49 protein-coding genes and 1 riboswitch (1 of these 50 cut by a window edge) are annotated in these 57,671 nt (G+C 51.8%); of the genes, 35 read left to right on the plus strand and 14 right to left on the minus strand.

The features are described from left to right. Both JNE38_RS09115 and JNE38_RS09120 read right to left on the minus strand, forming a co-directional pair. Window positions 1–85 carry the 5' portion of a M55 family metallopeptidase gene (locus JNE38_RS09115; RefSeq protein WP_203356266.1) on the minus strand. 743 nt of this gene lie to the left of the window's left edge, so 85 of the gene's 828 nt are visible here — the first part of the coding sequence; it begins with the start codon at window positions 83–85; its stop codon lies beyond the left edge, outside the window. 173 nt (window positions 86–258) lie between these two features. Continuing rightward, entirely contained in the window at window positions 259–1,392 is a 1,134-nt protein-coding gene (locus JNE38_RS09120; RefSeq protein WP_203356267.1) for a glycosyltransferase, read from the minus strand. A gap of 244 nt (window positions 1,393–1,636) precedes the next feature. Here JNE38_RS09120 and JNE38_RS09125 point away from each other — a divergent pair, with 244 nt between their 5' ends. Next, on the plus strand, window positions 1,637–2,989 hold the full coding sequence (locus tag JNE38_RS09125) for a glycosyltransferase family 4 protein (RefSeq protein ID WP_203356268.1): 1,353 nt from the start codon (window positions 1,637–1,639) through the stop codon (window positions 2,987–2,989). 63 nt (window positions 2,990–3,052) lie between these two features. Continuing rightward, window positions 3,053–4,207: an MFS transporter gene (locus JNE38_RS09130; protein WP_238933598.1), complete on the plus strand. Its 1,155-nt coding sequence runs from the start codon at window positions 3,053–3,055 to the stop codon at window positions 4,205–4,207. Between the two features lie 54 nt (window positions 4,208–4,261). Here the strand turns inward: JNE38_RS09130 and JNE38_RS09135 are convergent, their stop codons facing one another. The 3 genes from JNE38_RS09135 to JNE38_RS09145 are packed head-to-tail and all read right to left on the minus strand — an operon-like array spanning window position 4,262 to window position 7,966. Further along, a complete protein-coding gene (locus JNE38_RS09135; protein WP_203356269.1) occupies window positions 4,262–5,077 on the minus strand; it encodes a hypothetical protein in 816 nt (271 codons plus the stop codon). Then, window positions 5,070–6,698, minus strand: a complete 1,629-nt coding sequence (locus JNE38_RS09140) for a hypothetical protein (RefSeq protein ID WP_203356270.1) — start codon at window positions 6,696–6,698, stop codon at window positions 5,070–5,072. Before JNE38_RS09140 ends, JNE38_RS09135 begins: the two co-directional genes overlap by 8 nt. A gap of 5 nt (window positions 6,699–6,703) precedes the next feature. After that, a complete protein-coding gene (locus tag JNE38_RS09145) occupies window positions 6,704–7,966 on the minus strand; it encodes an O-antigen ligase family protein (RefSeq protein WP_203356271.1) in 1,263 nt (420 codons plus the stop codon). A 168-nt stretch (window positions 7,967–8,134) separates the two neighbouring features. Here JNE38_RS09145 and murJ point away from each other — a divergent pair, with 168 nt between their 5' ends. After that, complete coding sequence (gene murJ, locus JNE38_RS09150) at window positions 8,135–9,661, plus strand: murein biosynthesis integral membrane protein MurJ (protein WP_203356272.1); 1,527 nt, start codon at window positions 8,135–8,137, stop codon at window positions 9,659–9,661. Here the strand turns inward: murJ and JNE38_RS09155 are convergent. Next, window positions 9,636–11,012, minus strand: coding sequence for a phenylacetate--CoA ligase family protein (locus JNE38_RS09155; protein ID WP_203356273.1), 1,377 nt, complete (start codon window positions 11,010–11,012; stop codon window positions 9,636–9,638). The genes murJ and JNE38_RS09155 overlap by 26 nt on opposite strands. A gap of 196 nt (window positions 11,013–11,208) precedes the next feature. Here JNE38_RS09155 and JNE38_RS09160 point away from each other — a divergent pair, with 196 nt between their 5' ends. After that, the gene (locus JNE38_RS09160) at window positions 11,209–12,846 is read left to right on the plus strand and encodes a putative polysaccharide biosynthesis protein (RefSeq protein ID WP_203356274.1); all 1,638 of its coding nucleotides are present in this window, start codon (window positions 11,209–11,211) and stop codon (window positions 12,844–12,846) included. 77 nt (window positions 12,847–12,923) lie between these two features. On the opposite strand, the gene JNE38_RS09165 is transcribed toward JNE38_RS09160, so the two are convergent. Both JNE38_RS09165 and csaB read right to left on the minus strand, forming a co-directional pair. Next, a complete protein-coding gene (locus JNE38_RS09165) occupies window positions 12,924–13,772 on the minus strand; it encodes a class I SAM-dependent methyltransferase (protein ID WP_203357475.1) in 849 nt (282 codons plus the stop codon). Window positions 13,773–13,793: 21 nt separating this feature from the next. Then, window positions 13,794–14,897 carry a polysaccharide pyruvyl transferase CsaB gene (gene csaB / locus JNE38_RS09170; RefSeq protein ID WP_203356275.1) on the minus strand — a complete coding sequence of 368 codons (1,104 nt, stop codon included), beginning with the start codon at window positions 14,895–14,897 and terminating at the stop codon, window positions 13,794–13,796. A 434-nt stretch (window positions 14,898–15,331) separates the two neighbouring features. Here csaB and JNE38_RS09175 point away from each other — a divergent pair, with 434 nt between their 5' ends. The 17 genes from JNE38_RS09175 (at window position 15,332) to JNE38_RS09255 (ending at window position 33,620) form a co-directional block, all read left to right on the plus strand. Continuing rightward, complete coding sequence (locus JNE38_RS09175) at window positions 15,332–16,258, plus strand: 50S ribosomal protein L11 methyltransferase (protein WP_203356276.1); 927 nt, start codon at window positions 15,332–15,334, stop codon at window positions 16,256–16,258. Between the two features lie 72 nt (window positions 16,259–16,330). After that, on the plus strand, window positions 16,331–17,506 hold the full coding sequence (locus JNE38_RS09180; RefSeq protein ID WP_203356277.1) for a thiolase family protein: 1,176 nt from the start codon (window positions 16,331–16,333) through the stop codon (window positions 17,504–17,506). A gap of 132 nt (window positions 17,507–17,638) precedes the next feature. Then, window positions 17,639–18,628 carry an LCP family protein gene (locus JNE38_RS09185; RefSeq protein WP_203356278.1) on the plus strand — a complete coding sequence of 330 codons (990 nt, stop codon included), beginning with the start codon at window positions 17,639–17,641 and terminating at the stop codon, window positions 18,626–18,628. A 215-nt stretch (window positions 18,629–18,843) separates the two neighbouring features. After that, window positions 18,844–20,547, plus strand: coding sequence for a long-chain-fatty-acid--CoA ligase (locus JNE38_RS09190; RefSeq protein WP_203356279.1), 1,704 nt, complete (start codon window positions 18,844–18,846; stop codon window positions 20,545–20,547). 194 nt (window positions 20,548–20,741) lie between these two features. Next, window positions 20,742–21,329 carry a fatty acid metabolism transcriptional regulator FadR gene (locus JNE38_RS09195; protein ID WP_203356280.1) on the plus strand — a complete coding sequence of 196 codons (588 nt, stop codon included), beginning with the start codon at window positions 20,742–20,744 and terminating at the stop codon, window positions 21,327–21,329. A gap of 159 nt (window positions 21,330–21,488) precedes the next feature. Then, window positions 21,489–22,262, plus strand: coding sequence for an enoyl-CoA hydratase (locus tag JNE38_RS09200; protein ID WP_203356281.1), 774 nt, complete (start codon window positions 21,489–21,491; stop codon window positions 22,260–22,262). Window positions 22,263–22,304: 42 nt separating this feature from the next. Beyond that, complete coding sequence (locus tag JNE38_RS09205; RefSeq protein ID WP_203356282.1) at window positions 22,305–23,072, plus strand: electron transfer flavoprotein subunit beta/FixA family protein; 768 nt, start codon at window positions 22,305–22,307, stop codon at window positions 23,070–23,072. A gap of 20 nt (window positions 23,073–23,092) precedes the next feature. Next, a complete protein-coding gene (locus JNE38_RS09210) occupies window positions 23,093–24,052 on the plus strand; it encodes an electron transfer flavoprotein subunit alpha/FixB family protein (RefSeq protein WP_203356283.1) in 960 nt (319 codons plus the stop codon). Between the two features lie 207 nt (window positions 24,053–24,259). Continuing rightward, window positions 24,260–24,577 carry a thioredoxin gene (trxA, locus tag JNE38_RS09215; protein WP_203356284.1) on the plus strand — a complete coding sequence of 106 codons (318 nt, stop codon included), beginning with the start codon at window positions 24,260–24,262 and terminating at the stop codon, window positions 24,575–24,577. Window positions 24,578–24,877: 300 nt separating this feature from the next. Beyond that, the gene (locus JNE38_RS09220) at window positions 24,878–26,074 is read left to right on the plus strand and encodes an ABC transporter substrate-binding protein (protein ID WP_203356285.1); all 1,197 of its coding nucleotides are present in this window, start codon (window positions 24,878–24,880) and stop codon (window positions 26,072–26,074) included. A gap of 269 nt (window positions 26,075–26,343) precedes the next feature. After that, on the plus strand, window positions 26,344–27,210 hold the full coding sequence (locus JNE38_RS09225) for a branched-chain amino acid ABC transporter permease (protein WP_203357476.1): 867 nt from the start codon (window positions 26,344–26,346) through the stop codon (window positions 27,208–27,210). Window positions 27,211–27,225: 15 nt separating this feature from the next. Next, the gene (locus tag JNE38_RS09230; RefSeq protein ID WP_203356286.1) at window positions 27,226–28,185 is read left to right on the plus strand and encodes a branched-chain amino acid ABC transporter permease; all 960 of its coding nucleotides are present in this window, start codon (window positions 27,226–27,228) and stop codon (window positions 28,183–28,185) included. Window position 28,186: 1 nt separating this feature from the next. Continuing rightward, window positions 28,187–28,948, plus strand: coding sequence for an ABC transporter ATP-binding protein (locus JNE38_RS09235; RefSeq protein WP_203356287.1), 762 nt, complete (start codon window positions 28,187–28,189; stop codon window positions 28,946–28,948). Between the two features lie 2 nt (window positions 28,949–28,950). Then, window positions 28,951–29,664, plus strand: coding sequence for an ABC transporter ATP-binding protein (locus tag JNE38_RS09240; RefSeq protein ID WP_203356288.1), 714 nt, complete (start codon window positions 28,951–28,953; stop codon window positions 29,662–29,664). 137 nt (window positions 29,665–29,801) lie between these two features. Continuing rightward, window positions 29,802–30,053 (plus strand): DUF2164 domain-containing protein, encoded by a 252-nt coding sequence (locus tag JNE38_RS09245; RefSeq protein ID WP_203356289.1) that lies wholly within the window; start codon window positions 29,802–29,804, stop codon window positions 30,051–30,053. Window positions 30,054–30,091: 38 nt separating this feature from the next. Continuing rightward, window positions 30,092–31,873: an excinuclease ABC subunit UvrC gene (gene uvrC / locus JNE38_RS09250; RefSeq protein ID WP_203357477.1), complete on the plus strand. Its 1,782-nt coding sequence runs from the start codon at window positions 30,092–30,094 to the stop codon at window positions 31,871–31,873. Window positions 31,874–31,956: 83 nt separating this feature from the next. Next, window positions 31,957–32,144: riboswitch (Lysine riboswitch) on the plus strand. Between the two features lie 234 nt (window positions 32,145–32,378). Next, entirely contained in the window at window positions 32,379–33,620 is a 1,242-nt protein-coding gene (locus tag JNE38_RS09255) for an aspartate kinase (protein ID WP_203356290.1), read from the plus strand. A 103-nt stretch (window positions 33,621–33,723) separates the two neighbouring features. On the opposite strand, the gene JNE38_RS09260 is transcribed toward JNE38_RS09255, so the two are convergent. Next, on the minus strand, window positions 33,724–34,173 hold the full coding sequence (locus tag JNE38_RS09260) for a DUF2507 domain-containing protein (RefSeq protein ID WP_203356291.1): 450 nt from the start codon (window positions 34,171–34,173) through the stop codon (window positions 33,724–33,726). 396 nt (window positions 34,174–34,569) lie between these two features. Between JNE38_RS09260 and JNE38_RS09265 the strand changes: the two genes are divergently transcribed. Genes JNE38_RS09265 through sdhB form a run of 3 tightly spaced genes read left to right on the plus strand, consistent with a single transcriptional unit; the run spans window position 34,570 to window position 37,721 of the window. Continuing rightward, entirely contained in the window at window positions 34,570–35,181 is a 612-nt protein-coding gene (locus JNE38_RS09265; protein WP_203356292.1) for a succinate dehydrogenase cytochrome b558 subunit, read from the plus strand. Window positions 35,182–35,199: 18 nt separating this feature from the next. Further along, window positions 35,200–36,951 carry a succinate dehydrogenase flavoprotein subunit gene (sdhA, locus tag JNE38_RS09270; RefSeq protein ID WP_203356293.1) on the plus strand — a complete coding sequence of 584 codons (1,752 nt, stop codon included), beginning with the start codon at window positions 35,200–35,202 and terminating at the stop codon, window positions 36,949–36,951. Window positions 36,952–36,971: 20 nt separating this feature from the next. Then, entirely contained in the window at window positions 36,972–37,721 is a 750-nt protein-coding gene (sdhB, locus tag JNE38_RS09275; RefSeq protein WP_203356294.1) for a succinate dehydrogenase iron-sulfur subunit, read from the plus strand. A gap of 30 nt (window positions 37,722–37,751) precedes the next feature. Here sdhB and JNE38_RS09280 read toward each other — a convergent pair whose 3' ends face one another. Then, a complete protein-coding gene (locus JNE38_RS09280) occupies window positions 37,752–38,942 on the minus strand; it encodes an MFS transporter (RefSeq protein ID WP_203356295.1) in 1,191 nt (396 codons plus the stop codon). Between the two features lie 177 nt (window positions 38,943–39,119). Between JNE38_RS09280 and JNE38_RS09285 the strand changes: the two genes are divergently transcribed. Next, window positions 39,120–39,470, plus strand: coding sequence for a winged helix-turn-helix transcriptional regulator (locus JNE38_RS09285; RefSeq protein WP_238933599.1), 351 nt, complete (start codon window positions 39,120–39,122; stop codon window positions 39,468–39,470). A 49-nt stretch (window positions 39,471–39,519) separates the two neighbouring features. Here JNE38_RS09285 and JNE38_RS09290 read toward each other — a convergent pair whose 3' ends face one another. Continuing rightward, the gene (locus tag JNE38_RS09290) at window positions 39,520–41,106 is read right to left on the minus strand and encodes an MDR family MFS transporter (RefSeq protein WP_203356296.1); all 1,587 of its coding nucleotides are present in this window, start codon (window positions 41,104–41,106) and stop codon (window positions 39,520–39,522) included. A 92-nt stretch (window positions 41,107–41,198) separates the two neighbouring features. Then, on the minus strand, window positions 41,199–41,642 hold the full coding sequence (locus JNE38_RS09295; RefSeq protein WP_203356297.1) for a MarR family winged helix-turn-helix transcriptional regulator: 444 nt from the start codon (window positions 41,640–41,642) through the stop codon (window positions 41,199–41,201). A gap of 193 nt (window positions 41,643–41,835) precedes the next feature. On the opposite strand from JNE38_RS09295, the gene JNE38_RS09300 reads away from it, so the two are divergent. The 6 genes from JNE38_RS09300 to JNE38_RS09325 all read left to right on the plus strand — a co-directional run bounded on the left by JNE38_RS09300 (window position 41,836) and on the right by JNE38_RS09325 (window position 49,337). Next, window positions 41,836–45,594 (plus strand): S8 family serine peptidase, encoded by a 3,759-nt coding sequence (locus tag JNE38_RS09300; protein WP_203356298.1) that lies wholly within the window; start codon window positions 41,836–41,838, stop codon window positions 45,592–45,594. Between the two features lie 65 nt (window positions 45,595–45,659). Then, a complete protein-coding gene (locus JNE38_RS09305; RefSeq protein WP_203357479.1) occupies window positions 45,660–46,055 on the plus strand; it encodes a hypothetical protein in 396 nt (131 codons plus the stop codon). 79 nt (window positions 46,056–46,134) lie between these two features. Beyond that, on the plus strand, window positions 46,135–46,596 hold the full coding sequence (locus tag JNE38_RS09310) for a chemotaxis protein CheX (protein WP_203356299.1): 462 nt from the start codon (window positions 46,135–46,137) through the stop codon (window positions 46,594–46,596). Between the two features lie 218 nt (window positions 46,597–46,814). Further along, on the plus strand, window positions 46,815–47,678 hold the full coding sequence (locus JNE38_RS09315; protein ID WP_343071587.1) for an ABC transporter permease subunit: 864 nt from the start codon (window positions 46,815–46,817) through the stop codon (window positions 47,676–47,678). A 34-nt stretch (window positions 47,679–47,712) separates the two neighbouring features. Beyond that, window positions 47,713–48,636 carry an ABC transporter permease gene (locus JNE38_RS09320; RefSeq protein ID WP_203356300.1) on the plus strand — a complete coding sequence of 308 codons (924 nt, stop codon included), beginning with the start codon at window positions 47,713–47,715 and terminating at the stop codon, window positions 48,634–48,636. A gap of 479 nt (window positions 48,637–49,115) precedes the next feature. Continuing rightward, window positions 49,116–49,337 carry a helix-turn-helix domain-containing protein gene (locus tag JNE38_RS09325; RefSeq protein ID WP_003387736.1) on the plus strand — a complete coding sequence of 74 codons (222 nt, stop codon included), beginning with the start codon at window positions 49,116–49,118 and terminating at the stop codon, window positions 49,335–49,337. 61 nt (window positions 49,338–49,398) lie between these two features. On the opposite strand, the gene JNE38_RS09330 is transcribed toward JNE38_RS09325, so the two are convergent. Next, window positions 49,399–50,235 carry an MBL fold metallo-hydrolase gene (locus tag JNE38_RS09330; RefSeq protein ID WP_203356301.1) on the minus strand — a complete coding sequence of 279 codons (837 nt, stop codon included), beginning with the start codon at window positions 50,233–50,235 and terminating at the stop codon, window positions 49,399–49,401. 176 nt (window positions 50,236–50,411) lie between these two features. On the opposite strand from JNE38_RS09330, the gene JNE38_RS09335 reads away from it, so the two are divergent. Next, entirely contained in the window at window positions 50,412–51,377 is a 966-nt protein-coding gene (locus tag JNE38_RS09335) for a DHH family phosphoesterase (protein ID WP_203356302.1), read from the plus strand. A gap of 61 nt (window positions 51,378–51,438) precedes the next feature. On the opposite strand, the gene JNE38_RS09340 is transcribed toward JNE38_RS09335, so the two are convergent. Further along, the gene (locus JNE38_RS09340; RefSeq protein WP_203356303.1) at window positions 51,439–52,917 is read right to left on the minus strand and encodes an Lsa family ABC-F type ribosomal protection protein; all 1,479 of its coding nucleotides are present in this window, start codon (window positions 52,915–52,917) and stop codon (window positions 51,439–51,441) included. Window positions 52,918–53,306: 389 nt separating this feature from the next. Here JNE38_RS09340 and JNE38_RS09345 point away from each other — a divergent pair, with 389 nt between their 5' ends. The 3 genes from JNE38_RS09345 to JNE38_RS09355 are packed head-to-tail and all read left to right on the plus strand — an operon-like array spanning window position 53,307 to window position 57,631. Next, on the plus strand, window positions 53,307–53,966 hold the full coding sequence (locus tag JNE38_RS09345) for a TetR/AcrR family transcriptional regulator (RefSeq protein ID WP_203356304.1): 660 nt from the start codon (window positions 53,307–53,309) through the stop codon (window positions 53,964–53,966). A 27-nt stretch (window positions 53,967–53,993) separates the two neighbouring features. Next, window positions 53,994–55,724 (plus strand): ABC transporter ATP-binding protein, encoded by a 1,731-nt coding sequence (locus JNE38_RS09350; protein ID WP_203356305.1) that lies wholly within the window; start codon window positions 53,994–53,996, stop codon window positions 55,722–55,724. After that, window positions 55,721–57,631, plus strand: coding sequence for an ABC transporter ATP-binding protein (locus JNE38_RS09355; protein WP_428993696.1), 1,911 nt, complete (start codon window positions 55,721–55,723; stop codon window positions 57,629–57,631). Before JNE38_RS09350 ends, JNE38_RS09355 begins: the two co-directional genes overlap by 4 nt. Window positions 57,632–57,671: the final 40 nt, after the last annotated feature.

Below are 57,671 nucleotides of genomic sequence, written 5' to 3' on the forward strand. Positions count from 1 at the left end.
AGTTGACGCCTGCATCGGGATTGATATAAGTGTTGTCGACAATTCCGGAGATCCCTTCCATGTCTACGGAGAGAAACAATTTCATCTGGATTTCATCCTTTCACGTACGATTCGTAAAATTTCTTCAGCTCTATGTTAACCAGATTGTCGGAGACGAGGCAACCACGAAATATTTCGCATGAAAAAAGCACGACGTTCGTCAGGAGCTGCGCGTCGTGCCTTTCGCGGAAAGGTAAGGAAAAAACGTTGAGGAGTTTCTTACGGAATGAGCTTGCGGTATAGGGCCAGGATCTTTTCAGTCATCAGCTCGATCGTAAAGGAGTTCTCGACCTTTTCCAAGGCACGCTTGACCATGGCTTCACGAAGCTGCGCCGATTCCTTTAGTTGTCTCATCGCCAAAGCCAAGGCGGAGGAATCTCCAGGCTCTACGACGAGTCCTGTCTGCTCATGGAAGACGAATTCCTTGACGCCTCCTACATGGCTCGCGATGACCGGGACTTCCGATGCCATGGCTTCGATGATGGTGTACCCAAGTCCTTCGTAAAAGGACGAGTGAACGAAGCAGTCGAAGGCGTTCAGGCAAGCAGGGATATCCTGACGGAAACCGGCAAATCGCACGTGCGATTCCAGCCCAAGCTGTTTCACCTGATTCTCCAAGCCTTCCCGCTCGGGGCCATCACCGACGAGCACGAGGTAAGAGGAGGAGCCCGTTTCTTTTTGCAGCTTGGCAAACGCATCGACGAGCACCGGCAATCCTTTGACAGGAACAAAGCGCGCTACCGTACCAAACAGAAAGGCATCCTCTGGAATGTCCCACTCCCTGCGCATGCGGCTGCGATCTTCTTCCCGTGACTGTGTCTGTCGGTATGGCGATAAGTCCATTCCGTTGTAGATCACGCTAATGTCGCGACCAGGGACACCCTGATCACGAAGAATGCTCGCCAACGCTTCACTGATGGCGATGTAGTGCCGGTTCCATTGGCGGGTGCCCCGTTCCATCATGCTGACGATCGCGTAAGCCAGCGGGCTGGCATAATCGTAACGCAAAAAGCTGTGCACCGTGGTCAGCAGGGGAACATGCAACCCGCGAGAGGCCAGTCGGGAAAAGAAATTGGCCTTTACACCGTGAGTATGTATGATGGCTGGCTGAAACGACTGAAACGCATCCCGCAGGCCGCGCAGCAGGCGCAAGTCAAAACGCCCGAACTGATCAAGCGTCACGACAGTAATGCCCGCTTGCCTCAGCTTGCTGGCAAAAAGGGAGTCGTAAAAACAAACGACTGCTACTTCTACTTCCGCAGCGGGGAAGGTGGAGACCAGGTTGAGGATATGCTGTTCTGCGCCGCCAAATTCGCCCCCACCAATCACGTGGAGGACTCGTAATTTGCTCATCTAATTTCACCCGAATCGTAGTAAAAAAACCTCCACGGAGGTCTGTTATTGGAAGCGCGGCCACGTTACAATCAGAACGAGGCGCTGATGCTGCGCTAAAGATATCAATTGCATACACGTTCATCGATTCTTACTTATAAAGAAAGCCATCCTCACTATATCAGATGCTAGGTAGATTCGCAATAAGACAGCACTTATGGTATCGTTTTAGATGTTAATGAAAAGGACAAGGGCGGTTTACAAAATGAATAAGCGCAACGTGTTAATTATATGCTACATATTTCCTCCGATCGGCGGCGGCGGAGTGCCTAGACCGCTGAAAATGGCCAAATATTTAGGGGAGTTCGGCTGGAACGTACATGTCCTGACGGTAGAGCCAGCGTACCATGCGACATTGGATCCGTCGCTCTTGGCGCAGCTGCCTGGCGAGGTCACGATCCATCGGGCGAAGGAATGGCAGGTACTGCCGAACAGAGGCGGTGCAGCACCTGCGGCAGCTGCAGCAGGCACAGGGCAACATTCTGCCGCTTCTGTGAAAACGGTGCTGAAGAAACAAGTGGTCCAAGCATTGAAGAAAGTCAAGCCATACGTGCTGATCCCGGATGACCAGATATTGTGGATGCCAAACGCCGTGAAGCTCGGACGGGAAATCATGAAGCGAGAAAAGATCGATGCCATCTTTTCGACGTCCGGTCCCGTGACCAACCATTTGGTGGCACGAAAGCTTGCACGTGAGTTTGACGCCAAATGGGTAGCGGACTTCCGCGATCCATGGACGCAGAACATGCATACCTCAGGGATTGCCTGGAGAGAGCGGATGGAAGAGCGGATGGAGGCAGATGTCATGCTGGAGGCGGACGCCATTACGACGGTCACAGCGACGTTTGCGAAAAATTTTCAAGACAAGCATCAAGAGAGGATCAAGCGCCTCGAACTGATTTACAATGGATTTGATCAGGCCGATTTTGAGGGGCTAGAGCCCAGCCATGTCGCTCCAGAGAAATTTCATGCCGTATATGCCGGGATCTTGTATCAAAAACGCAATCCACGCTTGCTTCTGCACGCGATCCGTGAGCTGATCGACGCAGGTGAGGTCGATCCAAAGGATCTGCTTCTCAGCTTTGCCGGTGTATTTGACTATCCCGGCTATTCGGAAAACCGCGACTGTGTCGAACAGCTGGGATTAGGGCAGATCGTGCGTGTGCTGGGAAATTTACCTCACAAGGAAGCGCTTGGACTGATGAAGGGAGCAGACGTCCTTCTGCAGATTGGTGACGTTTCAGCGGATGCTGGCGCGTACATCCCGGGAAAGCTGTATGAATATATGGGCATCGGCAACCCGATCCTCGCGCTGAACAAGGCCGGAGAAGCGACAGAAATCATCGAGAAGTTCCGCTTGGGGCAAGTAGCCGATCCGGAGGAAAAAGACGCTGTCAAACAGGCGTATCTGCAGCTGTATAAGGAATGGAAGGCAGGATTGGACAAGCAAAGCGGCGAAAGTGACAGAGGAGCGGACTTTGCCGAGCGGGTCAAGCCGTATGAACGGCGAGAGCAAGCAAGACAGCTCGCTGCGCTCATGGATGACTTGGTAGAGTAAATAGGAGCAGCCCCCGTGGCCACCGGCTGCGGGGGATTTTTGTCCAGAATGGGGAATGGTACGGTGAAGTTGGGCATTCAGTATTTGCGCGCTTATAATTTCTTTTATTTCTCTCTGCTATCCATCTTTATTTCCTTTTTACCCGTCTATTTGAGCTACCGCGACGTAACTCCTGCAGAAATCGGGATGATGGTGGGCTTTGGCTCGTTTATCGGGATCTTGTCTCAACCGTTCTGGGGGATGGTAAGTGACAAGCACAAGACCATCAAGCGCATCATCCTGCTTACCCTGGGCGCTTCGATTGCGGTCGGCATGCTTTTATTTACAAGCGGCCAGTTCACGCTGCTGTTTCTCCTGGTAGGGGCGATGTACTTCTTCCTGCTGCCGACCGATCCTTTGACAGAGAGCTTGAATTACCGCGTGGCCGAGCAGCATCAGATCAGCTTTGGTTCCGTTCGCACGTTTGGCGCTATCGGCTATGCGACCGCTTCGCTTTTCATCGGATGGACAGTGGACCAGCTAGGCATGAATCGGCTGTCCTGGCAATTCTTGGGGTACGGGATGCTCGCATTCCTTTTCGCCCTTTTGGTATCCGATGCACCCGCGAGCAGTAAAAAACTCTCCAGGCAAGAGCTGAAGCAATTTTTCTTCTATCCGAAGACACTCCGGTTCTTTTTGCTGGTCCTCATCGCGGCGACTCCTCACCGTACGAATGACAGCTTTCTCGGAGTCTTCGTCCAGAGTCTTGGCGGGAGTACGGGAGCAGTCGGGCAAGCGTGGTTTTTGGCGGCGATCAGCGAGGTGGCATTCTTCGCACTAAGTGCCCGCATTTTGCAAAAGTGGAGCGAAATCAAGCTAATCACATGGGCGACGGCACTGTACACGATTCGCTATGCGCTGTGCGCACTTGCCCCTACCGCAGAGTGGGTCGTGTATTTGCAGCTCACTCAGGGTGTCACGTTTGTCATCTTTTACACAGCAACCATTCAGTACTTGTACCGGATCATTCCGGAAGAGTGGAAGGCGACCGGGCAGACGGTGCTGGCTGTATTGTTTTTCGGCATCTCCGGGATAATCGGTTCCATTGCCGGGGGATGGGTGTTCCAGCAGTTTGGCGGAGGGGCCCTGTACATGGCGATGGCTGCCTTCTCGCTCGTGGCTTGCGGGTACAGCTTGACGCTCTGGCGGTCACAGGGCGCAGGTGTAGGAAAAGCATAAGAAAAAGAGCTGACGGCATGTGCGTCAGCTCTTTTGTTGTTTCCAGTCCTATCATCAGTAAAGCAAGTATTTTTCTACTTCCCCCGGCTCCTTGATGTGGATTCCCGGATCATTGTACTTGTAGAGCTGGAACAAAACCTGTTGGTCCATCGTACCGGCCTCTGGCAGCGGAAGGATGATCCATGTTTCGTACTGGTGGATCAATCGGTCTTCCTTGCCGATCCAGAACGTCGTCTTGATCGTGGATTCGTTCAGGATGTAGTCCAGATCCGGACGGCCATCCAGCTGCTGTTTCAAAGGCTCCAAGAGAGCGCTCTTGCTCGTTTTGAGCCAGTCTGCACCGGTCATTTTCAGCTGGAACGGTATGCAGACCGTTCCATACACTTTATCATCTGGCAGCTGTACGGCAGCGTCCATGAAAGGCAGCCAGTCGTCAAAGCCTGCCATGACATCAAAGGCGAGCGGATCCTCTTTGGCGGTCAGCCAGTAATCGTTCGCGCGAATGTAGCGTTTGTCATCGATTCGATAGTACTGATAAGGCTGAGCCGCGATGCGCGCATCCACGTTGTACCCTTTGCCGTTGACGACAGCGCCGTTGAACATGCTGGTCGTCGAGCGGGAGAGGATCATGTTTTTGACATGGCCTTTGTACCAGTAGGATTGTGCATCCGGATCCGTCTTGGCTTTTTCCAAGGCGGTTTTCAGCCATTCCGCCCCCGACTCCGTCTGTGCTGTGGTCGTCTGCTCCGGCTTGGTGCCGAAGTTGGTGGAAGCAAAAGATTTTGGCCCGGACTCATAGGTGCACCCGCCGAGCAGGGCAGCCGCGCAGATGCCTGCGATGAGTGCCGTAGCCTTCGTAAGCTTACGCATGGCGAACCCTCCTTACTACGCCGTATCCCAAGAGCCCTGCGAACAGGATGATCGTGAGGGGGAGGACTGGGACGCTGTGTTGTTTGAATACGAGCACACGATGGGTGTTGTAGATGGTTGCGACGATTTCATTTTGCTTGTCTCCATCGACGTCGCCGACTTGCACGTTGATCAGCGGCAGATAGATGCGCCAGTTTTCTTTCAAGCCATCAGGGGTATATTCGTACCCGCTCAAATAGCGGCTGTCGGTAGTGCTGACCCAGCTTTTCGCCTTGGCGATGATTTCAGGCTGGCTGTTTCCGACCGCAGCGTAGTTGGAGAAACGGAAGCTCTTGTCGTTTTCGGCGCTTGCCCACAGGATCTCCCACGTGCCGTCTGCTTTCGGTTTCAAGATGTAGGACGGCTTTCCTGCGATCAGCAGCTCGTCCACGTTGTCGTGATCAATGTCAGCCGGGATAAACTCCCCGGTAGCCAACTCCGCTTCTTTGCGGGTCAGTGTGTAGGCTTCCTTGATCGTCCCGTCCGCTTCGACTGTGACGACACTCAGGTGTTCACCCATGGTGATCAAGCCTTCTTTGCCATCGGGAAGCTTCATGGTCGTCAAGATCTTGGTAGCTTTCGTGCTGCCGCCAAACGTTTTGCCTTCATAGGTACCGGTCAGCATGCCGTCCTTGATGTGCAAATCTTTGTATTTGGCGCCCAGTTCGTGGCGCAGATCCATGCTGCCGCCGTTGTCAGCCAGCTGATTTGCGATGTTTTCCATGTCCAGCATAAATGCGCGATACGGAGCGGTACCTACCTGCAGCATGCCTTCCGCGTACGGCTGACGCTGCACGTTTGGCACCAATTGGCCGTCCTTCATTGTGTAATAAGGAAAGCCAGGGTAGTCTGTCGGCAGCTGCTCCTTGATACGAGCCATCGTGTCAGCCGAGATCTGGTCGTTTGGCATGCGAACCATCTTGCCATCCTGCCAGGTCATCACATACAGGGAGACAGGCTCAGGCTGCAGGTGAAGGAGCTTGTCGGCCAGCTCTTTTTTCTCTTCTTCCGTCTCCGGCTTTTTCGCCGCTTCTTCAGGCAGAGGGAGCTCATCGGCATTTCCGTACGTAATAATCTCTTGCTTGCCGTCATTGTTCACGTCGTACAAAGCCATCGGGAAATAGTCGACCCACTGACCGTTGTACAGACGGTCAGATTCGTATTTCACGGTAAAGTGGCTCAGAGCAGCGAGGGTATCGCGATTAAACGTCACATTTGCGAGCAGAGCAATGACGACGAGCGAGCCTACCGCTTTCCAATTCAATCGACCGTACCATTTTGCGAGCAGGGCGATGACGATGACGGCAACCGCGCCGCCAATCAAGAGTGCCGCCGTTGTTTTGACATCGACGCGAGTGAGTGCGCGGTCGAGAATCAAGACCCCTACCGTAAACGCAAGGACTTGGCGGCGTTCATCCGGATGCACCACGTAATAGCAAAACGCGAGCAAGGGGAGAAACACCAAGAGAGCGATCCAGGTCAGGTCGAGAAACGCAGGTTTGACGAGCAGATGGTAAATGAGCAGCAGAGCAATGGCGTACAATGCCCAGCCGACCGTAGTGAGAATAGGATTGCGTCGCATGGGATTCACCACCTTTTTGATTGTGTCTGGTCGACGAATAGTGCACAAAAGAAGCCGCCAAACAGCCAGAAGTAAAGGGCCATGAACGGCACCTCAAAAATGTTTTCAACCAGGTTGTGCAAGGCCACGGCGAACAGTCCGCCGAAGAGGCCAAGCAGAGAGAAGAAATAAGGTGATTGAGTCATGCTCCGTATCGCTTTGACTGCATACCGCAGCATTTGGGCGACGAGGCCGATCAGCATGATGATCCCGATCAAGCCAAATTCCGCCAGGCTCTTGAAGAAATAGCTGTCTGAATAAATGGTGCCGAAGTGACGGGAAGCAACCGCTCCCCCGTGGTGGCCGAGACCGACCCCAAACAACGGCTCCACACGCATTTTGTCGTACGCTTCACCCCAGCGTCCGAGGCGTCCGCCTTCCAGACTGGACGACATGTAGTCAGCGGTAAACAGCGTGAAAATGCGATTTTTGATCGTACCCACCAATGGAACGGACTCAGGTACAAAAAACAGACCCACGACTCCGATCACGCCGACCAGCACGAGGTAGCCAGCAATTCGCTTGTTCCAGATGTAGCAGCAAATGAACAAGGAGAAAGCCAGCGCAAACCAGGCGCCGCGCGATCCGGTCAACAGCAGGGCGAGCAATGTCGTCAGCGTCACGACAGCCCACACCAGCTTTTCTTTCCGGCTGGGCGACTTCAGGAAAAGCCCAGCGGCCACAGGTGCTATCAGAGCCATGTAGCTCCCCAGTACGTTTGGACTCGTGACAAAGGAAAAGGCGCGAGTCGTGATCGCTTCGCCTTCCTGTACCCAAGACTCGGGTGTCTGTACGCCGATGACGACCTGCATGACACCGACCAGCCCGGCTACAAAGCCTACCAGTGCGAGCCCTTTCATGAGCTTGTCGAGCTGCTCCAGCGACTGCAGGAGGTAGAATCCCATTAAAAAGGCGATGATGTACTGATAGACTGAGCGGAAGCCTTCGACACTGGCGTCCCAATTGGCCATGTCAGTCACCATCAAGGCAATCCCGAGAACCAGAAAGGCAATCAGAAGATGCTTGATCGGAGGCATCGTTCGCTTGCCCTGAAAATAGGCAACGAAGGTGAATGCCAACAGGATGAGGAGCAGCGCCTCATCCCAAAAAGACGAAACGACGGGAATCGGTAGAATTTTCCGCAACACATAATCAATGACAGGATAGGCCAAAAGCAAATACAACCATGTGGTTGACTGGCTTCCCCACTTCAACACGGTTTCTCTCATTTTGATTGTAGTCCTCCTACACGCAGGGATTAACCTGTCTATTATAATGAATCCATCTATCCCGCCGCAACCCGGGTGGGAAAGAGGTTGGTAGGAACGGTAGAAATAAGATATGATAGCAGGGGATTACCAGCATTTCGTTGCTTTCTAGGGATAGGAGATAAGTGCATGAGTTTGTTAAAAGTCGCTTCAATGATTGTTGTGCTGACACTGGTAGGTAGGCTGCTGGGCTTTTTTCGCAGTATTTACCTCTCTAGCTTGTACGGAACAGGGATGGAGTCGGATGCGTTCAATATTGCCGCGACCATCCCGCTCACGTTGTTTCTGGTAGTACCCGGTGCCGTGAACGCCATTCTGATTCCCACCATGCGCGGGCTCATGGAAAAGCAGCAGCGCACCAATGAACTGTACCACAAAATGCTCACGATCATTCTCGTTGTCTTTGTCGTGATGGCAGGATTGGGGGTCCTCTTTTCCAGAGAATTGGCAGCCGTTTTTGGATTGACCGGGGCTAAGCTGGACTTGACGGCTGAGATGCTGCAGTGGATGTGGCCATCCGCGATTTTCATCGGCCTCACAGGCTTGTGGTCAAGCATATGTAACTCTCATCAGCATTTTTTCACCCCGACGCTGGGGACGGTGGCGAATGGGGCGGTAGTCATTGCCAGCATGTACCTGCTCGTGCCGGTATACGGTCCAAATGGACTTGCGATCGCGACCTCTCTCGGATATTTGGCAGCGATGCTGACCATGATCCCGACCTTGCGCCGATTTGGCTACGAGCACCGGCTGTCGTTTGCCTGGGGAAAAGATGAGGCGCTAAAAGGAATGGGAGAGCGTGTCATCCCTATCTTGATCGGTGCCGTTGTTGCGCAGGCGACGACGTTTCTGGAGCGCGGTTTCGCAGAAGGAGTGGGAACGGGCGTCATCTCTGCACTGGCAAACGCCAATCAGATCGTGCAGATGCCCATGGCCATTTTCGTAGGTGCCTTCACACTGCCGCTGTTTCCTTTGCTTGCGACACATGTAAAGCGTGGAGAAATGAAAGAAATGAAGCAAATTCTGCAAAAAGGGCTGGCTTACTTGCTTATCTTGCTCGTGCCTGTGACGGTAGGCCTGGCCATGTATGCGGAGCCTGTCGTGCGGCTTGCGTTTGAGCGGGGAGCCTTTGATGAACACTCCGTCGCACTGACGGCATGGGCGCTGCCGTTTTACGGACTCGGGCTGTACTTTTTGGCAGCCCGTGACCTCTTGACTCGCGCCTTTTACGCGCTGGAAAACACACGGACACCGGTCGTAATCGGTGTGATCGGGATCGGCGTATACGCTGTCGCCAACTGGCTGTTGATTCCGACAATGGGCCACGGCGGCATTGCACTCGCCAATGCCTTGTCCGCGCTCAGCCAGGCTGCTTTGCTCTTCGGTCTGCTCTGGAAGGCAGTAGGCAGCCCCGTCCAGGCAGGCTTCCTCAAAACGCTTGCCAAGACGCTGATCGCTTGCCTGATCATGGGAGGAGCCATCTTGCTGCTGGACCCTTGGCTGTCTGCATGGCCGTTATGGATCTACCTGCCTGTGGGAATCGGAGGCGCTGCCATCGTTTATTTGGCTGTACTGGGGATCCTGCGCGAGCCTCTCGTATCTGAGCTTCTGCAAAAAGTGCGGAGACGCTCTACTCCAGCGGCTGGGCGGTCGTAAGGGGACATTCCCGAATCGCATAGCGAAATTTGCCCGACCCGGTCGGTGCGATCTGGTCGACGTACGCTACCTGAACGCTGACTTCGCCCAGGGCTGTTCGGATGCCGGTGAGCAGACGATCTTCATCGGCAGAGCGAAAACGCCCGGGTTCCTTGACCAGCTTGAGGCTGAGTCTTTGCGGCTCATGCTGGATGATCTGAAAGGTGCGGAAGCTTTCCAGATTCCTCACGATATGATTGAAATAATGCCCGTGCACGTACTGTCCGGACTGGGAAATAAACATGTCGTCTTCTCGACCGTCAATCGCGGCAAGAAGCGGATAGCTGATGCCGCATGAGCAAGAATCGGCGGAGAGGGCGACCATATCACCCAGCTGGTAGCGCAAGCGCGGCATGACGGTATTGTGCAGGTCGGTGACGAGCAGCACTCCGGATTCTCCCGGGTACAGCGGGAGATTGGTGATCGGATCGACGACCTCCAAAAAGCAGTTTTCACTAAAAGCATGCATTCTTCCCTCGGGGCACTGATAAGCAATGATGCCCCCGTCACGGGCCCCGTACTCATTGATGACCGGAGCTTGAAAGGCTTCTTCTATTTTTTGGCGCTGATGCTCGTGCAGGCTTTCGGCTGTCGAGACGACGCCTTTCAGGGGGACACCAACCGTCCAGCCGCGGCTTAGCATCATTTCCGCCAAAGTGGACAGAGCAGAGGCGTAGCCGTACAAGTACGCAGGGCGAAAGCGTTGGATCAGGGTGAGATGCGTCTCTAGGCGACGTTCATCCAGCTCGTAGGCAGACAAGAGCAATCGATTTTTGAGCCAACGTTCCTTCCATCTGTATTTCGTGGCTTGCTGCTGATTCAGCTCCAGAGGAGATCCCCAGATCATCACACAAGGGTCGCCGATCCGGATTCCGTGCCAAGACAGTCCCAGCCAGCGGGCTGCTTCATAGCGCTCGACAGCGGGGCGGTCGAGGTAAAAGCGGGTAGGTTCTCCTGTTGACCCGCCTGTGCGATTGCCGATCAGCTTGGCCGCATTCATCCCCTCCGGCAAGTACTCATCCGCGTGCAGGCGAAAATGCGTTTTGGTCAAGACGGGCATACGCTGCAAAAAGCGCTCGGGCGTGATCGAGCGATGTTCCCATTCACTCGCATAGGAAGCGTAGGCTGGCACTTTCCGTACGGCGTGCGAAAGCAGCTGTCCCAGCCTTTGGCTTTGCCGCTCGCGCAATTGCTCCCGCGAGATTTCCTGTGCCTGCTGCAATTCGCGGAAATAGTGTCGTGTGCGATTTTCCTTCAGCCGCTCCATCAAAGGCCACTGAATATGACGGATTAAAAAGCCGGTTACTGGCATGTTTACCCCTCCTGTTCATGGCAGACGATTCTAAGAAGTCGATCGTATCTGTGTTTCAACAGTATTCCTGCCAAATTCCATCGTTATACCTGTTTGCTGGAAGGGGTAAATGATAGTAGGATAGAGAATGGGTTCCTGTCTACTAGGGGGCCAGACCGCTTTTTCCTTTTTACACGTTGACTAAAAGGAGTTTCCCATGTTGAAAAAAAGCCATTTTCTCGCAGGCGCGTTAATTCTCGCTGTAGCGGGAATATTGTCCAAAGTGATCGGGATGTTCTATCGCATTCCTCTTCAGGAAATTGTCGGGGACAACGGACTCGGTCTCTATCAGGAAGTATATCCTCTCTACTTGACCTTTTTGATTCTCGCAACAGCAGGTGTTCCGGTAGCATTATCCCGGGTCATTGCCGAAGCGCTGGCGGAAGGGAAGCAGGGCTCGGTCGGTCAGATTCTTGCCCGCAGCATGGTGATGATGGGAGCCATCGGGATCGCTCTGTTCGCGATCTTGTACGTGACCTCCCCCCTGATCGCGAAGCTGATGGGGAATCCTCACTTGATTGAGCCGATTCGCGCGATATCCCTTTCCCTTTTGTTCGTTCCGTTGATTGCTGTGATTCGCGGATTCTTTTACGGCTATCAAAAGATGATGTACGTGGGGCTTTCCCAGATTGTCGAGCAGACGCTGCGCGTGGTTTTCATTCTGGTCGCTTCGCTCTATCTGGTGTCACTAGGGGAAGATACGGATACGGTCATCACTGGAGTGAACTTCGGGACGATGATCAGTACGTTTTTGAGCCTCGGGTTTCTCGCGCTGCTCATGTGGCTGCACAACCGGAAAGATTCGGTGTTCGCAGGTGCCCAGTGGAATCGACTGGATTGGTGGTATGATCGGGCCTTCTTTGCAAACATGTGGCGGATCGCCTGGCCGATCTGCATCAGCGCCTTGGTCATTCCGATTTTCAGCTTGACCGACTCGTTCCTCGCCATCAACATTTTCCGCTACATCTGGAATGTCGATGGACTGACGGCAGATACGTGGTTTGGCATTTACAGCCGTGGGGGTCCGCTCCTGCAAATGGCGAGCCTGTTCGGTTCTTCGATTGCGCTGTCCATCGTGCCAGCCATCGCTGAAGCTGTTAGGCAAAAAGACAGCGAACGCATCACGACATTGACCAAGCTGTCGCTGCGCTTTGCCTGGCTGATTGGTCTGCCAGCCGGTCTGGGGCTTACCGCTGTGGCGGAGGGCGCCAATCTGGCCCTGTATGGAGATATGGAAGGTACACGGGCCATGGCGATTCTCGGAATCAGCGCGATCCCGCTTTCCTTGCTGCTTGCGACCAACGGCATTTTGCAAGGGCTCGGAAAAGAGAAGATCCCGGCGCGGCATTTGCTCTACGGCGTATTGGTAAAAGTAGCGGCTACACTCGTATTTACGTCGCTGCTGGGCATGGATGGTCTTTCCTTGTCCTGGCTGTGTGCCACTGCGTTTGTCTGCATCCTCAATATGAGAACGATCAGCAAGCTGGTCGTGGTGCCGATCAACTGGCGATTCGATACGCTGTACCCGCTTTTGGTAGCGAATCTGATGCTGCTGCTCGCATGGGGGGCTACGGAAGCAACCGGCTTCCTGCTTGCTGGCAAGGAGAAGGTTCGCTTGCTGGGGGCGCTGGAGACGGTCTCTGGAGTCGGTGTCGGCTTGATTATTTACCTGGGACTGCTTTTGCTCATCCCGCTCATTGAGGACAAAGAGCTGGATTGGCTCCCGGGAGGAAACAAGCTCCGCGCACTGATGAATGCGATCCGCAAAAAACAGACGCAATCCAAGGTTCAGTAAATTCATAGGAAACACAAAAAGGCGTCCCGCGGTCATTTTGACTGACGGGACACCTTTTTTTATCCATTCAACACTTTTTACTTCTTCTGATAGACACAGACGACCATTTTGACAAAGAACTCACGGAAGGCGGGCATCTTTGCCAAGCCGCTGAGCTGCCCACGCAATGGAATCTCTTTTTGATAGACGGCAGGCTGTGTGACGCCTTGCTGAATGCGGCGGAAGCGCTTGATGGTCATGCGGTTGATGTACGAGATCGTATCGCTTCCATCCGGACGTTTGTCAAAACGGAAGGAGATGCGGTCAGAACCATCTGGCAAATCGCGGACCAGCTCTTTGTAAGCATCAATCAATGCTTGCTCCGAGAACAGGGCGTGCACCCAAGGAATCCCGATCGCATCGGAGAGGTGGGCGCCGTACGGATGGTAGTAAGGCGGAAAGTTGATGTAGAGATGGCCGCCTGGCTTCAGAACGCGGAAGCACTCTTCCAGTGTTTTTTCCGGCTCGCCCACATGCTCCATGGCGTCGTTCATGATGATGGTGTCAAAGGTATTGTCTTCAAACGTCATGCGAGCCGCATCCCCGGTCATAAAGGAGACGACGTCAGCAAGTCCTTTTTGCTTGGCAAACTCATTTCCCTCTTCCGCGTAGTGAGGGACGATATCGATGCCGATCATTTTTTTCGGACCGTACGTCGCGTAGTAGCACGTTTTTCCGCCACCTCCGCAGCCGATATCCAGGACGGTCTTGCCTTGGAACATCTGCTCCTGGGAGTGGAAGGGGAGGAAGAATTGAATCGTCTGATCCCCTTTTTGAAATTGCCATTCGGTATAGCTCATCTCTCCGTTGTTCGCCAGATTAAACGGGTGGACAGGGAGAGGGAACAATCGATTCATTCCTATCAACAGTTGAGAGGAGAGGGACATCATCTTGTCCTCCTTTTCTATTCAGCCTTTTTTGTGCAGCGCCTGCAATACGAGTTCGCTGCTTTTGGCTGCTTCGATTTCGAGAAGACGGGAGTGTTCGGATACCACTTCGATTTCCTTTTCGAGGCGGTCGAGCCTCGCGGACAGCAAGGTGAGCAAAGAGGTTTCATCTAGCTGAGTAATGTGTCCGGCATTCGGCATTCCGGCACGCTCCACAAAACGATCGATTTTCGGATCGTAGGATATTCCAATAAAGGGTATCCGCAGCATGCAAGCGAGAATCAAAGAGTGCAGGCGCATGCCCACGACGTAGTCGCATTGCTTGAGAACAGACATGATATCATGGAAGGTGACAGGCGCATCGAGGAGCCGTGCACCCGGTTGGTTCATTTGCTCCATGATCTCGCTGGAGGGAGCCAGATCGCTCGGTACGTGCATAGGTAAAAACAGCACGTTCCAGCCTCTCTGAATAAACCAGTCAGAAGCTCGCGCAATGACCTTTTTAAATGCCTGCTCCTGCTTCCAATTGCGCACGGATACGGCAACAAGGGGCTTCGTTGGGTCAGCAAACAGACCGTGAAGCAGCTCTTTGCCGCGCTTGTCCGAAATGTCCTCCGGAGAGATAGTCAGAGCAGGATCAGCTGTTATATGAATGGGAGCTTTTTTTACCCCGCAGGCTTTAAAGTCTTCGCCCGATTCGTAATCGCGTACGGTGATGACATCTACCCGATTGACCACCCGTTTGATCATCGATCGGCTGAGCGGTTTAAGGATCGGCCCAAACCCTTGTGCGTAAAAGACGACAGGTTTGCCCAGCAGCTTGGCGATCGTGACGATGCCCAAATAGTAGAGGACACTGCGCGGACTCGTTACGTCTTGCATCAGTGTACCGCCACCCATCACCAGCATGTCGCTTCGCATCAGCTCGCGGACGATGGTACCGAAGCTCCAGCGGTCATACGCCTCAATCCCAAACAATTCCGCTGTGCGATCTGGTTGGTTGGACAAAACGGCCAGGGAAAGATTGGGTTGTTCCCTCTTGAGGGAGCTGATGATGCCGTACAGGACCACATCGTCTCCGGCATTGTTGAAGCCGTAGTACCCGGAGATGAGAATTCGCGACATGGAGTGAACCTTCTTTCTATATCAAACGTACATGAAAAATACATTCTCAAGTATAATCGAGTAAACAAGGGAAGTAAAGCAACCCTAGTAAAAACTTGATATCCCTACATGGCGCAAGGCGAAAGTAGGGTATAATGTAAGGGTTGCGATTACGAAAACATATAGAGGAAACCCATTGCGAACATCCCGATTCCGAGTATGATCAGGGCAATCATCGTGTAAAGCAGCCCTTTATTTTTGCGGCGTCGATAAAAAAACTCGTCAAACATGGTAAACCTCCTACATGCAAATTAGTCCATTCTATGATCATACCACGCTCGCTACTATCCTTCCATCGGCATATGGATACAAGACGTGGCAATACAAGTACTCTTTTAGAAAGAAAAAGACGTGCCGATTCGTTCAGGGAGGCGGCACACAGAAAGGAGAAAGCAATGACGGAAAACATGTGGCTGAAATACACACTATTGGTGGAGAGGGAAACAGAGGACGCGTTCGTAGCGGAAGTGCTGGCGAGTCCCTATACGCTTGGGTGGATCGAACCCCAAATAGAAGTGTTGACCACGGAAAACGGATACGACTACGCGGAAAATACAGACGGGCCGGCTGTCGGCTACTTGTTCGAGCCCATGCAGGATAGCGAAGGGGCGCATACGGAGCGCCTTCTGTCATACATTCTCAGATGGAATGGCCAAGTTTCTCTCAAAGAGGTGGAACAGGTACCGGAAGAAAATGACTCATGGAAAGAAGAGTTTCGCGAGGTGCAGGTTGGCGATTGGTGGATCGCTCCGACATGGACCGACCCTGGGGCATTGGAGACGGCCCAGCATATTTTGTGGATTGATCCGGGCGCGGCTTTCGGGACAGGCTATCATGGCACCACCCAGGATATGCTTCTCTTCCTCCAGGAGATGTCTCTCACAGGCAAAAAGGTCTTGGACATCGGGACAGGCTCAGGCATCCTTTCTCTGTACTGCGTCCTGAACGGGGCGAGTCTGCCGGTCTGCGCAGTCGATATCAATCCGCAAAGCGAGTATCAGGTCCTGGTGAACGTGTCCAACAACCACTTGCCGGAGTCGGCGGTGAATGTGGTGATCGGGGATGCGCAGGAGCCCTCTGTCGAGGAACGCCTCCCGAAGCTGTCTGACCTGATTTTGCTGAACATCGGGGGAGATGAAGACGTCGCCATGCTTCCCGTGGTGGAAAGGCATATCGCACAGGGTGGAGTGCTCCTGCTCTCCGGCATTGTGGAATGGAATCGAGATCATGTGGTTGCCGCCTACGAACAAGCTGGCTACCAGCTGGAAAAAGAACGGAAATCGGACGAATGGATCACGGTCATGCTGAGAAAACGCACCTAGCTTTTTCAGCATGATCATTTGTAACTGACATATGCGACAATAGAGAAAATACGAAAAGCGGAGGGGAAGCAAATGGAGAAAGTGGTCATTGCCGCTGCTGGACGTACACCAATCGGCTCGTTCGGTGGTGTACTGAGAGATGTAAGCGCTCGCAAGCTGGCTGAAACGGTTATCCGTGGTGTTCTGGACAGGGCAGGAATGGACGGGAGTCAGATCGACGAAGTGATTCTTGGGAACTGCATACAGCGAAGCGATGAAGCGAATATCGCGCGCGTAGCCGCTCTCGACGCCGGTCTGGGCAAGGAAGTAACGGGCTTTACCGTGCAGCGGCAATGCGCTTCCGGCATGCAGGCGATTGCCAGCGCGGCATCGGAAATTTTGCTCGGAGACAGCCAGATTGTGATTGCAGGCGGAGTGGAGAGCATGAGCAATGCGCCCTACGTACTGAAAAATGCACGCTGGGGCAAACGTCTGACCCACGGGGAAATGACCGATGCGATGTGGGAGCTGCTGACGGACCCGCATCACCAGATTCTGATGGGGGAAACAGCAGAGAGATTGGTCGACCGCTACCACATCAGTCGCGAGGAGCAGGACGAAATAGCCCTGCGCAGTCAGCAAAATGCGATACGCGCGATCGACGGCGGCCTGTTCGCGGAAGAAATCATCGGGGTTCCTGTGAAAAAGCGGGGAGAGGAAACGCTGGTGACAACGGACGAATTCCCACGCCGCGACGTGACTCTCGAAGGTCTCGCCAAGCTGAAGCCCGGCTTCCGAGCAAATGGCACGGTGACAGCCGGCAATGCTTCGGGCCTCAATGACGGAGCATCTGCCGCTGTTCTGATGTCAGAAGGAAAGGCGCAGGAGCTCGGGATCCAGCCGCTGGGGAAAATCGTATCGTGGGCATGGGCCGGTGTCGAGCCTGACCTGATGGGCTACGGTCCCGTACCGGCTGTCAAAAAGGCGCTCGCAAAAGCGGGCCTGTCCCTCTCCGATATCGAGCTCATCGAAGTCAATGAAGCCTTTGCCGCACAATATCTCGCGGTCGAGAAGCTGCTGGGGCTCCCGCGGGAAATCACGAACGTGAATGGAAGCGGAATCTCCCTGGGTCATCCTGTCGGCTCGACTGGATGCCGGATTGTCATCACCCTGCTGCACGAAATGCGGCGCCGTCAGCTGAAGCGCGGTTTGGCATGCTTGTGCGTCGGTGGCGGCATGGGAATGGCGATGGTCGTTGAACGCGACTAAAATGCCTTGATCCCTCAAGAATTTGCCGTTTGCATAAGGTTTAAATCAAGCCTCCCCTGTAAAGAATGGAAGCAAGTCCCTGTCGATGCCAAGCCTTGACGGGGGTTTTGCACGAAGGGGAGGCTTTTTGCTATGATGCTATTTTCATTTTTGAAGAAACATGGGAAAAAGATCGCATTTCACACGATATCGTGCCTGGCTATTGGAGCTCTGGTGGCGGTAGCGTACACAGCCTATCAGTACAAACAGATGACGCAAAAATGGTATGCACCCATCGAGGGAAGTGCAGGGACCGTGCAGCAAACAGCGGCAGTGTTGCCGCCCCGCGATTTGTTGACGGCAAGCGAGCCTGTAAAGCCGTTTCTGATGCTCCTGCTCGGCGTAGACAGCAGGGATGGCGAAAGTGCGCGCTCAGATACCATCATGCTGGCTGCCGTCCACCCATCCAAGCAGTCCGCCTACCTGATCTCTATCCCTCGAGACAGCTATATGGAGCTGAGCGGAAAGGGCTATGATAAAGTCAATCACGCCATGGCATTCGGTGGTCCGAAAATGGTCAAGGAATCGCTGGAGAAATTTCTGGATGTCAAAATCGATCGCTACATGTCTGTCGATTTTGACGGCTTCCGCCAAATCGTCGACGAACTGGGCGGTGTGCCTGTAGATGTCAAGAAACGGATGAAGTACAGCGATCCAAGCGATGACACGTACATCGATATCAAGCCAGGGCTGCAGAACCTTTCAGGAGAGCAGGCTCTCGATTATGCCCGTTACCGCAAAAGTGATCTGGGCAAAGAAGACAGTGATTATCAGCGCATCAACCGTCAGCAGGAAATCGTTCGAGCCCTAGCGGCCAAAGGGGCTACCGTACAAGCGTACGCAAAAGCGTTTTCCTTGATGGAAATCGTAGGAAACCATGTCAAAACCGATTTGACTGAAGGGGAGATTGCTTCTCTTCTCTTGTCCTATGGCGATCCGACTCCAAACGAGATCCGTACCGATACGCTCATCGGACAGGACGAGCGAATCTGGCACAACGGCATCCTCGGGTGGTATCACTTGGTTCCGAGTACGGAGAGGGAGCGCGTCCATCAGCAAATCGTGCAGGCCTTGGCCCAATGATAGCTGAGTTATCGCGAGGAAGGCTCGCGCAAAAAGAGCCTTCCTTTTTGTCGTCCATTCTCCATGGTTGTGATTTCCGCCCAATAAAATTTGGATTGGATTATGCAAATTAGTTGTAAAATTATCTATTTTTAGAATAGAATGTAGGAAGGAAGAGCTTATGAATGTAGATCATACGGGAGAGGGAAGGCCACATAGGGATGGAGGGAATGCCCATGTCAGATGCCAAGCCTTGGATTGCCAATTACCCGCCCGAAACTGCAGCGTCACTGGAATACCCCCGTGTTCCGCTGACGTATTTTCTGGAGCAGTCTGCCCAGGACTATCCAGACAGTTACGCGATCTATTTTATGGGAAAGCGCATTACATATCGTGAGCTATTGCAGATGTCGTATCAATTTGCCCATGCATTGATGAGTCGCGGTGTGAAAAAAGGCGATCGTGTCGCCATCATGCTGCCGAATACTCCGCAAGCGGTCATCAGCTATTACGGTGCTTTGTTTGCGGGTGCCACAGTCGTCATGACCAATCCTCTTTACACGGAGCGGGAGCTGATCCATCAGCTGAACGATTCCGGTGCTGAGACGATCATCACGCTGGACCTGCTTTACAAGCGAGTTTCTTCCATAAAGGCATCTACTCCATTGAAACGGATCATTGTGACAAGTATTGGCGATTTCCTTCCCTTTATCAAAAAGCTACTCTACCCATTGGTTCAAAAGAAAGAAGGGCACAATCCGCAGGTCCCATACGGCAGCGAAGTTGAGCCTTTTCTTTCTATATTAAAAGAAAGCGCTGCCAATCCTGTTCAACCAGAAGTCGATCCGGTAGAAGACATCGCTCTGCTGCAATACACAGGCGGTACAACCGGAGTGGCGAAAGGTGTCATGCTGACCCATGGCAATCTCATTGCCAACGCATTTCAATGCCAGGCGGTCCTCTATAAGCTGAAAAAGGGAAAAGAGCGCATTCTCGGTGCATTGCCTCTTTTTCATGTGTACGGGATGACGACCGTCATGAACAAAGGCATCTCGATAGCCGCAGAAATAATCCTCGTACCCAAATACGATGTGAAGAAAATCTTTGAAATGATCGACAAGATGAAGCCCACGCTGTTTCCGGGCGCACCGACGATGTATATCGCCTTGATCAACCATCCGGATCTGAAAAATCACGACTTGTCCTCGATCGAAGCCTGTGTGAGCGGGTCCGCGCCACTGCCTATCGAGGTGCAAAACAAATTCGAGGAGCTCACCCGAGGCAGGCTCGTGGAAGGCTACGGTCTGACAGAGGCATCTCCGGTGACCCATTCCAATCCCATCTGGGGCAAGCGCATCACTGGCAGCATCGGTCTGCCGTGGCCGGATACGGATTGCCGCATTCTCGATCCTGCTACAGGTGAAGCGTTGCCCCAAGGCGAGGTCGGCGAGCTGGCAGTCAAAGGTCCGCAAGTGATGAGGGGCTATTGGAACCGGCCGGAAGAGACGGCGGCAGTATTGCGCGACGGCTGGCTTTTGACCGGAGACATGGGTTACATGGATCAAGAGGGGTACTTTTACATCGTGGATCGGAAAAAGGACATGATTATTGCAGGTGGATTCAACATCTATCCGCGTGAAGTGGAAGAAGTCCTGTTTGAGCACCCGGCCATACAAGAAGCAGCCGTCATCGGGGTGCCCGATGCCTATCGCGGTGAGACCGTCAAGGCGTTCGTCGTGTTCAAGCAGGGACAGCAGGCGAGCGAGGAAGAGCTGGAAAAGCATTGCAGACAGCGGTTGGCTGCCTATAAAATCCCACGCCAGTACGAGGTTCGAGTGGATCTCCCCAAGACGATGGTCGGGAAGGTTCTTCGAAGGCAGCTGCAGGATGAAGACAAAAAACGGCGAGAGGCCGAAGATAATCAAATAAAATCCAGCTAGGCGCAGCAAAAAAGGTCCGTTTCCTCACGAGGAAATGGGCCTTCCGCTTTGATGGAAGACTGCTGATTGAACTGTACAAACAATTCTGCAAATAGCCGTGAGCACGATTGACATGGACCAAAGACTGATATACACTAATCATGAATGAACGGTCATTCATTTTATCGTCACTGCTAGTAAACATGGAGGTATGTATGGCAAAGAAAACGGGGGAAAAGTATCAAGCCATTATCGATGCTGCTGTTCGCGTCATCGCTCGGCAGGGCTATCACAGCGCCCAGGTATCCAAGATTGCAAAAGAGGCGAAGGTAGCGGACGGCACCATATACCTCTATTTTGAAAACAAGGATGATATCTTGATTTCTCTGTTCAACGAAAAAATGGGCAATTTTGTTGAAACAAACCGGAGACATATCGCAGAAGCGTCATCCATCGAGCAAAAATTGTATGTACTCGTGCATGCGCACTTTCGTCAGCTGTCATTGGACCATGACTTCGCGAGAGTGACGCAGATCGAGCTGCGCCAGTCCAATCCGCAGATCAGCGAGGGTATCGGCAATGTCATGAAGCTGTACTTTGACCTGATCGACGAAGTGATTCGGGAAGGGATCGACAAAGGCGTTTTCCATCCGAATCTTGATGTGCGGGTGGCGCGGAAAATGATTTTTGGTACGCTGGATGAAGTGACGACGTCTTGGGTGATGAAACAGTGCAAGTACGACCTTGTCTCTCACACTGACTCCGTTCATAACCTCTTCCTGTACGGTATGAAGGGAAAATGATGAAAGAAAAAGCTTTTTTTGCTGGGTCAGCTTTGCTACAATGAGATTATAAGACTGAGCGTTCGCTCAGAAATGAATTGCAAATGGTAGCAACGATAGGCTCTGCCGTAGTTTTGGCGTAGCCGAGTTTTCGAGTAAATACAGTTTGGGGGGAGAGAAATGGATTCGCGTTGGAATGTGCAGATCACAGGTCGTGTAGCCGTGGCCACCATTACCAACCCGCCCGCCAATGCGCTGGGCAAGCCTGTGCTTGCGCAGCTGAGCGAGCTGTTGGATCAATGGGAGAACGACGAGAAGATCAAAGCGATCGTCTTGACTGGAGAAGGACGCTTCTTCATTGCAGGTGCCGATATCAAGGAATTTACGGAGCTGCAGTCCGCAGATGCCGAAGCGATGGCGAAATATGGCCAAGCGCTGTTCGATCGTCTGGAGAACTTTCCAAAGCCGATCATCGCTGCCATCAACGGCGCATGCTTGGGTGGCGGTCTGGAACTGGCAATGGCCTGCCACATCCGCTTGGCAGCTCAAGAAGCCAAGCTGGGTCTTCCTGAGCTGAATCTGGGGCTGATCCCAGGCTACGGCGGAACACAGCGCCTGCCTCGCTTGGTCGGTCGTGGAGTGGCTACGCAGCTGATTCTCACCTCCGACATGATCGGTGGAGAAGAAGCATTGCGCATCGGACTTGTGGAAGCGATTTATCCGGCAGAGCAGCTGCTGGATGAGGCCATGAAGCTCGCTTCAGCCATTGCGACAAAGAGCGCAGTGACACTCAAGCTGGCGCTAGCTGCCATCCAAGGAACCGTGGAGCTCTCCTTGCCTGAGGGACTGGCAAAGGAAGCAAAGCTGTTTGGCGAAGCATTTGCCTCAGAAGATGTAAAAGAAGGCGTAGGTGCCTTTTTGGAAAAACGCAAGCCGAATTTCGCTGACCGCTAACAAGGTCATTCGAGCATTACCACTCAGGGGGAGGTAAACGTAATGAATATCCTGGTTGTGTTGAAGCAAACGTTTGACACGGAAGAAAAAATCGTCATCCAAAACGGAAAAATTTCCGAAGATGGTGTGGAATTTATCATCAACCCGTACGACGAGTACGCAGTAGAAGAAGCGATCAAGCTCAAAGAAGAACACGGCGGAGAAGTGACAGTCATCAGCATCGGTCCAGACCGCGCTGAAACGGCACTTCGCACGGCTTTGGCTATGGGAGCTGACAAAGCCGTACTGGTGGATGACGAAGAGCTGTTTGGTGACGAGTTCACGACGGCGAAAGTTCTTGCAGCGGTCGCGAAAAAAGTCGGCTATGACATCATTATCGGCGGTCAAATGGCGGTGGATTCCGGTGCAGGCCAAGGCGGTCCGCGTCTGGCAGAAGAGCTGGGGATCAACCACATTTCCACCGCTGTAAAATTGGAGCTGGATGGTACGACAGTGCGCGTGGAACGCGATGTAGAGGGTGACCTCGAAGTGGTGGAAACCAGCCTGCCTGTCCTGATCACCGCACAACAAGGGCTGAATGAACCACGTTATCCTTCCCTTCCCGGGATCATGAAAGCAAAGAAAAAACCGTTGGATCGTCTTTCCGCAGATGACTTGGGTCTGAGAGTGGAAGAGGTAAAAGCCAAGACCGAAATCGTCGATCAAACGTTGCCGCCGAAGAAACAGGCGGGGCGTATTCTCTCCGGCGAGCTGTCGGCTCAAGCGTCTGAACTGGTGCAATTGTTGCGCAACGAAGCGAAAGTGATCTAAGCGAGGAGGAGAGGATATCCATGAAAAAAGTACTGGTATTGGCAGAAGTTCGTGACGGACAACTTCGCAATGTGTCGCTGGAAGCTTTGGCTGCAGCACAGACATTGGCAGAAGGCGGAGAAGTGACAGCAGCCGTTTTTGGAACAAATGCTGCGCAGCTGGCAGTAACTCTCGGACAACATGGAGCGAGCACGGTTTATACCGCTGACCATAGCGCTCTTTCTCAATACACACCGGATGCTTTCACGCAGGCGTTGACCCAATTGATCGACCTGGCAAATCCGGATGCGATCGTTCTCGGTCATACCGCAATCGGCCGCGACGTCGCACCGCGAGTTGCTGCACGTCTGGGATATGGACTGATATCTGACGTGACCGGTTTGGAAGCGGGTCCTGTGTTCGTACGCCCCATCTACGCTGGAAAAGCTTTTCAACAACGTAAATTTGTTGATGGAAAAACTTTCGTTACTATACGACCAAACAATATCGCGATCGCAGAGGCGGATGCCTCCAAGACCGCTACGATTGTTCCGGTTGAACTGGAGATCAAAGACCTGCGTTCCATCGTGAAGGAAGTCGTGCGCAAAACCAGCGGCAAAGTGGATCTTTCCGAGGCGAAGGTGATCATTTCCGGCGGCCGCGGCGTGAAGAGTGCGGAAGGCTTCAAGACCTTGTATGAGCTGGCAGATGTACTGGGTGCTGCCGTAGGTGCATCACGAGGGGCGTGCGATGCAGACTATTGCGATTACTCCATGCAAATCGGGCAGACAGGGAAGGTAGTGACACCGGATCTGTACATCGCGTGCGGTATTTCCGGTGCTATCCAGCACTTGGCTGGGATGTCCAGCTCCAGAGTGATCGTGGCGATCAACAAAGACCCGGAAGCTCCTATCTTCCAGGTAGCCGATTACGGCATCGTCGGCGATTTGTTCGAAGTCGTACCGCTTCTGACTGCTGAATTCAAAAAAGTACTGGTATAGCCGCCAATAGGGATTGCACAAAAAAGCGTCGGTTCAGGCGCTTTTTTTGTTGCCGGTCACCGTTCGAAATAAGGCGGCATAAGACTGGATAGACTAATCGTGAAGTGCGCACAAAGTGTCCGGCGCCATAGTCATTTTCGGTATGGAATGATATACTGATGCGTGTGGAACCTTTTTCCGTAATTGAAAACAAGGAGGTAACTTCTCATGGCAATCGTAAATGGTACTGACCAAAACTTTTCCCAGGAAGTAGAGCAAGGCGGTACAGTCCTGGTTGACTTCTGGGCTCCATGGTGCGGCCCTTGCAAAATGATCGCTCCCGTTTTGGAACAAATGGATAGCGAAGTGGGCTCCAAGCTCAAAATCGTGAAAGTAAACGTGGATGACAACCCAGATTCTGCTGGTCGCTTCGGCGTAATGTCCATCCCTACCCTGATCGTTTTCAAAGACGGTCAGCCAGTTGACAAAGTCATCGGCTTCCAACCAAAAGAAGCTTTGATGGCAACTGTTGGCAAACACCTGTAAGAAAAAAGCAGCAAATGGGAAACGGCATCTACTTGTAGATGTCGTTTTTTAATGTGAGTAAAATGTTAAAAATATCCTTTTTTATGCTTTCGAAAGGCAAAAAGAAGCGTGATGGTGGCAGGAGGTACGTTTTGCGAAGAACCCAGAAACCCCAACAGGACAAGCAATATTCTGAACGATCGTTTGCCAAAAAACAAAGTTTAAAGAGAGAAAATTGTTTGCGTTTTCGTAATACATTGATTAAAATTCATATATTCAATTTTTTAGAAAGATTTATAAAAAATTAAGGGAGGATTTTCGATGAAAGGGTTCAGTCTTGTAAAGTCACTGGCAACAATTTCATTAGGTGCCGTATTGATGGTTGGCTGCTCAAGCGGTAACAATGCAGCGCCAGCAGCAAACGGAGGAGGTTCGGCTCCTGCACAGGCACCAGCAGCGGAAGCAGGCGGAGGAGAATTTACAGCACAGATCGGTGTGGTCGGGTTCTTGTCCGGTTCTGGCGCAGCTTACGGCGAAGCGCAAAAAGCAGGTCTGGAATTGGCTTTGGGCGAGCTGAACGAAGCGAACAAAGGCAAACTCAAGATGGAATTGAAGTTTGAAGATTCTGGCGGAGAAAAAGAAGGGGCCATTAACGCAGTAAATAAACTGATAAATCAGGATAATGTGGTAGCGATTATCGGACCGACTCTCTCTGGTGAAATGTTCGCAGCGGGTCCAGTTGCAAACGAAGCAGAAGTTCCGATCTTCGGCATCTCCAATACATCCGAGGGCATCAACGACATCGGGGAGTACGTATTCCGCAACTCTCTTCCTGAATCCATCGCAATCCCGACAGCGATGAAAGCAGCGGTCGAGAAAAAAGGAATCAAAAAGGTTGCTCTGATCTATGCAGCCAATGACGACTTCTCCGTTAACGGCTACAAAGTCATGAAGGCGACTGCGGAAAAAATGGGTCTGGAAATCACGGGCGAAGCGACTTTCTCCAATGGCGATGTTGACTTCTCCGCTCAGCTGACCAAGCTGAAGCAGACCAACCCGGATGCTCTTTTGGTATCTGCACTGTACAAAGAAGGCTCCATGGTCGTGAAAAAAGCCCGCGAGCTGGGCATCACGGCAACAATCCTGGGCGGAAATGGCTTCAACAACCCGAAAGTATTTGAAATCGCAGGTCCTGCAGCTGATGGTCTGATCGTAGCTACTCCTTTCAGCCCTGAAAAGCAAGACGAAAAAGTACAAGCCTTCGTAAAAGCGTTCGAAGCGAAATACAACAAAAAGCCTGACCAATTCGCAGCACAAGCGTACGACTCTCTCTACATCATGTCTCAATCCCTGCTGGGCGCTGGCAAAGCTGACCGTGAAGAACTGCGCGGCCAACTGGCACAGTTGAAAGACTTCGCTGGCGTATCCGGTAAGCTGTCCTTTGACGAGAAGCGCAATCCAATCGGTGATGCAGTCGTAGTCGTAGCAAAAGACGGCAAATTCGTACCATTCGAATAAGGGGAGGCTGCCCGGGGAATCCCGGGCTCTTCTTTCAGCTAATGAAGTAAGAAAACCACGTTCGTCATCAAGAAACGCATGTCCTAACCTCAAGAAAGGGCTCCGTCGATATGGCGGAGCCAAGTTTTCTAACTGGATCAGGAAGTATAAACACCGACGTTTTACTTGCTGATCCAGCCAGAATAACTTTCCGCAATCCAGCGGTCTGACCAGGACTTTAGGCGTGTGTCTCGAAAATGATGGAACCACTTTACAGTGAGGTGAGGCAGTTGTTTTGGCAGCAATTAGTCAATGGCTTGACAGTAGGTAGTACCTATTCATTGATCGCATTGGGCTATACGCTCATTTTCGGTGTCCTGGGCATCATCAACATGGCGCATGGACAGATCTTTATTTTCGGTTCGCTGGTAGGACTCGTCCTGATGACGAGCATGCAGATGCCGCTAGGAGTTGCACTGGTTGCATCTATCGTCATTTCTGCAATCCTGGGACTTATATTGGAATATGCGGCTTTGCGTCCCCTTCGCAAAAAGAACGTTCCCCACTTGGCGTCCTTGATCAGTACGATTGGTTTTGCCATTCTCGTCGAAGAGGCGATGCACAAAATCTTCGGTGCAGACTCTCGCGCATTTCCGCAATCCTTCGGTGACAAGACGTTTGATTTAGGCATCATTCAAGTACGCAGTGTGGATCTCATCATTCTCGGCATTTCACTGATCCTGATGTTTGTCCTGCACTTCTGGATTCAAAAGACCAAAATGGGGAAAGCGATTCGTGCCACTGCGGAAAATGCGGATACCGCCAATATCCTGGGGATCAACACGAACATGGTCATCATCGTTACCGTCATGCTGGCTTCTGCTCTCGGGGGCGTAGCGGGTATTCTGATCGGAATGGCGTACTCTGCATTGATTCCTACCATGGGGATGACTCTTGGATTCAAAGGGTTGGCTGTGCTGATTCTGGGTGGAGTCGGCAGCATTCCGGGGGCCATGGTATGTGGCGTACTGCTCGGGGTAATCGAGGTGTTCACGGTAGCGTACGGCGACTCCTCGTATCGGGACGCTGTCGCATTCGGCTTGATCATCATCATTTTGCTGCTGAAACCTGAAGGACTATTCGGACGAAAAGCGTAAGGAGGTGCACACGAGATGGATATATTGAATCCCTACAATTTACAAGTATTCACGTTTATTTTGCTAAACAGCATTCTTGCGATTAGTATCTATATCACACTCTCGACGGGCCAGCTCTCGTTGGGACATGCTGGATTTATGAGTATCGGAGCCTTCACGGCCAGTATTTTGTCCAAGCAAGCGGACATGCCGATGTTCATCGCAATCATCATCGGTGGACTGGCAGCCGGAATCGTCGCTTTGCTGATCGGAGCACCGACATTGAAGCTGCACGGATTGTATTTGGCCATTGCCACGCTCGGTTTTGGTGAAGTGATTCGCGTTATTTTGCTGAACATGAAAATTACGAACGGTGCACTGGGACTTACCGGTCTGCAGTCCATCGGGAACTATTTATATGATTTCGAAAAAGCGATGGGGTTGAAAGCTCAGTCGCTCGGTATCTCTGTCATCCAGATGAAGTCCTTGACGACATTCGTGTTTATGCTGCTGCTGTTTGCTGTTGTGCTGTTCCTGACTTTGCGTTTGAACCGCTCGAGACTGGGCCGTGCCTTTGAAGCGATCAAAGCGGACGAAACAGCTGCTCGCGCGATGGGATTGCAAGTGGCGTATTACAAGATGCTCGCCTTTATCATCGGCTCGGTACTGGCAGGGGTTTGCGGCGGATTGTATGCGCACATCACGACGACGATCACACCAGACGACTTTAACTATCACAAAGTCGTAGAGATTTTGTCCTATGCCGTTATCGGGGGAAGCGAAGTGGTTTGGGGTCCTCTGTTCGGTGCGCTTGTGCTGACGGCTCTGCCGGAGGTGCTGCGCGGATTGGCGGAGTACAAAATGCTGATGTACGGTTTGATCATGGTCGGCGTCATGGCATTCCGTCCACACGGCTTGATCGGTACGGATACGTTCCAAAAGCTTTTCCGCCGCCGCAAGGGCAAGCCGGGAAATGAAGCGAAGGAGGGAATGTGACGTGCTGTTAGAACTGAAGAATGTAGGCAAAAGCTTCGGTGGGATCACGGCCTTGCGTGACGTTTCCTTTGGTGTAAAGGAAGGCGAAATCGTCGGCTTGATCGGCCCGAACGGAGCTGGGAAAACGACCATTTTTAACATGGCAACGGGTATTTTTGCACCGACGACGGGCACTTTTTCGTTTGCAGGGCAGGAGTTGAACGGTGTCGCTCCAAACAAGATTACGGAAATGGGCGTTGCTCGGACGTTTCAGAACATTCGGCTCTTTGGGCACATGAGCGCGTTGGATAATGTCAAGATCGGCTGCCATTCCCGGATGAAGGCTGGCTTTTGGGCAGCTTTGCTCCGCACGCCGAGTCAACGAAAAGAAGAACGGGAAGTGGAGAAAAAGGCAGAGGCACTGCTTGAATTTGTAGGCTTGTCCGACGTGCGTGATGTCCGCTCCGATACGCTGGCATACGGTCAGCAGCGTCGCTTGGAAATTGCGCGAGCGCTCGCTACCGAGCCGAAGCTGCTCTTGCTGGACGAGCCTGCCGCAGGGATGATCGAAAGTGAAACGAAGTCCTTGACAGAGTTGGTCCGTAAAATTCGCGACAGCGGTATTACCGTGCTTTTGGTGGAGCACGACATGGGACTCGTCATGAACCTGTGCGATAAAGTCGTCTGCATCAACTTTGGCGTAAAGATTGCGGATGGAACGCCGGCAGAAGTGCAGACCAACCCGGACGTAATTGAGGCCTACCTCGGCAAGGAGGAGGAATAAGCATGCTGAGCATTCAAAACCTGACGACTTCCTACGGGCAGATCAAAGCGATTCGGGGAATTTCCCTGGAAGTGCCGGAGGGAAAAATCGTCTCCTTGATCGGAGCAAACGGCGCTGGGAAAACGACAACGATGAGAACCATTGCGGGTCAGCTGAAGCCGCAGGGCGGGAGCATCGTTTTCCGTGGACAAAAGATTGATGGCTCCAAGCCGCATCAGATCGTGAAGAGCGGTCTGGCGCTAGTTCCGGAAGGCCGTCAGATTCTCGGGAAAATGACGGTGCTGGAAAACCTGGAGATGGGCGCTTTCCAGCGGAACGACGCACAAGGCATTAAAGACGATATGGAAAAAATGATGAACTGGTTTCCGATATTGCGGGAACGCTTGTCTCAGCTCGGCGGAACCATGTCGGGGGGACAACAGCAGATGCTGGCGATCGCCCGTGCGTTGATGTCACGCCCGAAGCTGCTCCTTTTAGACGAGCCGTCCATGGGTCTCGCTCCGATTGTCGTATCGGATATTTTTAAAGTCATCAAAGAGATCAATGCGGAAGGCACGACGGTTCTGATCGTCGAGCAAAACGTCAAGCAGGCGTTGAAAATTGCCGATTACGGCTACGTTTTGGAAGCCGGGCAAATCGTACTCGATGGCACTGCCGAGTCGCTCTTGAATGACGAACGGGTCAAAGAAGCGTATTTGGGTGGCCGCAAGCATTAACCGAACCTGCATCGAAGAAACTGTCGCTCGTACCAATGGGCGGCAGTTTTTTTCATGTACGATCCGTGGTAACATGGATGAAGGAACGTATATTCTTATCTTTGAGAATAGGCAGTAGGAAGGATGCTATCAATCCCATGACAGATAAAATGTCCCGAGAGCAGAAGGAATTTCTCGTCCACCAGGTACAGCGCTTTTTTCACGAGCAGCGCGCGGAGGATTTGGGGAATCTGGAGGCGGAAGAGATGATTGAATTCTTTTGGAAGCAATTAGGACCCATCCTCTACAATCAGGGAGTCCAGGATTGCCGGAAGCTGATGACGGAGAGATTTGCTTCTCTGGAAGACGAACTGTACGTATTGGAAAAACCTACAGCCTCTCGTCGGTAAAATTACGAAAGATTATGAAGGCAAGGGAGGGAGCGGCACTGAACAGCTCCTTGAAAGATAAACTGGCTGTTTTGCCTGAGAAGCCGGGCTGCTACCTGATGAAAAACAAGAGCGGCGAAATCATCTACGTGGGAAAGGCAAAAGTGCTGAAAAACCGCGTCCGTTCTTATTTCACCGGCAGCCATGATGGAAAGACACAGCTGTTGGTCAGCGAGATCGTCGATTTTGAATATATCGTCGTCTCATCTGCGATCGAGGCGCTGGTCCTGGAGTGCAATCTGATCAAGCAGCACAATCCTCGCTACAATGTCATGCTGCGGGATGACAAGACCTATCCCTATATCAAGATTACGAATGAGGCTCAGCCTCGCCTCGAGATCACCCGCAAGGTCATTAAGGACAAGGCACGTTATTTCGGTCCGTATCCGAATGCAGGGGCAGCCTCCGAAGTGAAAAAACTGCTGGATCGGCTGTATCCGCTGCGCAAATGCCGCACGATGCCCAAGCAGGTTTGTCTGTATTACCACATGGGGCAATGTCTGGCGCCTTGTGTGGAGGAGGTATCTGCAGCTGAAAATCAGCGGCTTGTGGAAGAGATCAGCAAGTTTCTCGATGGCGGCCACGAGGAAATGAAGAAGCAGCTGACGGAGAAAATGATGCAAGCGGCCGAAAGCATGGAGTTTGAGCGTGCCAAAGAGTACCGCGACCAGATCAAAAATATCGAAGCGGTGATGGAAAAGCAAAAAGTCACGCTGACCGATACGGTAGACAGGGACATCATCGGCTATGCCGTAGAAAAAGGCTGGATGTGCGTCCAGGTCTTTTACATGCGCCAGGGCAAAATGATCGAGCGGGATACCACATCGTTCCCGTATTACGGCGATGAAGACGAGGATTTCATGTCGTACGTGAGTCAATTTTACTACGACAAGCAAAACGCGCTCCCAAAGGAAGTCTTGCTGCCTGAGCAGAGTGACACGGAGCTGCTGGGAGAGTGGCTGGGGATCAAGGTGCTTGCGCCGAAGCGAAGCAAAAAGCGGGAGCTAGTGCAGATGGCCTCGGAGAATGCCCGCATTGCCCTGCAGGAAAAGTTCGCGCTGATGTCCAAGGACGATGCACGCACCGTTCAGGCTGTCCACAATCTGGGGCATATTCTCGGGATCGGCACACCGAATCGAATCGAGGCGTTTGACAACTCGAATATCCAGGGGACGGAGCCTGTATCGGCGATGATTGTCTTTACCGATGGAAGGCCCGATAAAAAGGAATACCGCAAATTTAAAATCAAGACAGTGGAAGGGCCGGATGATTACGGCTCGATGCGGGAAGTCATTCGACGCCGTTATTCGCGGCTGCTCAAAGAAAATGGGACCATGCCCGACCTGATCGTCATCGACGGCGGAAAGGGCCAAATCAGCGCGGCTATGGACGTGCTGGAGAACGAGCTGGGTCTATTTATCCCTGTCTGCGGTCTCGCCAAGGATGAGAAGCATAGAACCGCCCAGCTCATGTTTGGAGACCCTCCGGAGCCGATCGAGCTGAAAAGGGACAGCTATGAATTCTACCTCCTGCAGCGTGTCCAGGATGAGGTGCACCGGTTTGCGATCACATTCCACCGCCAGTCTCGCACGAAGACCATGCTGTCCTCGCAGCTCGACGAGATTCCGGGCATCGGGGAAAAGCGCCGCAAGCTGTTGTTTACGCACTTTGGTTCCTTGAAAAAAATGCGGGAAGCGACGGTTGAAGATTTCCGGCAGCTGGGGATCGGCGACAAGCTGGCCAAGGAGATTATTTCCCACTTGCGCAAGCTGGAATCCTGAAGCTTGGAAAAAGTCATTGAACCACTCGCTGGTCCATGTTATAATCCGATTCAAACAGAATAGTTAGCCTCACTTCCATGATGGAGTGAGGTAGAGGCGCGAAAACCAAGAGTACCTCCCTGAGATCGGGAATCTGTGAAGGGTATGGGAAAGGGGAATTCGCCGAAGTGTGGAGGAAAACCCGATTTTCTTCATGCTGGGTCTGCGTTGAACAAACGCAGGACTGTCATCTGCGCAATCACCAGTTGCCAGATGGAGTGCTATCTCACGGTGTGTCAGTGTGAGTCATGACGGTTGGTTTTGTCATGCTGTGCGCTGTCCGTGTGTATTGGAAGGGAGGAACCGGGATGTCGAAACAATAGGCAGCGGCGGGGACTATTCCTTGTCGGTGCCTTTTCTTATACCATACACGAAGACCGAATGAACATAGAGAAAAATGAAAACCATACGAGTACAGGATAAAACCACCAATGAATTGGATAAAAGGAAAAGGGAGAGAAGCCGCATGGGGTTGATCGTGCAGAAATACGGAGGCACTTCCGTTGGTACCATTGAGCGAATTTTGCGAGTTGCGGACCGAATTATCAGCTACAAAGAAGAAGGACATGATGTAGTCGTAGTCGTCTCGGCCATGGGCAAATCGACAGACGTGCTGGTCGACATGGCCAAGCAGATTACGGCCTACCCATCGGAGCGGGAGATGGATATGCTGCTGACCACGGGGGAGCAGGTATCGATCGCGCTATTGTCGATGGCGCTGCACACAAAAGGCTACGATGCCATCTCCTTGACGGGCTGGCAGGCAGGTGTGACGACTGAAGACATCCACGGCAGAGCGCGGATCCAGCAAATCAACACCGAACGCATTCAAGCGGAATTGGGTCGAGGCCGTGTGGTGATCGTGGCAGGTTTTCAAGGCATCAGTGCCGAAGGAGAAATCACCACATTGGGGCGCGGCGGCTCGGATACGTCCGCAGTCGCACTGGCAGCGAGCCTGAATGCCGAGAAATGTGAGATTTTCACAGATGTATCCGGTGTGTATACCGCAGATCCGCGGGTCGTTCCTGCCGCAAGCAAGCTGGACAGCATTTCCTACGATGAGATGCTGGAGCTGGCGAACCTCGGAGCAGGCGTCTTGCATCCGCGGTCGGTAGAAGCCGCCAAAAAATACAAAGTACGGCTGGTGGTCCGCTCCAGCTTTACTGCTGAAGATGGTACGTACGTAGAGGAGGTTGCCAACATGGAAACAGGAAGAGTGGTAAGTGGAGTCGCGCATGATGAAGATGTATCAAAAGTAACCGTAGTCGGGATGCCTGCAAAAGTAGGGACACTCTCTCGCCTTTTCAATACGCTGGCTGACAACCAGGTCAATGTGGACATCATCATTCAGAGCTCTTACGATGCAGCGGAGACAAACATTTCCTTCACAGTCGCATCCGCTGACCTGAAAAAGGCTTTGGACACTCTTGCAGCGAACCAAGAGACGCTTGGCTTTGAAAAAGTGGATCATGAAGAAGGCTTGACCAAAGTATCGATCGTCGGCTCCGGCATGGTGAACAACCCGGGTGTCGCCGCGGAAATGTTCCGCGTTTTGGCTGAACAAGAAATTTCCATTAAAATGGTGTCCACTTCCGATATCAAGGTTTCTTGCGTGATTCCTGCCCATTTGACTGAGCTGGCGGTTCGCAGCCTGCATACCGCTTATGGCTTGGACGTGGCTGAAACCGCAGTCGTGCATGGTCTGTAGTAGAATAGACTCGTCTGTTTATTCTTCAACCACTCCCCTCTTCCCCAGCGAGGAAGAGGGGTTCTCCATGTCTGCCGCGGGGTTATCCATGTCTGCCGCGGGGTTATCCATGACTGGCGATAATCCGGATGTCACTTTTCCCTTCCAGCACGAGCTCGGCGGTTGTTTCTTGTCCTCTCCACCGCTCGATTGCTCCAGCGATGATTCCGCATTCTAATGAAAGGGAACGACTGAGCCGTTGGTCGGTCATGTAGGGAAAGATCGCATGGGAGAGTTTATAGTGAATGCGCAGCTTTGTCTCTTCGATGAGGTCCAATTGCCCAAGGCCGAGCCGCATGAAAGGCAGGACAATTCCGGCAGATGACTGGATCGGTATCTTCTCGCCGATTTCTTTTCCCAGCCAATAGAGGATTGGACTCTCACTATCACCTAGCAAGTGGTTTGTCAGCGTCTCTCGCAAAAGGTGATAGCCGAGGTATGGCATGTTCATCCGTTCCGCATAGGCAATCGCTTGCTGCGGCAGCAAGGCGGACAGTTGATCCGTCTCTTTCATTGTGTTCCCCTCCTGTCTGTACTAGATTATGAGGAAGCGCTATTGGTTATGACGGAATAGTAGGAAAATATCGGCTTTAGGAAAGTTTGATCTATCAATGGATTTAGTCTATTCACTGTCTTGACGCTCCCCGAGTACAGGAGTACAATTGTTTTGGTCAAAGTTTTGCCCGACTTTTTTCCGTGTTCTGACACGTTTCGACGCTAATAGACATTTTGGTGGAGAGAACCATGCATGTCTAATGGACGGGGCAATGGGTTAGGATATGGGAGAGGTCTATCAAAACGGTCACGACCGTTTTGACGACCGCTTGCGGTCACATTAAATTTTCATGAAAAACGTCGAGACGTTTTTCACAGAATCGAGCGTTACATACATTGAAAGGGGGACCATAGTATGGCGAAAGGCAATAGCTTTCTCAGTCACAAGCTGCATTCACTTCTTGGATTGTTTCCAATCGGGCTGTTTCTGCTGTTCCACTTGACAGCAAACTATCAAGCAACCCGTGGAGCGGAAGCCTTCAACACTACGGTCGGCGCAATTGAATCCGTTCCTATTCTACTAGTAGTTGAATTCGTTTTCATCTACATCCCGATCCTGTTTCACGCGATTTACGGTATCTACATTGCTTTCCAAGCGAAGCAAAATGTAGGGAACTTCGGCTACTTCCGGAACCATATGTTCCTGTGGCAACGGGTAACAGGTATCATTACGCTCATTTTCATTGTTTGGCACGTATGGGAAACCCGCATTGCGAAAGCGATGGGAGCAACTGTTGACTTCGACATGATGGCGAACATCTTCAGCAGCCCTGCGATGATCGTGTTCTATACGATTGGGATCATCAGCACTGTTTTCCACTTCTCCAACGGTATCTGGTCGTTCCTGGTTCACTGGGGAATTACAGTCGGACCACGTTCCCAACGTATCGCTACTTACTTCACATTGATCGTTTTCGTAGTTGTGACTTACATCGGCTTGCGTGCGATGTCAGCTTTCATTGTATAGGGATAGGGGGACTTCACTATGGCAAAAGGTAAACTAATCATTGTCGGTGGTGGTTTGGCCGGCTTGATGGCTACCATCAAAGCAGCAGAAAAAGGCGTTCCCGTCCAGCTATTCTCCCTGGTTCCGGTGAAACGGTCTCACTCTGTCTGTGCCCAAGGCGGTATTAACGGCGCTGTAAATACGAAAGGGGAAGGCGACTCCACCTGGATTCACTTCGACGACACCGTATACGGCGGCGACTTCCTGGCGAACCAACCGCCAGTAAAAGCTATGTGTGACGCAGCACCTGGCATCATCTACATGCTGGACCGCATGGGTGTTATGTTCAACCGTACACCTGAGGGTCTCTTGGACTTCCGTCGTTTCGGGGGAACGCAGCACCACCGTACAGCGTTTGCCGGTGCGACCACTGGCCAACAGCTCCTGTACGCTTTGGACGAACAAGTACGTCGTTACGAAGCAGAAGGACTGGTTACCAAGTATGAATATTGGGATTTCCTCGGAGCCGTTTTGGACGATACCGGTACCTGTAAAGGGATCACGGCGCAAAACATGCGTTCCGGCGAAATTCAATCCTTCCGCGCAGATGCCGTCATCCTGGCGACTGGCGGACCTGGTATCATCTTCGGTAAATCGACCAACTCGATTATCAACACAGGTACAGCAGCATCTGCGGCTTACCAGCAAGGCGTAATCTACGCGAACGGCGAAATGATCCAAATTCACCCGACTGCGATCCCAGGCGACGACAAGCTGCGCCTGATGTCCGAGTCTGCTCGTGGTGAAGGTGGACGCGTATGGACATACAAAGACGGTAAACCTTGGTACTTCCTGGAGGAAAAATATCCAGCGTATGGTAACCTGGTGCCTCGTGACATCGCAACACGTGAAATCTTCAGTGTGTGCGTAGACATGAAGCTGGGTGTAAACGGCGAAAATACAGTTTACCTCGACCTGTCTCACAAAGATCCAAAAGAGCTCGATGTCAAGTTGGGCGGAATCATCGAGATCTACGAGAAATTCGTAGGGGATGACCCACGTAAAGTTCCAATGAAAATCTTCCCTGCTGTTCACTACTCGATGGGCGGTATGTGGGTAGATTACAACCAAATGACCAACATCCCTGGTCTGTTCGCTGCAGGTGAGTGCGATTATTCCCAACACGGTGCAAACCGCCTGGGTGCAAACTCCCTCCTGTCTGCGATCTTCGGCGGTATGGTAGCAGGGCCAAAAGCAATCGAATACATCGAAGGTCTGAAGCAATCCGCGGATGATCTGTCCTCGACGCTCTATGATGGTTTCACCAGCCAAGAGCAAGCGAAATACGACAACATCCGGAAAATGGATGGTACCGAAAATGCTTACCTGATCCACAAAGAGCTGGGTGAGTGGATGACGGACAACGTAACCGTTGTTCGTTACAACGATCGTCTGCAAAAAACAGACGACAAAATCCAAGAGTTGATGGAGCGCTACAAAAAAATCAACATCAACGATACAAACAAATTCAGCAACGCGGGAGCTTCGTTCACTCGTCACCTGTGGAACATGCTGGTCCTGTCCCGTGCCATCACGATCGGCGCGCTCAAGCGTGACGAGAGCCGCGGTGCGCACTACAAACCAGATTTCCCTGAGCGCGATGACGAGAACTTCATGAAGACAACCATGGCGAAGTTCAATGCAGAAACGACTGCGCCAGAGATCTACTACGAAGAAATCGACGTTTCCCTGATCGCTCCACGTAAGCGTGACTATACGACAAAGCATTAATAGATAGGAGGTAACTGATCATGGCAGAAAAATTAGTACATCTGATTATTACTCGTCAAGATAGCCCTGACAGCACTCCGTACAAGGAAGAGTTCAAAATTCCTTACCGTCCGAACATGAACGTCATCGGGGCGCTGATGGAAATTCAGCGTAATCCTTTGACTGCACAAGGTCAAAAAACGGCTCCGGTAAACTGGGAATCGAACTGCCTGGAAGAAGTATGTGGTGCGTGCTCGATGGTCATCAACGGAAGACCACGTCAAGCTTGCTCTGCGTTGATCGATAAACTCGAACAGCCGATTCGTCTCGAACCTATGAGCACTTTCCCGGTGCAGCGCGACTTGTCCGTTGACCGTAGCCGTATGTTCGACGCACTCAAGCGTGTAAAAGCATGGATCCCAATCGATGGTACGCATGACCTCGGTCCTGGTCCTCGCATGCCTGAGGTAGATCGCCAATGGGCGTACGAGCTGTCCAAGTGCATGACTTGCGGTGTATGTCTGGAAGCATGCCCGAACGTAAATGCGAAATCCGAATTTATCGGTCCTTTCGCGATTTCCCAAGTTCGTTTGTTCAACGAGCATCCAACTGGTAAAATGAACAGACATGAGCGTCTGGATGCATTGATGGGAGACGGCGGTATCGGCGATTGCGGTAACTCGCAAAACTGCGTACAGGCTTGCCCGAAAGGCATTCCACTCACTACTTCCATCGCTCACATGAACAAAGAAACAACCAAACATGCTGTGAAGAAGTTCTTCTTCTCCTAATCGCATGGATAAAGAAGCGTGCAATCCCACTCAGGGTTGCACGCTTTTTTGCTTTTGCAAAAGGATGGGCTGCTGTTGCTTGTTCAGGGCAAAAGAGACGAGGCCAAGGCTTGCACCAATGACGAGCGACAGCGCAGATCCCCACGGATTATAGGCAACGGTAGAAGTGGAATGGATGAGCACGCCTCCAATCGCAGCGCCGCTCGCCAGTCCGAGCTGGATAAAGGAGGTGTTCACGCTGAGCAGCAGTTCTGCCGATGGAGGCGATAGCTGTATGAGAGAGGTCTGCACGGCTGGAGATAGGAAGAAGAGACCTCCCATCATGAGAGCGAGCAACGCGATAGCGACGACAGGTGTGACAGTGACGAGCGGGAGCAGGGTGAGAGCAAGAACAAGAACGAGCATGGAGAAAACGATGATGCGCTTGCTGCCCCACTTGTCAGTGGCATGCCCGCCGATTCGTGAACCTGCGATGCCGAATAGACCGAAAATAAACATGATCACGCTGGTTTGGGATACGCCGAAATGCAATATTTCGACCAGATAAGGCGTCACATACGAATTCAGGATGGAAATGCCCGACTCCCGAAAATAGGTGAACAGGAAGGTCAGCAGCAGAATGGGATGTGTCAGAAGCTGCAGCTGCCGCTTGAACGAGACAGGGGGGCTTCCCTCCATGCGAGGTAGGAACCGAAACAGTCCTAGCAGTAGGAAGAAGCCGGCTATCGCGAGCAAGAGAAAGGTGAGCTTCCAGTTCATCCAGCCGGAAAGTGTGATGCCAAGTGGGATTCCAAGCACGATGGCTGTGCTGAATCCGAGGATCAGTGTCCCGATGGCACTGCCGATTTTATCTGGAGCGACGAGCCGTGAAACGGTACTGAAAGAAACGACGAGAAACACCCCGGCGCTCACTCCTGTCAAGATACGGGAACCGATCAGCACGAGAAACTGAGAGCACCACAGTGCAAACAAGCAGCCGAAAATGAATGCGAGCAGGGAGCCAATAAGGAGCTTCTTTCGTTCCATCCGCGAGGTCAGGGTGACGACAATGGGCGTGCCAATCGCGTAAGCAAGTGAAAAAGCCGTGATAAGCTGACCCGCCAGCGCCACTGAAAGCTGCAAATCGTCTGCAATGATTGGCAGGATGCCCCCGACGATAAGCTCGGAAGTAGCGGTCAAAAATACACCGATTGTGAGTAAATACAAGATCGTGCAGTTCATGGATACCTTCCTTCCGATTGCCTCCCCTATGCCCTTTTTGGGGAGGGGAACGCGATGTGCTGTTGATGATTGACAGTATAAAACGCTTCCTAACATAATGTAAGGAGGCAAATTAATTGGATATTGTCCTGATAATTTGACTAACTAACTTTTAGTTAGTGAAATGGGGTGGCTAACGTGGCGCAAAGTCTGTCAGTGAAAGGCACAGGCGGGGAGGATGAATCTGGAAATTCGGGGATTTGTGATGTTCTGCGGATTCTCGGGGCAAAATGGGCCTTTCTCGTACTTGACGAACTGATGGAAGGACCGCAACGATTTAATGAATTGAAGCGACGAGTCTCCATCATCAAGACCCAATCGCTTACCGATACCCTTCGCCACCTGGAGCAAAATGGTCTCGTTCACAGAGAAGTCTTTCCGACCGTTCCGGTTACGGTGCAGTATTCGTTGACCGAGAAGGGAAGCGACTTTCAGGCAGCGTTGAGAGAGATGGAGAAGTGGGCACAAAAATGGGGAAGCAAGGAGTAAGCATGAAAAAGCCAGCGGCTCACATCGAGCGGCTGGCTTTTCTTTGTCATTAGGCTTCAATTTCCTGTGTTTCTTGTTTTTTAGCAGGCTTGCTGATGGAGATTTTTCCGAGGAAAAACGTGCACACCGCCCCGATCAGTACGAAGACCATGCCGTACATGAACACATGGTGCAAGGACTCTACCATGGAAGTCTTCAGGATCGGCAAGAGCGTATCGCGAATCGCTGCTGGAATCTGTGCGAGTGTCTCCGGACTGTACAGCATCGAATATAGCCCTTGGGGATTCGTAGCGATCATGCCTTCCATCTGATCTACCATCTCATGCGATTGTTCGGGAAGCTTCTCCAGAAACGGTACGAGCTTTGTGCCGAGCAGGCCGCTGGATTGCACATTCATGACGGCTCCAAGGATCGTCATCCCGAAAGTCCCGCCGATCTGACGGAAAAATTGGCTGGAGGAGGTGACGACACCGAGCTCGGATTTCGGAAAGGATTCCTGCAGGGCAATGGTGATCAATGGCATCACAAGCCCCATTCCGAGACCGAGGACAACCATGTAGGTCATCGCGCTAAGCTTCGTCGTATCCATTCCCATGCCTGAAAGCAGCCAGAATCCGACGCTCATGGCGAGCATCCCGATCAGCATTTGTGTACGCAGCCCGAGCTTGTGCACCAATCGTCCGCCAAAAATGCTGGTCAGCATCATGGACAGCATCATGGGGATCATCACGGTACCGGACTCCGATGCGCTAATGCCGATTACCCCTTGCATGAACAGGGGAACAAACATGATCGCACCGAACATTCCGACTGACATCAGGAAGCCGATCCCTGACAGCAGAGAGAACGTCTTGTTTTTAAACAGGCGCAAGGGCAGGATCGGTTCACTGACTTTGGATTCAATCAGGATGAAGCTGGTCAAGAAGATGATCGCGGCTGCAAACAGCGAAAGAATCTGCCAGGATCCCCACGGATAATCCTTTCCTCCGAACGTGAGACCGAGCAGGAGACTAACGACCCCGGCGACCATGGTGAACATGCCCCAGATATCGATTTTGACTGGGCCAGTCGCTTTGTAGCTTCTCAAGGCAACGGAAATCAAAACCGTAGCGAGGATCCCTACCGGCAGATTGATGTAGAATACCCAACGCCAGTTGAGGGAGTCGACGATCCAGCCGCCGACCTGAGGACCCACAATCGAGGAGAGTCCAAAAATGGCGCCAAACACGCCTTGCCATTTGGCACGCTGCTCTCCGGTAAACACATCCCCGATGATAATCATCGCCATTGGCATCATGATCCCCCCGCCAATCCCTTGCAGGGCGCGGAAGAAAATCAATTGGTTCATCGTTTGGGCCATACCGCAAAGCATGGACCCTATCATGAAAATGATCAGCCCTGTCACATAGACTGATTTTCGTCCGATCATATCAGCGAGCTTACCGGCGATCGGCACAACGGTAGTCGAGGTCAGCATATAGGCGGTGGTGAGCCAAGTCATGACTCCGAGTCCGCCGAGTTCACCGACGATGCGGGGCATTGCAGTCCCGACAATCGTTCCATCTAAAGCGGCAAAGAGCATGGCCACGAGTAAGCCAGTAATCAATAACCCTCGGTTTTTCATTTGTTCTTCCAATTTCTTTCACTCCTACTCATGTTAGAAAAGCTTCTCGTTGTTTGGATGAAGGGATTGGGACAGTAACAAACGCAGCACAGGATGTAAGCGAGCTATTCTTTTTTCGGTGGAGGAGCCACCCGTGCGAGCTTTTCAAAGACATGGATCATGCTTTCGAGCTCTTCATAAGTCAGATGAGACAAGTAATGCTGTAAAATTCCCTGCCTGTGTTTTTTCACCTGCTTCAAGGTGTCGCGACCGAACTCAGTGAGTCGAATGTGAACGACCCGGCGATCTGTGTCATCTCTGTCACGAAGGACAAATTCGTGCTTATCCAATCGGTCGATCATCGCCGTAATGGCACTCGGTTTGACTGCCATGGAATCTGCCAATTCTCCGACCGTACATTTTCCTTTCAGATCAAGCTGGTGAAGAATGTAAAACTGGGGCCCTGTCAATCCTAAGACGGGCTCGGACAATTGTGGGCCCAGGACTCGCATGGTAGACCGAACCGCCTCCTGCAGGCGCTCCACGGCTTGGGTGGTATCGAGTTGCATAGCCTCAGCTCCTAATCGATTTCCTACATACATTTTCTCGCCCTAATATTTCACGAATAAAATATTTAACGTCATTAAATATATACAGAAACGAATGGCTTGTCAACCACACATTTTCACTTTGGAGAATACCTTCGGGGTTCCCAGTGAAAACTTATATACAATGGAAGCTTTTCCAAAAAGGGGGCAAACGATGAGAAAACAAATAGGCAGCATTGGGTTGGCGTTGGTTTTGCTTCCCGCGACGGCAGTGAACATTCATCCAGTGAAAGCAGGTTACGAGGCCGGTTCCTCTGCTTTTTACAATCAGGTCATGCAGGACGTACGAGAATCAAAGTGGCAATCCTTTTCAGGGAGCTTGGCTGCAGCTATTCGGAATGAAGCGCGGTCTTCTGCGGATGAATGGTCGCGAGCGAGCCATTCCTTTTTTGGTGAGAAGGTACAATCCACTTCGATGTCGACTTTGGACATGATAGAGGCGCCAAAGGCATGGGAGGAGGCAGGTGTAAAAGGCGAGGGGATGCTAGTTTCCGTCGTGGACACCGGTGTAAATCCGAAACACCCCGATATGCCGGCGCCTCGGGATAAACGACTCGCCCAACAAAAATCAGGCTCAACGCAAAAGGTGATCCCCGGCTTTAACTGGGCGGACCGCAATCCCATTACCGTCGATGTAGGAGAATCGCAGCACGGTGTACATGTCTCCGGCATCATTGCAGCCAATGGGAAGCTGAAAGGCGTAGCGCCGGAAGCACAGATCATGAGTCAAAAGGTCTTCTCCAATTATCAGGGGGAGGTGCCCGGCCTCAGTGAGTCGATTTTATTCGCCATCAACGATTCTATCACCAAAAAGGCCGACGTGATTAACCTGAGCCTAGGTTCCTCCGCAGGCTATGTGGACGAGACGAATACGGAGCAATACGCTGTAAAGAAAGCCGTAGACAACGGAGTCATCGTGGTTGCAGCGGCCGGGAATGATGCTTACTTTGGAAGCGACAAGGTGCGTGAGAAAAATCCGGATGTAGCGATGATCGGTTCGCCCGGATTGACACCGGATGCGTTATCTGTGGCTTCTGTCAATGCCACCACTCTGGCGGGCTACAGCTTTGGCGTTCAAGGGGTATCCGGTTTGGAGCGCGTGGTTTATTTGCATGGACATGTGGATTCCGGTCCGGTGATCACGCCTGTCTCTGCACTGCTAAAGCCCTATCAGCTAGTCTATATGGGGAAAGGCAAGAAAGAGGACTACAATGTGTCGGTAAAGGGCAAGGTCGTGCTGCTGGAACGGGGCGATATCTCGTTTGACGAGAAACTGCGGCTGGCCAAGGAAGCGGGGGCAGTCGGTGCCGTCATCTACAATAACGAATCCGGCCCTCTCTTAATCAGTGCGGAGCATTTGAAGCAGGTCCCGGCGGTGTCCGTTTTGAAGCATATGGGGGAGCAGCTGGCTCAGGCGCTGAAAAAGGGAAAGAAAGTCACGATCACGTTTGATGGACAGTACGGGCAGAATCCGATGCCGTACCCGGACGGCGGGACGATGTCCGCTTTTTCCTCGTGGGGTCCCACGCCTGATTTGCAATTCAAGCCGGAGATTTCGGCCCCAGGCGGAGGCATTTTATCGACCGTGCGTGAATCAGAGTATGCGGTAAAGAGCGGAACCTCGATGGCCACTCCTCACGTTGCAGGAGGCATGGCTTTATTGAAAGAGGCCTATCAAAAACAAGGGAGGGTGCTTCAGGGGAGGGCGCTGGTAGAGACATTGAAGGCGGCGGCTATGAACACGGCTGAGCCCATCATTGACCCGCAGCAGGCTGTCTCTGTGCTCGCGGAAAAGGCAAAGAAAAAGATGCCGTACAGCCCCCGTGTGCAAGGGGCAGGGCTGATGCAGATCGCCAAAGCGATCAAGACTCCCGTCATCGTGACTGATCGCAAAGGAAAAGCAGGAGTGTCGTTGGGAGAAGTGGGAGCGAAAACCGAGTTCTCCTTGTTTGTGGACAACAAGTTCGGGAAAAAGCCGATTACCTATACGCTCCAGGACGAGTTTGGCGTGCTGACGGACTTGCGCAGGAACGGCCTGAATCTGCTGACAGAGACTTCGCTTGAGGGGGCGCAGCTGCAGTTTTCCAAGCAACAGGTCACGGTAGCACCAGGGACGAAGGCAGAGGTCAAAGTGACGCTGACCATACCAAAGGACACGGCTCGCAATCTATTTGCTGAAGGCTTCATCGCTCTATTGCCTGACGACAATGAGCTTCCCAAGCTGCGTGTTCCTTACTACGGCTTTTACGGCGATTGGGATGAACCGCGCGTGATGGATGAACCGATGTGGAATGCAGGCAGTCAGGAAAAGCGGACGGGCATCAAGACGACCTGGTACCATGACAAGCAAAACGACAAGTGGAAATACCGCGATTATCTCGGTGTTACGGGGGTTGGGGAGGACGGCGGCGTTCAGATTGATCCGACCAAAATCGCTTTTTCACCGAATGGAGACGGTCATTACGATACGGCTGCACCGTCGATTACGTTCTTGCGCAATGCTCGCCAGGTCGTGGTGGACGTCACCGATCCTTCAGGCAAGCTGATCCGCTCTTTGACTCGGGTGGACAGAATCAGCAAATTCGATCAGTCCAAGCTGGGAACACCTTATTACTACACGGAGCGAGAGGAATGGAGCTGGGACGGTAAAACCTATTCCCCACAGAAAGGAACCTATGAAAAAGTTCCGGACGGCGCTTATCAATTTGTGATCAAAGCAAAAATCGATGGGCGAAACGCCAACTGGCAGACCCTCACTCTGCCGATTCGCGTGGATACCAAGGCTCCGGTCATTTCAGCTTCCTTGTCAGGCAATCGTGTGCAATGGAGCAGCAGGGACAAGGACGTCCAGGGCTACATCCTGTATGTGAATGGCAAAAAAGCCGGTGGGCCATATTCCAGCAATGTGACCAGCACGCTCATCAACCAGCCAGAGAAACGAATGAGTGTCGTCGCTTACGATTTTGCAGGGAACATCAGCGTGGCGGACATTAATGGCAAAAGCGATACCGTGCCGCCGTTCGTGGAATTCCCTGACGACCTGTTCACGTACGTGAAAGTATCCAGGCAGCCCGATGTCGCCATACGCGGGAAGGTTACGGGTGAAGACATGCTGGATCGGGTGCGTCTGTCCATCAACAAGAATCCTGTAAAGGTGGAAGCGGATGGAGCCTTTGAGACGATCATGCGCCTTCCGGAAGGGCTCAATTACATCCACTACAGCGTGCAGGACATGTACGGGAATACGCGTCAGTTTACGCAACGGGTGATTGTGGATACCACCCCTCCCATTCTTCAATTCCAAAATGACGGGACGGAAGACGTCTTGTTTGATTCAGCGGCGAAGAAGGTCATGGTTCCGATCCGCTTCATGTACCAGGATCAGACGTATAAGGGCCAGGTGAGTGTCAATGGACAGATCGTCTCCAGCTTTGAAGAGGACCAATTGGAGAAGCCAGTCCAGAGGAATGCGACGCAGACGCTCTCTCTGGGGCAAGGGGAGAATCGAATCTTGCTGGAGGGCAAGGATGGCGCGGGAAATCAAAATTCTCTCGTGGTGTACGGCTACGTAGACGCCAATGCAGGCTCTGTTGTCCTGCATCACGGGGAACAACGCTACACCTATCAGGCAAGAACGATACCGGCGCCTACAGTGACACTCGGACAAAAGCAGGTAGAGGCGAAGGCTGGCGAGTCCATCCCCATCAGCGGGAAAATGACGGGAACCGGTGCTCTTTCCATGACGGTTACCTACGGAGAAAGCAAATTTCAAGCCGACATCAACGATCGCGGAGAATTTCGGTTTGTGCTCGATCAGGTATTGGATGGCAAACATAAACTGAGTATCCAGGCCACAGATGCTTTAGGGAGAGAAGCAAGAGCGGAAATGACGGTAAACGGGAAAAAACGGTAATGAAAAACACCCGGGGTAGCGTGGCAGCGCTAGTCCGGGTGTTCAATTGCACGGAGGAAAAAATCATGTTTTATCACGGGATAAAATGGGAATATGTGTGTAGGGAGTTTCCGTTGCTCTCGCCAAGACGCACAGTAAAAAACAAAAAGCAGGAGCAATTGCTTGATCGGCTGCATTTGCTGCAACAGTTTGGCTTGGAACCCATTCATTTATTGGAATCCGACGAGAGTTATCCACCCTCCCGCTGCATTCAAGAATGCCTGGCGTTTGGAGATACCGTGTTCGCCTTTGATCGGCTCAGTCTCCCGATGTGGCAATTAAGCAGTCATGAGGTAGGGGTGGAGGTGCTGGATTTACGCACTTCCGTGTATATTTTCACGATCGCTCCTGAGGCGAAAGTCGAGGTGCTTTTTCCCGGTATTCCTGGTTACCGTGACCAAATTCCTACAAAGTTTTTGTGAGACTCTTGCTTCTGCCAAAAATCGACATTATGATAAGGCTATTACAGAGATAATTGCCCGGGAAAGGAAGATAGCTCAGATGAAAGACCATGATTTCTTGGATCCATTTCTTGAATCAGCTTCGTCCGTGATTCAGCAAGTCTGCAATGTCGGCATATCTCGTGGAGAAATGGCTGAAAAGGACTGGGTTTATACGGAAAACCACACTTGGATTCGAATTGGTATGACAGGCCAATTGCAGGGAACCGTATTTTTTGGGCTCCAGGAAGAGTTGGCTTTGCGCATCGTTTCCGCCATGATGGGAGGTTTCCCCATTCAGGAAATGGATGAGATGGGGAAGAGTGCGATATCTGAACTAGGCAACATGATTTCCGGGAATGCTAGCACGATCCTATCCAGTCGGGGAGTGACTGTTGATATTACTCCGCCGCTCTTTTTATTGCAGCAAGAGATGCAAAAAATAACGGGAACCGCACTTTCGGCTCCGCTCGATCTGCACGATATGGGGCGGATGGAAATTCAAATGGTGGTAGTAGAATAGGACGGCAAATGGCCGTCTTTTTTTGTTATCCGAGTCATCCTCTTTTACTGTGATACTCAGCGAATGGTAGTGGCCCTATTATCGAGAATCTGGAAGAGGGAAGCCGTGTTGGAGAGCGGCCGTTATCTGAAATATAAAAAAACATAAAATATTTTTGATTGTCTGGATGAATTTTTTTAGATAGTGTATTGTTGGAAATAGCAAGGGGGTATGAATGCTTGTCATATGTGAAACAACTGCTGGGGATGTTTTTCCTGGTCATCGCCGTCTGTGGCGGGCCGTTCATGCTGTATACCGTGAAAGAAGAAATCGTGTTCGCCCCGGAGAATGTCGTGGTGCGGACCGTATACCTGCTTCAGCAGATTGGCGGGGGCTCTCTCGGAACCTACTATTTGGGAGAAAATGAGAGAAGCATTGCCGAAGATATTGTTCCTTTTGCTGTGAGTACGTTCGAGCTCCTCTTTTCCAGTGTGCTCATCGCGGTGGTCGCGAGTCTCGTGTTTGGTCTGTTCCTGCAGCGGTTCGGGGTGGTTCGCCATTTCCAAAAGGTATTGAATCTGGTCGCGACGATTCCTGATTTTATTCTGATTTTTGTGGCGATTCTAGCGGCGATCGGATTTTACAAGCTGACCAACATCCGGATTATCACTCTTTCCCCGACGAGCGACGCGGATAACAACTGGTTTCCGATGACGCTCTTGGCGATTGGCCCCACAATCTTTCTCATGAAGGTCATCAGTCTGAAATACACGCAGATCGGCGGAGAGGATTACATCAAGACAGCGCTGGCCAAAGGCATGGGGATCTGGCATGTCCTGATCCATCACGTGTACAAAAACATCAAGCCGTTTTTGCTCGCTGACCTGAAAAAGACGATTGCCATTACGGTGGCCAACTTGTTCATTGTAGAGTATTTGCTCAACGTAGTCGGGCTGACCCGATTTATTTTCAGTAAAAGCGGGGGCTATCAGTTCAACGCGGCGGTCATGGGGCTCTTGGGGATCATTTTGCTGTCCATTCTCGTCTATCTCCTGATTCGTTTCATTTTGTACATGTTCGAACGTGCGGTCGTTTATAAATAGGCATTACTTTTATTGTCATGAGTGAGGTTGTCTTATGCAGAAACGAATGAATTGGTCATTATGGATTGGCTCGATCCTGGTAATAATCCTGGTCATCACCGGAGTAGTGGGCCCATCCATCGCTCCCTACGAGCTGGATTTTCAAGAAAAGCTGCGCAATGAGGTAGTAAACGGCAAGACGGTCATTACTTCCCCTCCGCTGCCCCCCTCGGATGAACACATTTTTGGGACGGACAAGTGGGGGTACGATATGCTGACCCTCTTGCTGCACGGCGCACCCTATACGGTTTTCGTGACGCTGGCAGTGGCCCTCGTCCGTTTGCTCATCGGTACCGTCATCGGCTTGTATATCGGTGTGCAGGACAAGCCGCAGCGCTGGTGGGTGGCGATTGAAAATGCATGGAGCTACATGCCCATTTTCATTCCTGTCTACTTCCTCCTCAAAGGTGTGAGCATCAATCCGCTCATGCCCACCTCGACGCTTGTCGCACTGTTTATCGGTGTGGTCGCTGTGTTGGGAGCTCCGAGTGTCGCTTCGTCTATACGGCAAAAGACGGAGCAGATCAAGGAGACCCAGTATGTACTGGCTGCGACCTCCTTGGGAGCGGGGCGTGAGCAGATCATCTTCCGCCACATTTTGCCTCATCTAAAAGAACAGCTGATCATCATCTTGGTGACAGAAATGGTCGCGATCATGACCTTGATGGGGCTTTTAGGGATGTTCGACCTGTTTGTGGGCGGCACGAAAATGACCATGGACCCTGTGCTGTACCATTCCATCACTCACGAATGGGCAGGTTTGCTTGGTTCGTATCGCGGGTTTGTTTACAGCAACTATACATGGATCTTCCTGACGCCATTGGTAGCGTTTGTCTGGGCGATCGGTTCCTTCACCTTACTTGCGAAAGGACTCCGGGAAAAATTCGAGCAGACCTACCATCGCACGCCTTTCATTTAAAGGGAACGCCCCTGATCCTCCACGGATGAGGGGCGCTTTTTTATTCAGACAAGAATGGCAGAGTATGCAAATCGGTGGTTAAACAAGGGTGAAATTATGTGTAAAAGATCGGGAGCAGTACAGGTGTCACGTGAATAGACTGAAGTGTCGGGGGCGGTGTTGGCCTTGGGTTCCGACGCCAGATCCTGATATACTGGCGGCCATCGTCGTCCTGGCATGCAACGTGTTCGCGGCGCCTGCCGAACTTTTTCCCAAAACGGTACTTGTACGATTCCAAGGCTCGAAACATGGTTCTCGAAAATGAGTCAGCAGAGAAGTAGGTGTTCGGAACCCATTGCCCATTTTTTGAATAGGATGTATGGCAAAAGCCTAAAATCCTTGAAATTCCGGCACCATCACCCACCCCCCATCATAGGATAAGGTGACTCTGTAATCCCTCAACCTTGTTCCTGTAGAGCCCACAAGGAGGGGTGGCACGATTGAAGGGTAGCGACCAAACCAAGCCGTTGTTAACGAATCGCGAAAGAGAAGTGTTTGAACTCTTGGTCCAAGATAAGACAACCAAAGAGATTGCCGGACAACTCTTCATCAGCGAAAAGACTGTACGCAATCACATTAGCAATGTCATGCAAAAATTAGGTGTCAAAGGTCGATCTCAGGCAGTAGTCGAACTCGTTCGACTTGGTGAACTAGAGATTTGAACCCAGTCCACCCAGCCTCCCTTTTCTTCCCATGGTCGGAAGGGAGGGTTTTTTTATTTCTTCACACATCAGGTACTTTTACATAGCGCCCATAATCGGGAACAGCGACTCGGTCAAAATCACGAACCAGTTTATCCAAGCCAGGCGAGAGCATTTCGCCGGACAAGGGGAGACCATGCCCTGTAATCGCTACAGCTGGCTTTACCTCTGCGAGCTTCCGAACGGATTCCCGAGCGGCTTCCCAATCCGTCGTTAAGTATCGGGGAGGCCCGCTCAGCTCCTGGGTTTGGGTAACGACCTTGAACAAGGAATCTTGTCTGACGTTAATGAAAGCATCTCCGGCAACCAGTGAGCGGTCAGACTCGCGGAAAAAGGATACATGACCCGGGGAGTGGCCAGGAGTGTGAATCCAGCGCCATTCTGGCAATCCCGGAATGCTGCCGTCTGAAGGAAGCTTTTGCAAATGCTGCCCGACGTCGATGGCTTCGTTTGGAAAGAGGGGGGACAGCTTGGCTACCATTCCTCCTTCCACCGTAGGGTCTGGCTCTGGGTAGTTGGATTGTCCCGTCAGGTAAGGGAACTCCAGCTCGTGCGCATAAACAGGTACATCCCAATGCGCTGCCAAATCAAGCAATGCGCCCACGTGATCGAAGTGGCCATGGGTGAGAAGAATGGCGGAAGGTGGACGGTTGGCTCCAAATCTTGCTTCGGCCGCCGCGAGAATTTCGTTCGTGGATTTTGGCATGCCTGCATCAACCAGGACCCATCCATCTGTTCCATCTACATGACCGATGAAGCAGACGTTGACGACTTGGATGCAATAACAGTACAGATCCGGGGTCACATTTTGTCCCACACCGCTCGAGACCGAAGTGACCGGAATATATGAACGCTCCATGCTCTGACCTCCTGACAAATCTTTCATGTACTCCGTTACTGTTTGCCAAGATAGGCGGAAATATGTCGAAATCCTGTCATGCCGGGCTTCGAAAAGCGGCTACCAAACCGAAGCGAGGGGAACATTGAAAGAGGGAAGGGAAGCGTCCCTATTTTGTCATAGCAAGGAGCTGCCTGATGAATCACCAAATGATTGTTCATTTCAGCGATAAGGACTTGGATGGAGAGTCGTGTGCGATTCTGAGCCGTCTTGCATTTTCCAGCCAAGAGGTGGATTCACGAGGAGTAACCCCATACACAGTGAATCTGGAAGTCCAAAAGTTTATAGAAGAAGAGCTAGTCCAGGGAATGTTTGTCGTGATAACGGATGTCAGTGTGAACGAAGAAGTAGCCGCCATGATCGAGGAGAAAGTGAATCGGGGGCATGCGGTTGTCTTGATCGATCATCATCCGACGGCTCTACCTTTGGCAGAAAAGCATGGATGGGCAAAGGTCATCACAGAAGAAGCAGGGAAAAAGACTTCGGCAACCAGCCTCTATTATGACTATCTGGTTCATCAGGGATACCTGACCCCGACCGGTGTTCTGTCTGACTATGTGGAGCTGGTTCGTTCCTTTGATACATGGGACTGGGAGGCGACTGGCAATACGCAAGCGAATCAATTGAACATCTTGTTCTATATGGTGGAGAAGGAAATGTTTATCCAGAATGTGATCCGACGGTTGCGGGGAGAAGGTGCCCATACGGATCAATTCGTTTTTGAGGAAGTAGAATCCATTCTCATCTATACGGAAGAGAAGAGAATGGGTGAATTTGAACAGAAAAAGCTGAAGCAGATGAAGCGAATAGCTGTTGAAGTGGATTTGCAGGAGCCCAAAACATTTCAGGTGGGTGTGGTATTTCTCGAACAATATCACTCCACCACAGGGAATTACTTGTGCAAAAACGACGAGACGATCGATTTCGTCGCCATGCTCGATCCCGGGAAAGGGCGAATCAGCTTTCGGACGATTCGAGACGATGTGGATCTGTCTGTGATCGCTCACCATTACGGCGGAGGCGGTCATCCGAAGTCAGCCGGTTGTTCGTTTACTGGCATCACGGTGAAAGACTATGTTTACCCAGCACTGCGAGTCCATTAAAACCGAAAAAGAGCCGAACCGCTGCTGTTTCGGCTCTTTTTCCTTGATACGTATAAGCATGTTAGAGTTCCACGATCTTTGTAGCAATATGGTTGCAGAACTCGCGGTCATGCTCCACAAACAATATTGTGGGAGCGTGCTCGAGCAGCAGCTCTTCTATTTGCATGCGGGAAATGACATCGATAAAATTGAGCGGCTCATCCCAAATGTGCAGATGCACTTTCTCGGACAAGCTTTTGGCAATGAGGACTTTCTTCTTTTGTCCCCCGCTATAAGCGGCCATGTTCTTCTCGAATTGATCTCTGGAGAAATCCAGTTTTCTCAGAATCGCTTTGAACAGGCTCTCATCAATCCCGTTCTGTCTCGCATAGTCCGTCAGACTGCCTTGCAAATGGGAGGTGTCCTGCGATACATAGGAAACTTTCAGCTGGCTTCCCTTTCTGAAGGTTCCCGTATAGGTCATGTTTTCTCCACAAATCAGCTTGATCAGGCTGGATTTCCCGGAGCCGTTTTTTCCTGAAAGCGCGATACGCTCACCTTGGGCAATCGAAAAACTGATGTCTGAGCAAACCGTTCTGTCTCCGTAATAGATCGATACGTGCTCAAGTTCAGCGAGTTGGTTTTTATGGTAAGCCAGCTGTGAGATCTTCAAGCTATCCTGGTTTTCGATATTTTTCAGGAGCTTTGATTTCTCATCAATGGCCGAATGCTGTCTCTGCTCGATCGATTTGGAGCGCTGCATCATTTTCGCAGCCTTGTGGCCAATATATCCTTTATCGACCTTGGAACCGGAATTTCTGGTTCCGTTTTTCGTTTTTTCTACTTCGTGCGACCAGTTGCTCGTGCGTTTGGCAGCATCAGACAGGCGTTTGATGTCTTTTTTCAGCTTTTCGTTCTCTGCCAGCTCAAATTGATCCTGTCTCTGCTTATTTTCCCACCAATCGGAGAAATTGCCTTTTTGAATTTCGATATTGGTCCTGTTGATGGATAAGATGTGATCCACGCAGTTATCGAGAAAGGATCTGTCATGGGACACCAGAATAAAGCCGCTCTTGGTGCGGAGATAATCACTGACCAGCTTGCGGGCGTGCATGTCAAGGTGATTGGTCGGTTCATCGATCAACAGAAAGCTGTTTTCCTTCAGAAACAAGGCAGCCAACAGCACTTTCGTCTGCTCGCCGTTGGACAGGGAAGCAAAAGGGCGATATAAGACATCCTCGGAAACCTGCAGCAGGGATAGCTCGCGCATGAGCTCCCATTGGAGGTAGTCCGGAATGATGTCGCCGATGACATCCAGTGTCTGGTTTTCCTTTTGTTCCACGACGAATGGAAAGTATTCGAACTGGACCGTGGATGTGATCGTACCGCTGTAATCGTATTTACCGAGCAGCAGGTTGAGAAAGGTAGTCTTCCCCCTGCCGTTCCGTCCTGTAAATCCCAGCTTCCAATCTGTGTCAATCTGGAAGCTGACGTTTTCAAAAATGTTATCGAAACTGCCTTCGTAGGCGAATGTCAGATTGGTAACTTTTATCAATGACATGAAGAGCCCTCCTGTATGAAAAAAATAGAAAAGCTACAAGAAAGTTACTTTCTTGTAGCTCAAATACATACAGCAAATCCAACCCGAGACAGGGCTAGATAAGGATATCGTTTGAGGGTAAGAGGTAGTAACTTTCTTGCGTATCAAAAGAATAAAACAGGCGAAAAAATCGCTTTTCGTTTTATTTTTTATCAGCAAGAAAAATTACATGTTCCTCTTCAACTCCAGTCATTAAAGTACACCCATCTTACCATACCCCTCTGTACAATTCAACATACCCTTTCTCACCTAGTGGATGTCTCGACCTATTGACACAACCAGAAGAGAGGATTATATTTTGACTGACAAGAGAGTCAATCAAAAAAGACAGAAGCGGGAGGGAAGGAATCGTGCCTCGCACGAAGGAGCAGAACGAAGAAATACGTCTTCGGCGAAAAGAAGCCATCATGAAAGGCGCACTGAGCGTCTACGTGGAGAATGGCTACGCTGCGGCTGATATCGGGGATGTCGCTGAAAGAGCCGGGGTTGCCAGAGGATTGGTGTATTACTACTACAAGGATAAGCGATCGCTGTTTCGTGATCTGTTTTTGCATATGTTTCAATTGTCCAACCTGCACACCCGAAAGCATTTTTCGCAGGAAGGAACGGCAGTCGAGCTGTGCGCGAAATTTGCGACGGTCATGTATCAAAACTTATTTGAGAACTCGGAGCACGTCCTGTTCTTTTTCCGAATGCGGCTGGATCTGCATGAGCTTTTCACACACGAAGAATTGCACAACCTCTTGTGGCGGGACAACAATTTGCAGGTAGTCGTGGAAACGCTCCGGAAAGGGATGGAGGCAGGGGATGTTCGGCAGATGTCTCCTGAGATGCTCACGGAACAGTATTGGGGAGCCATTATGCAAGGAATGGGCTATTTGAAAAGGAAGAGGGAAGCGCTGCTGAAACAAGGCAAAACGCTGGTGGATGCAGAGCAGCTCCTCAAATCGGAAGTAGAGGATGCGACCAAGACCTGCGTCGCCATGCTCAGCCGGAATGCGCGGCCCTGATTCAATCCATACCGGAGGGTGGTACGTTTGCTAAAATTACTGCGTTTCTTGCGGCCTTACCGGTATATGGTCATCATGACCATGGTATTTGTGCTGCTTCAATCGATTGCGAATCTGTATTTGCCGACGTTGATGTCTGATATCGTCAACGAAGGGATCATCAAGGAAAACACAGGCTACATATGGAGAATCGGCGGTCTGATGCTGCTCGTCTCAGCGTTAGGCGCCGTTCTGTCTGTAGCGGCTAGCTATTTGTCTTCCCGTGCGGCTTCGGGTTTTGGGAAACGTCTGCGCAGCAGTGTGTTCAGCCACATCGAGAGCTTCACGCTGCAGGAATTTGACAAGCTGAGCACAGCGTCGCTCATTACCCGGACGACGAATGATATTACGCAAGTCCAACAAGTCTTGAACATGATGCTGCGGATGATGGTGATGGCACCGATGATGTGCATCGGCGGGATCATCATGGCGTTGTCCAAAGATGCCCACCTTTCTCTCGTCATCATCGTGGCCATCCCGATTCTGGCTTTGGCGATTTTTTTGATCGGTTCGAAAGGAATCCCGTATTTTAAAGCGATGCAGACCAAGATCGACAAGCTGAACCTGGTTTTGCGCGAATATTTGACGGGGATGCGGGTCGTTCGTGCCTTTAATCGGACTCGGCACGAGCAGGACCGATTCAACCAGGCAAATGAAGACCTGACCGCGACTGCAATCAAAGCCAATCAGATCATGGCAGGGATGATGCCGATCATGATGCTGATGATGAACGCGACGCAGCTCGCCATCATTTGGTTTGGCGGCTTGCGCATCAGCACCGGTCACATGCAGGTAGGGGATCTCATGGCCTTCTTGCAATATGCCATGCAAATTCTCTTTTCCCTCATGATGGCTTCCATGATGTTCAGCATGGTGCCGAGGGCTTCCGCATCTGCTCTGCGGATTCATGAAGTGCTCGCGACAGACCCCGTGATTTTGGACAGGAAAGAGGCTGCCGCCGTGCAAGGCGGGAACCGAGCGAAAGTGACGTTTGATCAAGTGACGTTCCGCTATCCTGGTGCGGAAAAGCCTGCGTTGTCGTCAATTTCCTTTACCGCGATGCCGGGTCAAGTCACGGCCATCATCGGGGGGACGGGTTCCGGTAAATCGACACTTGTCAGCCTCATCCCGCGTTTCTATGACGTCGAGAGCGGAAGTGTCAAAATCGGCGATGTGGATGTGCGCGATCTGCCGCAGGAGTCGCTACGCTCCAAGATCGGCTTCGTACCGCAAAAGGCTCTGCTCTTCACGGGCACGATCGCGGAAAACATCCGCTATGGGAAGGAAGAGGCGACTGAGGAAGAAGTCCATCATGCTTTGCAGGTAGCGCAGGCTGCGGATTTTGTGGCGGGTATGGAGGATGGGATCGGGACCTTGCTTGCCCAAGGCGGGGCCAATCTGTCCGGCGGTCAAAAGCAGCGCCTATCCATCGCCCGTGCCCTCGTTCGCAGACCGGACGTGTACGTGTTCGACGACAGCTTTTCGGCTCTGGATTTCAAGACAGATGCCAAGCTGCGCGCTGCACTGAAGCATGAGACCGAAAAAGCGACCGTGATTATCGTTGCACAGCGAGTGAATACGGTCATGGATGCGGACCAGATTGTCGTGCTGGACGAAGGCGAGGTTGCGGGGATCGGTACCCATCAGGAATTGCTTGCGACCTGCAGTGTGTATCAGGAAATCGTGAAATCCCAGCTGACGGAGGAGGAAATCGCATGAGTGAAGAACAACGGCGGACAACACCTCCCGGACCACAAGGGGCTGGACCAGGGCCGGGACCCCAAAGGCCGATGGGATTTGGCGGTGGGCCAGGGATGCTGACCATGCCGGGCCAGAAAGCGAAAAACTTCAAGGGAACGCTGCGGCGTTTGCTCGGATATTTGAAACCGTATCGGCTGAAGCTGATCATCGTGTTTTTGACGGCTGCGCTCAGCACAGTCTTTAGCATCCTCAGCCCGAAGCTGCTGGGGAATGCGACGACGACGATTTTCGAGGGCTTCATGGGGAAATGGAAGGGAGTGCCTGGTGCGACGTTCGATTTCTCGGCCGTCTGGCAGATCGTTCTGACCTTGATCGTGCTCTATCTCTTCTCCTCGCTGTTTGCCTATATCCAGCAGTACCTCATGGCTGGCGTCGCGCAAAAGATCGTCTATGCGTTGCGCAAAGAAGTGAATGAAAAGCTGGCGCGGCTGCCTCTCAAATATTTCGATGGGCGCACGCACGGGGAAGTGATGAGCCGTGTCGTCAACGATGTCGATACGATCAGCGGAACCCTGCAGCAAAGTTTGACGCAGATGATCACCTCCGTAATCACATTGCTTGGTGTCATCATCATGATGCTCACCATCAGCCCTCTGATGACGCTCATTGTGCTGGTGACGCTGCCTCTCAGCTTTGTCGTCATCAAGCAGGTAGCGTCTCGTTCCATGCCGCATTTTAAAGGACAACAGCAGGCACTGGGCGCTCTGAACGGCCACGTGGAAGAAATGTACACCGGCCATAAGATTGTCAAAGCGTTTGGCCGTGAAAAGAGGGCTATTGAAAAGTTCGACGAGATCAACGAGAAGCTGTATGAATCCGGCTGGAAGGCCCAATTTATCGCAGGAATCATGATGCCGCTCATGATGTTCGTAGGGAATATCGGGTACGTGCTCGTCAGCGTGGTGGGAGGAGTCCTCGTCACCAGGGGCAGTATATCCATCGGGGATGTTCAGGCATTTATCCAGTACGCTCAGCAGTTTTCACAGCCGATCACGCAAACGGCCAACATCGCCAACATCATACAGTCCACCCTGGTCTCGGCCGAGCGAATCTTCGAAGTGCTCGACGAACAGGAGGAAACGGAAGAAGGGGACGCATCTGCTGTCACATCTGGCCAAAAAGGGCATGTGCGATTTGAGAATGTTTCCTTTGGATACAAGGAAGGCGAACCGCTCATCCGAGGCATGAACATCGATGTGAGCCCGGGCATGAAGGTCGCGATCGTCGGGCCGACGGGTGCGGGCAAGACGACGCTGGTCAATCTGCTCATGCGTTTCTATGAGATCGGAGATGGGCGAATCACGATCGACGGACAGGACATCCGCAGCATGCCGCGGGCGGAGCTGAGGAGGCAGTTCGGAATGGTGCTCCAGGACACGTGGCTGTTCAATGGCACGATCAAGGAAAACATCGCGTACGGCCTTGAGGGAGCGAGTGAAGCGGAGATTGCCCAATCTGCGAGAGCCGCTCATGCGGACCATTTTGTACGCACGCTGCCGGATGGATACGAGACCGTCCTCAATGAAGAAGCGTCCAACATCTCGCAGGGACAGAAGCAGCTGCTGACCATTGCACGTGCTTTTCTCGCTGACCCGGCCATCCTGATTCTCGACGAGGCGACGAGCAGTGTCGACACGCGGACCGAGCTGTTGATCCAAAAGGCGATGGAAGATCTGATGAAAGGCAGAACGAGCTTTGTCATTGCTCACCGTCTCTCTACCATTCGGGATGCGGATCTGATTCTCGTCATGAATCAGGGAACAGTGATCGAGCAGGGAAATCACGAGGAGCTGCTCAAGCAGGACGGATTCTATGCCGATTTGTACAACAGCCAGTTTTCGCAAGAGCAGCAGCAAGTTAGCTAGCAGATTCACCTGAAAGAATGAGCAAAAAAACCACCCTTTT

It is taken from the genome of Brevibacillus choshinensis, assembly GCF_016811915.1.
In the GTDB taxonomy this organism is placed as follows: domain Bacteria; phylum Bacillota; class Bacilli; order Brevibacillales; family Brevibacillaceae; genus Brevibacillus; species Brevibacillus choshinensis_A.

What these genes read in the sequence shown, in the direction of transcription:
- JNE38_RS09160 (WP_203356274.1), top strand. Translation starts at nt 11,209, where the DNA reads ATGTTGAAAAAAAGCCATTTTCTCGCAGGCGCGTTAATTCTCGCTGTA.
- JNE38_RS09260 (WP_203356291.1), bottom strand. Translation starts at nt 34,173, where the DNA reads ATGAAAGAGACGGATCAACTGTCCGCCTTGCTGCCGCAGCAAGCGATT.
- murJ (WP_203356272.1), top strand. Translation starts at nt 8,135, where the DNA reads ATGAGTTTGTTAAAAGTCGCTTCAATGATTGTTGTGCTGACACTGGTA.
- JNE38_RS09280 (WP_203356295.1), bottom strand. Translation starts at nt 38,942, where the DNA reads ATGAACTGCACGATCTTGTATTTACTCACAATCGGTGTATTTTTGACC.
- sdhA (WP_203356293.1), top strand. Translation starts at nt 35,200, where the DNA reads ATGGCAAAAGGTAAACTAATCATTGTCGGTGGTGGTTTGGCCGGCTTG.
- JNE38_RS09255 (WP_203356290.1), top strand. Translation starts at nt 32,379, where the DNA reads ATGGGGTTGATCGTGCAGAAATACGGAGGCACTTCCGTTGGTACCATT.
- JNE38_RS09340 (WP_203356303.1), bottom strand. Translation starts at nt 52,917, where the DNA reads ATGTCATTGATAAAAGTTACCAATCTGACATTCGCCTACGAAGGCAGT.
- JNE38_RS09210 (WP_203356283.1), top strand. Translation starts at nt 23,093, where the DNA reads ATGAAAAAAGTACTGGTATTGGCAGAAGTTCGTGACGGACAACTTCGC.
- JNE38_RS09205 (WP_203356282.1), top strand. Translation starts at nt 22,305, where the DNA reads ATGAATATCCTGGTTGTGTTGAAGCAAACGTTTGACACGGAAGAAAAA.
- JNE38_RS09305 (WP_203357479.1), top strand. Translation starts at nt 45,660, where the DNA reads ATGTTTTATCACGGGATAAAATGGGAATATGTGTGTAGGGAGTTTCCG.
- JNE38_RS09125 (WP_203356268.1), top strand. Translation starts at nt 1,637, where the DNA reads ATGAATAAGCGCAACGTGTTAATTATATGCTACATATTTCCTCCGATC.
- JNE38_RS09355 (WP_428993696.1), top strand. Translation starts at nt 55,721, where the DNA reads ATGAGTGAAGAACAACGGCGGACAACACCTCCCGGACCACAAGGGGCT.
- JNE38_RS09310 (WP_203356299.1), top strand. Translation starts at nt 46,135, where the DNA reads ATGAAAGACCATGATTTCTTGGATCCATTTCTTGAATCAGCTTCGTCC.
- JNE38_RS09295 (WP_203356297.1), bottom strand. Translation starts at nt 41,642, where the DNA reads ATGCAACTCGATACCACCCAAGCCGTGGAGCGCCTGCAGGAGGCGGTT.
- JNE38_RS09190 (WP_203356279.1), top strand. Translation starts at nt 18,844, where the DNA reads ATGTCAGATGCCAAGCCTTGGATTGCCAATTACCCGCCCGAAACTGCA.
- JNE38_RS09335 (WP_203356302.1), top strand. Translation starts at nt 50,412, where the DNA reads ATGAATCACCAAATGATTGTTCATTTCAGCGATAAGGACTTGGATGGA.
- sdhB (WP_203356294.1), top strand. Translation starts at nt 36,972, where the DNA reads ATGGCAGAAAAATTAGTACATCTGATTATTACTCGTCAAGATAGCCCT.
- JNE38_RS09300 (WP_203356298.1), top strand. Translation starts at nt 41,836, where the DNA reads ATGAGAAAACAAATAGGCAGCATTGGGTTGGCGTTGGTTTTGCTTCCC.
- JNE38_RS09245 (WP_203356289.1), top strand. Translation starts at nt 29,802, where the DNA reads ATGACAGATAAAATGTCCCGAGAGCAGAAGGAATTTCTCGTCCACCAG.
- JNE38_RS09155 (WP_203356273.1), bottom strand. Translation starts at nt 11,012, where the DNA reads ATGCCAGTAACCGGCTTTTTAATCCGTCATATTCAGTGGCCTTTGATG.
- JNE38_RS09200 (WP_203356281.1), top strand. Translation starts at nt 21,489, where the DNA reads ATGGATTCGCGTTGGAATGTGCAGATCACAGGTCGTGTAGCCGTGGCC.
- JNE38_RS09180 (WP_203356277.1), top strand. Translation starts at nt 16,331, where the DNA reads ATGGAGAAAGTGGTCATTGCCGCTGCTGGACGTACACCAATCGGCTCG.
- trxA (WP_203356284.1), top strand. Translation starts at nt 24,260, where the DNA reads ATGGCAATCGTAAATGGTACTGACCAAAACTTTTCCCAGGAAGTAGAG.
- JNE38_RS09195 (WP_203356280.1), top strand. Translation starts at nt 20,742, where the DNA reads ATGGCAAAGAAAACGGGGGAAAAGTATCAAGCCATTATCGATGCTGCT.
- JNE38_RS09135 (WP_203356269.1), bottom strand. Translation starts at nt 5,077, where the DNA reads ATGCGTAAGCTTACGAAGGCTACGGCACTCATCGCAGGCATCTGCGCG.
- JNE38_RS09240 (WP_203356288.1), top strand. Translation starts at nt 28,951, where the DNA reads ATGCTGAGCATTCAAAACCTGACGACTTCCTACGGGCAGATCAAAGCG.
- JNE38_RS09120 (WP_203356267.1), bottom strand. Translation starts at nt 1,392, where the DNA reads ATGAGCAAATTACGAGTCCTCCACGTGATTGGTGGGGGCGAATTTGGC.
- JNE38_RS09265 (WP_203356292.1), top strand. Translation starts at nt 34,570, where the DNA reads ATGGCGAAAGGCAATAGCTTTCTCAGTCACAAGCTGCATTCACTTCTT.
- JNE38_RS09140 (WP_203356270.1), bottom strand. Translation starts at nt 6,698, where the DNA reads ATGCGACGCAATCCTATTCTCACTACGGTCGGCTGGGCATTGTACGCC.
- JNE38_RS09185 (WP_203356278.1), top strand. Translation starts at nt 17,639, where the DNA reads ATGATGCTATTTTCATTTTTGAAGAAACATGGGAAAAAGATCGCATTT.
- JNE38_RS09220 (WP_203356285.1), top strand. Translation starts at nt 24,878, where the DNA reads ATGAAAGGGTTCAGTCTTGTAAAGTCACTGGCAACAATTTCATTAGGT.
- JNE38_RS09145 (WP_203356271.1), bottom strand. Translation starts at nt 7,966, where the DNA reads ATGAGAGAAACCGTGTTGAAGTGGGGAAGCCAGTCAACCACATGGTTG.
- JNE38_RS09320 (WP_203356300.1), top strand. Translation starts at nt 47,713, where the DNA reads ATGCAGAAACGAATGAATTGGTCATTATGGATTGGCTCGATCCTGGTA.
- csaB (WP_203356275.1), bottom strand. Translation starts at nt 14,897, where the DNA reads ATGTCGCGAATTCTCATCTCCGGGTACTACGGCTTCAACAATGCCGGA.
- JNE38_RS09165 (WP_203357475.1), bottom strand. Translation starts at nt 13,772, where the DNA reads ATGTCCCTCTCCTCTCAACTGTTGATAGGAATGAATCGATTGTTCCCT.
- JNE38_RS09175 (WP_203356276.1), top strand. Translation starts at nt 15,332, where the DNA reads ATGACGGAAAACATGTGGCTGAAATACACACTATTGGTGGAGAGGGAA.
- JNE38_RS09230 (WP_203356286.1), top strand. Translation starts at nt 27,226, where the DNA reads ATGGATATATTGAATCCCTACAATTTACAAGTATTCACGTTTATTTTG.
- JNE38_RS09330 (WP_203356301.1), bottom strand. Translation starts at nt 50,235, where the DNA reads ATGGAGCGTTCATATATTCCGGTCACTTCGGTCTCGAGCGGTGTGGGA.